This window comes from Nonomuraea sp. NPDC050383, from assembly GCF_044459125.1.
In the GTDB taxonomy this organism is placed as follows: Bacteria; Actinomycetota; Actinomycetes; order Streptosporangiales; family Streptosporangiaceae; genus Nonomuraea.
This window is the reverse complement of the sequence record NZ_JBITIP010000010.1, coordinates 221,752-278,400: the sequence shown is the minus strand read 5'-3', so window position 1 is coordinate 278,400 and position 56,649 is coordinate 221,752. Positions and strand designations below refer to the sequence as shown.

General features: G+C 72.1%; 52 protein-coding genes and 1 pseudogene (2 of these 53 cut by a window edge). 30 read left to right on the top strand and 23 right to left on the bottom strand.

What is annotated here, in order from left to right; translation table 11 throughout:
* The 4 genes in view from ACIBG4_RS25585 to ACIBG4_RS25570 are tightly spaced (at most 11 nt apart) and all read left to right on the top strand, a layout consistent with a single transcriptional unit that may run on beyond the window.
* Nucleotides 1–761, top strand: the 3' portion of a protein-coding gene (locus ACIBG4_RS25585) for an ABC transporter permease (RefSeq protein WP_397203951.1). The gene continues 148 nt to the left of window position 1, outside the view; the window shows 761 of its 909 coding nt (coding positions 149–909); its start codon lies beyond the left edge, outside the window; it ends in the stop codon at nt 759–761.
* 5 nt (nt 762–766) lie between these two features.
* The gene (locus tag ACIBG4_RS25580) at nt 767–1,768 is read left to right on the top strand and encodes an ABC transporter ATP-binding protein (RefSeq protein ID WP_397203950.1); all 1,002 of its coding nucleotides are present in this window, start codon (nt 767–769) and stop codon (nt 1,766–1,768) included.
* Nucleotides 1,752–2,777: a dipeptide ABC transporter ATP-binding protein gene (locus ACIBG4_RS25575; RefSeq protein WP_355441654.1), complete on the top strand. Its 1,026-nt coding sequence runs from the start codon at nt 1,752–1,754 to the stop codon at nt 2,775–2,777. Before ACIBG4_RS25580 ends, ACIBG4_RS25575 begins: the two co-directional genes overlap by 17 nt.
* An 11-nt stretch (nt 2,778–2,788) precedes the next feature.
* On the top strand, nt 2,789–3,982 hold the full coding sequence (locus ACIBG4_RS25570) for a phosphatidylserine/phosphatidylglycerophosphate/cardiolipin synthase family protein (RefSeq protein WP_397203949.1): 1,194 nt from the start codon (nt 2,789–2,791) through the stop codon (nt 3,980–3,982).
* Between the two features lie 75 nt (nt 3,983–4,057).
* Here the strand turns inward: ACIBG4_RS25570 and nadE are convergent, their stop codons facing one another.
* Nucleotides 4,058–4,882 (bottom strand): ammonia-dependent NAD(+) synthetase, encoded by an 825-nt coding sequence (gene nadE / locus ACIBG4_RS25565; protein WP_397204001.1) that lies wholly within the window; start codon nt 4,880–4,882, stop codon nt 4,058–4,060.
* Nucleotides 4,883–5,372: 490 nt separating this feature from the next.
* Between nadE and ACIBG4_RS25560 the strand changes: the two genes are divergently transcribed.
* Nucleotides 5,373–10,841 (top strand): carboxyl transferase domain-containing protein, encoded by a 5,469-nt coding sequence (locus ACIBG4_RS25560; RefSeq protein ID WP_397203948.1) that lies wholly within the window; start codon nt 5,373–5,375, stop codon nt 10,839–10,841.
* Nucleotides 10,842–10,868: 27 nt separating this feature from the next.
* Here ACIBG4_RS25560 and ACIBG4_RS25555 read toward each other — a convergent pair whose 3' ends face one another.
* Nucleotides 10,869–11,594 carry an alpha/beta fold hydrolase gene (locus ACIBG4_RS25555; RefSeq protein WP_397203947.1) on the bottom strand — a complete coding sequence of 242 codons (726 nt, stop codon included), beginning with the start codon at nt 11,592–11,594 and terminating at the stop codon, nt 10,869–10,871.
* Between the two features lie 199 nt (nt 11,595–11,793).
* Here ACIBG4_RS25555 and ACIBG4_RS25550 point away from each other — a divergent pair, with 199 nt between their 5' ends.
* Both ACIBG4_RS25550 and ACIBG4_RS25545 read left to right on the top strand, forming a co-directional pair.
* Complete coding sequence (locus ACIBG4_RS25550) at nt 11,794–12,747, top strand: alpha/beta hydrolase (RefSeq protein WP_397203946.1); 954 nt, start codon at nt 11,794–11,796, stop codon at nt 12,745–12,747.
* A gap of 72 nt (nt 12,748–12,819) precedes the next feature.
* Nucleotides 12,820–13,449, top strand: a complete 630-nt coding sequence (locus tag ACIBG4_RS25545; protein ID WP_397203945.1) for an alpha/beta hydrolase family protein — start codon at nt 12,820–12,822, stop codon at nt 13,447–13,449.
* On the opposite strand, the gene ACIBG4_RS25540 is transcribed toward ACIBG4_RS25545, so the two are convergent.
* On the bottom strand, nt 13,372–15,705 hold the full coding sequence (locus ACIBG4_RS25540; protein ID WP_397203944.1) for an ATP-binding protein: 2,334 nt from the start codon (nt 15,703–15,705) through the stop codon (nt 13,372–13,374). The genes ACIBG4_RS25545 and ACIBG4_RS25540 overlap by 78 nt on opposite strands.
* Before the next feature lie 355 nt (nt 15,706–16,060).
* Between ACIBG4_RS25540 and ACIBG4_RS25535 the strand changes: the two genes are divergently transcribed.
* Together ACIBG4_RS25535 and ACIBG4_RS25530 are read left to right on the top strand one after the other, a co-directional pair.
* Nucleotides 16,061–16,435 (top strand): DUF2255 family protein, encoded by a 375-nt coding sequence (locus tag ACIBG4_RS25535; protein WP_397203943.1) that lies wholly within the window; start codon nt 16,061–16,063, stop codon nt 16,433–16,435.
* Between the two features lie 351 nt (nt 16,436–16,786).
* Complete coding sequence (locus ACIBG4_RS25530; RefSeq protein WP_397203942.1) at nt 16,787–18,280, top strand: phosphoesterase; 1,494 nt, start codon at nt 16,787–16,789, stop codon at nt 18,278–18,280.
* 645 nt (nt 18,281–18,925) lie between these two features.
* On the opposite strand, the gene ACIBG4_RS25525 is transcribed toward ACIBG4_RS25530, so the two are convergent.
* On the bottom strand, nt 18,926–19,345 hold the full coding sequence (locus ACIBG4_RS25525) for a heme-binding protein (RefSeq protein WP_397203941.1): 420 nt from the start codon (nt 19,343–19,345) through the stop codon (nt 18,926–18,928).
* A gap of 103 nt (nt 19,346–19,448) precedes the next feature.
* On the opposite strand from ACIBG4_RS25525, the gene ACIBG4_RS25520 reads away from it, so the two are divergent.
* The gene (locus ACIBG4_RS25520; protein WP_397204000.1) at nt 19,449–19,874 is read left to right on the top strand and encodes a MarR family winged helix-turn-helix transcriptional regulator; all 426 of its coding nucleotides are present in this window, start codon (nt 19,449–19,451) and stop codon (nt 19,872–19,874) included.
* Nucleotides 19,875–20,131: 257 nt separating this feature from the next.
* Here ACIBG4_RS25520 and ACIBG4_RS25515 read toward each other — a convergent pair whose 3' ends face one another.
* Entirely contained in the window at nt 20,132–20,413 is a 282-nt protein-coding gene (locus ACIBG4_RS25515) for a Tn3 family transposase (RefSeq protein ID WP_397203999.1), read from the bottom strand.
* Between the two features lie 26 nt (nt 20,414–20,439).
* Nucleotides 20,440–20,649: pseudogene (locus ACIBG4_RS25510) on the bottom strand (Tn3 family transposase); the annotation flags it as partial.
* A 241-nt stretch (nt 20,650–20,890) separates the two neighbouring features.
* On the opposite strand from ACIBG4_RS25510, the gene ACIBG4_RS25505 reads away from it, so the two are divergent.
* The 3 genes from ACIBG4_RS25505 to ACIBG4_RS25495 all read left to right on the top strand — a co-directional run bounded on the left by ACIBG4_RS25505 (nt 20,891) and on the right by ACIBG4_RS25495 (nt 23,898).
* A complete protein-coding gene (locus ACIBG4_RS25505) occupies nt 20,891–21,244 on the top strand; it encodes a hypothetical protein (protein ID WP_397203940.1) in 354 nt (117 codons plus the stop codon).
* 105 nt (nt 21,245–21,349) lie between these two features.
* Nucleotides 21,350–22,657, top strand: a complete 1,308-nt coding sequence (locus ACIBG4_RS25500) for a PLP-dependent cysteine synthase family protein (protein ID WP_397203939.1) — start codon at nt 21,350–21,352, stop codon at nt 22,655–22,657.
* The gene (locus ACIBG4_RS25495) at nt 22,654–23,898 is read left to right on the top strand and encodes an MFS transporter (protein ID WP_397203938.1); all 1,245 of its coding nucleotides are present in this window, start codon (nt 22,654–22,656) and stop codon (nt 23,896–23,898) included. Before ACIBG4_RS25500 ends, ACIBG4_RS25495 begins: the two co-directional genes overlap by 4 nt.
* Nucleotides 23,899–24,113: 215 nt before the next feature.
* Here the strand turns inward: ACIBG4_RS25495 and ACIBG4_RS25490 are convergent, their stop codons facing one another.
* Nucleotides 24,114–24,980, bottom strand: a complete 867-nt coding sequence (locus ACIBG4_RS25490; protein WP_397203937.1) for an NAD(P)H-binding protein — start codon at nt 24,978–24,980, stop codon at nt 24,114–24,116.
* A 115-nt stretch (nt 24,981–25,095) separates the two neighbouring features.
* On the opposite strand from ACIBG4_RS25490, the gene ACIBG4_RS25485 reads away from it, so the two are divergent.
* Nucleotides 25,096–25,785, top strand: coding sequence for a TetR/AcrR family transcriptional regulator (locus tag ACIBG4_RS25485; protein ID WP_397203936.1), 690 nt, complete (start codon nt 25,096–25,098; stop codon nt 25,783–25,785).
* 414 nt (nt 25,786–26,199) lie between these two features.
* Here the strand turns inward: ACIBG4_RS25485 and ACIBG4_RS25480 are convergent, their stop codons facing one another.
* Nucleotides 26,200–26,736 (bottom strand): hypothetical protein, encoded by a 537-nt coding sequence (locus ACIBG4_RS25480; protein ID WP_397203935.1) that lies wholly within the window; start codon nt 26,734–26,736, stop codon nt 26,200–26,202.
* A gap of 578 nt (nt 26,737–27,314) precedes the next feature.
* Here ACIBG4_RS25480 and ACIBG4_RS25475 point away from each other — a divergent pair.
* The 4 genes from ACIBG4_RS25475 to ACIBG4_RS25460 all read left to right on the top strand — a co-directional run bounded on the left by ACIBG4_RS25475 (nt 27,315) and on the right by ACIBG4_RS25460 (nt 31,541).
* Nucleotides 27,315–28,445, top strand: a complete 1,131-nt coding sequence (locus ACIBG4_RS25475; RefSeq protein ID WP_397203934.1) for a sensor histidine kinase — start codon at nt 27,315–27,317, stop codon at nt 28,443–28,445.
* A complete protein-coding gene (locus ACIBG4_RS25470; RefSeq protein WP_397203932.1) occupies nt 28,442–29,089 on the top strand; it encodes a response regulator in 648 nt (215 codons plus the stop codon). The genes ACIBG4_RS25475 and ACIBG4_RS25470 overlap by 4 nt, the downstream gene beginning before the upstream one ends.
* Nucleotides 29,090–29,622: 533 nt before the next feature.
* Nucleotides 29,623–30,954, top strand: a complete 1,332-nt coding sequence (locus tag ACIBG4_RS25465) for a glycosyltransferase 87 family protein (RefSeq protein WP_397203931.1) — start codon at nt 29,623–29,625, stop codon at nt 30,952–30,954.
* Nucleotides 30,955–31,190: 236 nt separating this feature from the next.
* Entirely contained in the window at nt 31,191–31,541 is a 351-nt protein-coding gene (locus ACIBG4_RS25460; RefSeq protein ID WP_397203930.1) for an STAS domain-containing protein, read from the top strand.
* Nucleotides 31,542–31,550: 9 nt separating this feature from the next.
* On the opposite strand, the gene ACIBG4_RS25455 is transcribed toward ACIBG4_RS25460, so the two are convergent.
* Nucleotides 31,551–31,967, bottom strand: a complete 417-nt coding sequence (locus ACIBG4_RS25455; RefSeq protein WP_397203929.1) for a MarR family winged helix-turn-helix transcriptional regulator — start codon at nt 31,965–31,967, stop codon at nt 31,551–31,553.
* 212 nt (nt 31,968–32,179) lie between these two features.
* Between ACIBG4_RS25455 and ACIBG4_RS25450 the strand changes: the two genes are divergently transcribed.
* Complete coding sequence (locus ACIBG4_RS25450) at nt 32,180–33,118, top strand: hypothetical protein (RefSeq protein WP_397203927.1); 939 nt, start codon at nt 32,180–32,182, stop codon at nt 33,116–33,118.
* A gap of 44 nt (nt 33,119–33,162) precedes the next feature.
* On the opposite strand, the gene ACIBG4_RS25445 is transcribed toward ACIBG4_RS25450, so the two are convergent.
* Nucleotides 33,163–33,576, bottom strand: a complete 414-nt coding sequence (locus ACIBG4_RS25445) for a winged helix-turn-helix transcriptional regulator (RefSeq protein ID WP_397203926.1) — start codon at nt 33,574–33,576, stop codon at nt 33,163–33,165.
* A gap of 84 nt (nt 33,577–33,660) precedes the next feature.
* Between ACIBG4_RS25445 and ACIBG4_RS25440 the strand changes: the two genes are divergently transcribed.
* Complete coding sequence (locus ACIBG4_RS25440) at nt 33,661–34,476, top strand: NAD(P)H-binding protein (RefSeq protein ID WP_397203925.1); 816 nt, start codon at nt 33,661–33,663, stop codon at nt 34,474–34,476.
* A 54-nt stretch (nt 34,477–34,530) separates the two neighbouring features.
* On the opposite strand, the gene ACIBG4_RS25435 is transcribed toward ACIBG4_RS25440, so the two are convergent.
* The 8 genes from ACIBG4_RS25435 to uppS form a co-directional block, all read right to left on the bottom strand.
* Nucleotides 34,531–34,767 carry a hypothetical protein gene (locus ACIBG4_RS25435; protein WP_310712468.1) on the bottom strand — a complete coding sequence of 79 codons (237 nt, stop codon included), beginning with the start codon at nt 34,765–34,767 and terminating at the stop codon, nt 34,531–34,533.
* Nucleotides 34,768–34,929: 162 nt separating this feature from the next.
* A complete protein-coding gene (locus ACIBG4_RS25430; RefSeq protein ID WP_397203924.1) occupies nt 34,930–36,666 on the bottom strand; it encodes a DUF6055 domain-containing protein in 1,737 nt (578 codons plus the stop codon).
* Complete coding sequence (locus tag ACIBG4_RS25425) at nt 36,656–37,516, bottom strand: hypothetical protein (protein ID WP_397203923.1); 861 nt, start codon at nt 37,514–37,516, stop codon at nt 36,656–36,658. The genes ACIBG4_RS25430 and ACIBG4_RS25425 overlap by 11 nt, the downstream gene beginning before the upstream one ends.
* Before the next feature lie 251 nt (nt 37,517–37,767).
* Complete coding sequence (locus tag ACIBG4_RS25420; RefSeq protein WP_397203922.1) at nt 37,768–38,640, bottom strand: CU044_5270 family protein; 873 nt, start codon at nt 38,638–38,640, stop codon at nt 37,768–37,770.
* Nucleotides 38,633–39,184, bottom strand: a complete 552-nt coding sequence (locus ACIBG4_RS25415) for an RNA polymerase sigma factor (protein ID WP_310713093.1) — start codon at nt 39,182–39,184, stop codon at nt 38,633–38,635. Before ACIBG4_RS25415 ends, ACIBG4_RS25420 begins: the two co-directional genes overlap by 8 nt.
* A gap of 96 nt (nt 39,185–39,280) precedes the next feature.
* A complete protein-coding gene (locus ACIBG4_RS25410) occupies nt 39,281–39,937 on the bottom strand; it encodes a maleylpyruvate isomerase N-terminal domain-containing protein (RefSeq protein WP_397203921.1) in 657 nt (218 codons plus the stop codon).
* A 45-nt stretch (nt 39,938–39,982) separates the two neighbouring features.
* Entirely contained in the window at nt 39,983–41,401 is a 1,419-nt protein-coding gene (locus ACIBG4_RS25405) for an oxygenase MpaB family protein (protein ID WP_397203920.1), read from the bottom strand.
* Nucleotides 41,398–42,135 (bottom strand): polyprenyl diphosphate synthase, encoded by a 738-nt coding sequence (gene uppS / locus ACIBG4_RS25400; RefSeq protein WP_397203919.1) that lies wholly within the window; start codon nt 42,133–42,135, stop codon nt 41,398–41,400. Before uppS ends, ACIBG4_RS25405 begins: the two co-directional genes overlap by 4 nt.
* A 360-nt stretch (nt 42,136–42,495) precedes the next feature.
* Here uppS and ACIBG4_RS25395 point away from each other — a divergent pair, with 360 nt between their 5' ends.
* Entirely contained in the window at nt 42,496–44,022 is a 1,527-nt protein-coding gene (locus ACIBG4_RS25395; RefSeq protein WP_397203918.1) for a hypothetical protein, read from the top strand.
* Nucleotides 44,023–44,079: 57 nt separating this feature from the next.
* Here the strand turns inward: ACIBG4_RS25395 and ACIBG4_RS25390 are convergent, their stop codons facing one another.
* From ACIBG4_RS25390 to ACIBG4_RS25380, 3 genes are all read right to left on the bottom strand, one after another.
* A complete protein-coding gene (locus ACIBG4_RS25390) occupies nt 44,080–44,229 on the bottom strand; it encodes a hypothetical protein (protein ID WP_397203917.1) in 150 nt (49 codons plus the stop codon).
* A 172-nt stretch (nt 44,230–44,401) separates the two neighbouring features.
* Complete coding sequence (locus tag ACIBG4_RS25385; protein WP_355449220.1) at nt 44,402–44,887, bottom strand: MarR family transcriptional regulator; 486 nt, start codon at nt 44,885–44,887, stop codon at nt 44,402–44,404.
* 36 nt (nt 44,888–44,923) lie between these two features.
* Complete coding sequence (locus tag ACIBG4_RS25380; RefSeq protein WP_397203916.1) at nt 44,924–45,163, bottom strand: hypothetical protein; 240 nt, start codon at nt 45,161–45,163, stop codon at nt 44,924–44,926.
* A gap of 263 nt (nt 45,164–45,426) precedes the next feature.
* Between ACIBG4_RS25380 and ACIBG4_RS25375 the strand changes: the two genes are divergently transcribed.
* The 3 genes from ACIBG4_RS25375 to ACIBG4_RS25365 all read left to right on the top strand — a co-directional run bounded on the left by ACIBG4_RS25375 (nt 45,427) and on the right by ACIBG4_RS25365 (nt 48,980).
* Nucleotides 45,427–46,785, top strand: coding sequence for a discoidin domain-containing protein (locus ACIBG4_RS25375; protein WP_397203915.1), 1,359 nt, complete (start codon nt 45,427–45,429; stop codon nt 46,783–46,785).
* A gap of 63 nt (nt 46,786–46,848) precedes the next feature.
* Nucleotides 46,849–48,027: an MFS transporter gene (locus ACIBG4_RS25370; RefSeq protein ID WP_397203914.1), complete on the top strand. Its 1,179-nt coding sequence runs from the start codon at nt 46,849–46,851 to the stop codon at nt 48,025–48,027.
* Nucleotides 48,024–48,980: a TolB family protein gene (locus tag ACIBG4_RS25365; RefSeq protein WP_397203913.1), complete on the top strand. Its 957-nt coding sequence runs from the start codon at nt 48,024–48,026 to the stop codon at nt 48,978–48,980. The genes ACIBG4_RS25370 and ACIBG4_RS25365 overlap by 4 nt, the downstream gene beginning before the upstream one ends.
* A 296-nt stretch (nt 48,981–49,276) precedes the next feature.
* Here ACIBG4_RS25365 and ACIBG4_RS25360 read toward each other — a convergent pair whose 3' ends face one another.
* The gene (locus tag ACIBG4_RS25360) at nt 49,277–49,921 is read right to left on the bottom strand and encodes a hypothetical protein (RefSeq protein ID WP_397203912.1); all 645 of its coding nucleotides are present in this window, start codon (nt 49,919–49,921) and stop codon (nt 49,277–49,279) included.
* A 177-nt stretch (nt 49,922–50,098) separates the two neighbouring features.
* On the opposite strand from ACIBG4_RS25360, the gene ACIBG4_RS25355 reads away from it, so the two are divergent.
* The 5 genes from ACIBG4_RS25355 (at nt 50,099) to ACIBG4_RS25335 (ending at nt 54,846) form a co-directional block, all read left to right on the top strand.
* On the top strand, nt 50,099–50,866 hold the full coding sequence (locus ACIBG4_RS25355; protein WP_397203911.1) for a GntR family transcriptional regulator: 768 nt from the start codon (nt 50,099–50,101) through the stop codon (nt 50,864–50,866).
* Between the two features lie 69 nt (nt 50,867–50,935).
* Nucleotides 50,936–51,283, top strand: a complete 348-nt coding sequence (locus ACIBG4_RS25350; RefSeq protein WP_397203910.1) for a hypothetical protein — start codon at nt 50,936–50,938, stop codon at nt 51,281–51,283.
* Nucleotides 51,280–53,268, top strand: a complete 1,989-nt coding sequence (locus tag ACIBG4_RS25345; protein ID WP_397203909.1) for a GH36-type glycosyl hydrolase domain-containing protein — start codon at nt 51,280–51,282, stop codon at nt 53,266–53,268. Before ACIBG4_RS25350 ends, ACIBG4_RS25345 begins: the two co-directional genes overlap by 4 nt.
* Before the next feature lie 82 nt (nt 53,269–53,350).
* Nucleotides 53,351–54,157, top strand: coding sequence for a sugar isomerase domain-containing protein (locus tag ACIBG4_RS25340; protein WP_397203908.1), 807 nt, complete (start codon nt 53,351–53,353; stop codon nt 54,155–54,157).
* Entirely contained in the window at nt 54,154–54,846 is a 693-nt protein-coding gene (locus ACIBG4_RS25335) for an SDR family NAD(P)-dependent oxidoreductase (RefSeq protein WP_397203907.1), read from the top strand. Before ACIBG4_RS25340 ends, ACIBG4_RS25335 begins: the two co-directional genes overlap by 4 nt.
* Nucleotides 54,847–54,939: 93 nt before the next feature.
* On the opposite strand, the gene ACIBG4_RS25330 is transcribed toward ACIBG4_RS25335, so the two are convergent.
* A complete protein-coding gene (locus ACIBG4_RS25330; protein ID WP_397203906.1) occupies nt 54,940–55,767 on the bottom strand; it encodes an alpha/beta hydrolase family protein in 828 nt (275 codons plus the stop codon).
* 78 nt (nt 55,768–55,845) lie between these two features.
* On the opposite strand from ACIBG4_RS25330, the gene ACIBG4_RS25325 reads away from it, so the two are divergent.
* Nucleotides 55,846–56,649, top strand: partial view of a M28 family peptidase gene (locus ACIBG4_RS25325; RefSeq protein ID WP_397203905.1) — the 5' portion only. The gene runs 540 nt beyond the window's last position; the window shows 804 of its 1,344 coding nt (coding positions 1–804); the start codon lies at nt 55,846–55,848; its stop codon lies beyond the right edge, outside the window.

The window sequence follows — 56,649 nt, the reverse complement described above, 5'->3', positions numbered from 1 at the left end:
TCGGGCCGCTGCTGGTGCCCTACGACGCCGCCCTGACCAGCCCGGTCGACCGGCTGCTGCCGCCCGGCAGCCGGCTGTCCGACGGCGCCGTCGCGTGGCTGGGCACCGACCAGGTCGGCCAGGACGTCCTGGCCGAGGTCCTCGCCGGGATGCGCACGTCGCTGACCGTGGCGGTGGTGACCGTGGCCGTCGGCGGATCGGTCGGGCTGCTGCTCGGCCTGCTGTCGGGCTACTTCGGCGGCTGGGCCGACGGGGTGATCTCCCGGATCGGCGACATCCAGCTCGCCTTCCCCAGCCTGCTGCTCGCGATCCTGCTGGCGGGCGTTCTCGGCCCGAGCATGGTGAACGTCATCATCGCGCTGGCGGTGACCCGTTGGGTGATCTTCGCCCGGGTGGTGCGCGGCTCGGCGATCGCGGTCCGCGACCGGGAGTTCGTGGACTCGGCCCGGGTGATGGGCGCCTCCCACGGCCGCATGCTGCTCCACTACATCCTGCCGTCGTGCCTGCCGCCCCTGCTCGTGGCGGCGACCGTACAGGTCGGCCTGACCATGGTCGCCGAGGCGTCACTGAGCTTCCTCGGTCTCGGCGTGCCCTCCTCCCAGGCGTCCTGGGGCTCGACGATCGCCGAGGGCCGCGACTACCTGGCGTCGGCCTGGTGGATCGCCGCCGCGCCCGGCGCCGCCCTGGCGCTGGTGGTGGTGAGCATCGGGATCCTCGGCGACCTGCTGCGCGACGCCTCCGACCCGATGACGGAGCTCTGACGACGGTGCACGAAACCAGGACACCCCTGCTGCAGGTCGAGGACCTGGCCGTGGAGTTCGACACGCCGAGAGGCCCGCTGCGGGCCGTGCGCGGGGTGTCGTTCCAGGTCGGCGAGTGCGAGACGCTGGCGATCGTCGGCGAGTCCGGCAGCGGCAAGAGCGTCACGGCGCACACGCTGATGGGGCTGACGCCCCTGCTGGCCAGGGTCGCCGGTGGACGCGTCGCGATCGAGGGCCGCGACGTCGTCGGCCTGCCCGACCGCGCATGGCAGAAGCTGCGCGGCGAACGGATCGCGATGATCTTCCAGGACCCGCTGAGCGCGCTCAACCCCTCGCTGACCGTGGGCTACCAGATCGCGGAGATGTTCCGCAGGCACCGGGGCACCGGCCGGGCCGAGGCCCGCCGCCGCGCCGCCGAGCTCATGGCCCAGGTCGGCATCCCGGACGCCGAACGGCGGCTGAACGACCACCCGCACCGCTTCTCCGGCGGCATGCGCCAGCGCGTCATGATCGCGATGGCGCTGGCGCTCGACCCGATACTGCTCATCGCCGACGAGCCGACCACCGCACTGGACGTCACCGTGCAGGCGCAGATCCTGCGGCTGCTGCGCCGGCGCCAGCAGGCCGACCGGCTCGGCATGATCCTCATCAGCCACGACCTCGGGGTGGTCGCCCGCGCCGCCGACCGGGTCGCGGTGATGTACGCGGGCCGCATCGTCGAGACCGGCACCGTCGCCGAGGTCTACCAGCGGCCCGCGCACCCGTACACGATCGGGCTGATGCGGGCGGTGCCCACCGTGCGGGACGGTGACGCCCCGCTGGAGGCGATCGAGGGCCATCCGCCCGACCTCGCCGCGCCGCCCACGGGCTGCGCCTTCCACCCGCGCTGCCCGTTCGCCCGGGACATCTGCCGCGAAGAAGACCCGCAGCCGCGTGACCTCGGCCCGCGCCGGGCCAGCGCCTGCCACTTCGCCGAGGAGATGATCGCGCATGCCCGCACCCGCTGAGCCCCTGCTGGAGCTGACGGACCTCGTCACCGGCTACCGCGTGCGCAGCGGCATCGGCCGCCCCGGCGGGCAGGTGCGGGCCGTGGACGGGGTGAGCCTGACCGTGCGCCCCGGCGAGACCGTCGGGCTGGTCGGCGAGTCCGGCTGCGGCAAGTCCACGATCGCCCGCACCATCGTCGGCCTGGTACGGCCCTCCAGCGGCAAGGTGCTGTTCGAGGGCCGCGACCTGACGGCGCTGCCCGCCAAGGAGATGCGCAGGCTCCGCCAGGAGATCCAGCTCATCTTCCAGGACCCGTACGCCGCGCTGAACCCCCGCATGACCGTCGCCGCGCTGATCAAGGAGGCGTGGCGCATCCACCCCGGGCTGGTGCCGCGTGAGCGGTGGGACGAGGAGGTGCGCGGCCTGCTGAGCCGCGTCGGACTGCGCCCCGAGCACGCCGACAGGTACCCCCACCAGTTCTCCGGCGGCCAGCGGCAGCGCATCAGCATCGCCCGCGCGCTGGCCGTGCGGCCCCGGCTGATCGTCTGCGACGAGGCGGTGTCCGCCCTGGACGTCTCGGTGCGGGCGCAGATCCTCAACCTGCTGCGCGAGCTGCAACGCGACCTGGGCGTGGCGTACCTGTTCATCTCCCACGACCTGGGCGTCGTCCGCCACCTCTGCGACCAGGTCGCGGTGATGTACCTGGGCAAGATCGTGGAAACCGGCTCCAAGGAGGGCGTCTACCAGCGGCCGTCGCACCCGTACACGCAGGCGTTGCTGTCGGCGGCGCCGAGCCTGGACGACTGGCGGGGCGACGAGCGCGGCGAGATCGTCCTGAGCGGAGATGTTCCCTCACCGTTGAACCCCCCGTCAGGCTGCCGTTTCCGTACGCGCTGCTGGCGGGCCCAGGATCGATGCCGGGACGAGGAGCCGGCGCTCGTCGACCGGGACACGGGCCATCCGGTCGCCTGCCACTTCCCCGAAGCCGTCCCCACCCCGAGCACGACGGCGGCCGAGACCGCCTCATGAAGGAGCGACCGATGTCAGGCAAGGTTCTGTCCATGCTGGCGGCCGGAGCAGTCACGGCCACGGCCGCGTTAGCGGGCGCCCCCGTGGCGAGCGCCGAGAGCGCGATCGCCTCGGCCTGCACCGACACGCCGGTGACCAGCGGCGCGGTCTTCAACCAGCCGGTGGGCGGGGACCCGGCCGCCCTCGTGCGCGAGCTGTGCGGCCTGGTCCGCCAGGCGCCCGCCGCCTCCCGCATCCAGCTCGCCCACTTCGTCATGTCCGGCGCGGCCGGCACCGGCTTCGCCGACGAGCTGATCAGCGCCCACCGGCGCGGCGTGGACGTCCAGGTGATCCTCGACGGCGACACGCGCGGGGCGGGCGTGGCGGGGCGGCTGTCGGCCGAGCTGGGCACCGACACCTCCGCCGGCTCCTGGGTGCACGTGTGCACGGGCCCCCCGTCCGGCGGCACCGCCGCGTGCATCGGCGACAAGGGCCAGCACAACAAGTTCTACCTGTTCTCGCGGACCGGCGACGTCTCCGACGTGGTGGTGCAGTCCTCGGCCAACCTGACCGACCTCAACTCCTCCACGTACTGGAACAACCTGGTCGTCCTGCCCGGCAACAAGCGGCTGTTCGCGGCCTACAGCGGCTACTTCGCCGACCTGGCGGCCGAGCGCAAGAACCTCGACTACTACCGTGTCACCACCACCGGCGGGCCGGGCGGTTCGGTACGGGCCCACTTCTTCCCCCGTGCGGGCACGGACGCCGGCACCGACCCCATCGTGGACTACCTCGGCAAGGTGTCCTGCCGCGGCGGCACGACCATCCGCGTCGGCATGTCGGAGTGGGACACCTACCGCATCGCGATCCCCGAGAAGCTCCGGAGCCTGGCCGCCCAGGGCTGCACGGTCCGGATCGTCTACGGCATCATGGACGAGGAGGTCAAGAGCCTGCTGCTGGCCGAGCCGAGGATCGAGCTGCGCACGCTGGGCGACGGCGGCGCGCTGCCCGGCCGCGTCCACTCCAAGTACCTCCTCGTCGAAGGCTCCTTCGACGGCGACCGCGACGCCCGCTGGGTGTTCACGGGCAGCCACAACTACAACGAGACGTCGCTGCGCCGCAACGACGAGACGCTGCTGCGGCTCAACGACAGGAGCGTCTACCGGCAGTACGTGGACAACTTCGAGCGGATGCGCGCGGTGGCCCCCCTCGCCACCGCCTCCTGACCCCTGCCACCGGTCACCGACGTCCCGGGCGGGACGTGTCCCGGCCCGATCGCCCCCTGATCGCGGCCCCGCGGATCAGCGGGCCGTTCCGGGGGCGATCGGCGGCTGCCGCTTGTGCTCGGTGAGCCGGTAGCGGGCGGCGATGGCCGCGAAGGCGGCCTCGCCGACCGGCTTGCCCTCCAGGAAGTCGTCGATGTCGTCGTAGGTGACGCCGAGCGTCTCCTCATCCGGCTTGCCCGGGTTCAGGGTCTCCAGGTCCGCCGTCGGGGTCTTCCAGACCAGCGCGGACGGCGCGCCCAGGGCCTCCGACATGGCCCGTACGCGCCGCTTGGTCAGGCCGGTGAGCGGGACCACGTCGGCCGCGCCGTCGCCGAACTTGGTGAAGAAGCCGGAGACCGCCTCGGCGGCGTGGTCGGTGCCCACCACCAGGCCGGCGTGCGCGCCCGCCACCGCGTACTGGGCGATCATGCGCTGCCGGGCCTTGATGTTGCCGTGCACGAAGTCCTGCTGGTGGTCGTCGCGGAAGACCATGCCGCCGGCCAGCAGCGCCTGCAGCGCGGCGTCGGCCGCGGACTTCACATCGACGGTCAGGACCTGGTCGGGCCGGATGAACTTCAGCGCGAGCTGCGCGTCCTTCTCGTCGGCCTGGGCGCCGTACGGCAGCCGCATCGCGAAGAACGTCGCCTCACCGCCGGCGGCACGGACCCGCTCGACCGCGAGCTGGCACAGCCGGCCCGCGGTCATGGAGTCCACCCCGCCGCTGATGCCCAGCACCAGCGAGCGCAGGCCCGTGGAGGTCAGCTGATCGGCGAGGAAGGCCACCCGGCGCTCGATCTCCTGCCCCGCGTCGAAGGTCGCGCTCACCTGGAGATCCCGGGCGATCCCCTGCTGCAGGGACATGGACGCCAGGTCGGTCACGGTCGCTCCTCGGTCGTGCTCGTGCTCGTGGTGGGGGCCACGGACGCGTGTGGGACGCAAAGCACTCTAGAGGACGGCCGTGCGGCCGTGCTCGGGGCGCCCCCGCACCTGAGGGCCGCGCCACGCCCGTGCGGGATCGCCGCAGGCGTCAGGCGATGTCGAGCCCGAGCCCGCGGCGAGCAGTCACTCACCGACGCGGTCGCCGCCTACGAGCGCGTCATGCTCCCGCGCGGCCTCGACGCCGTCGACCACTCCCTCCGGATGGCGAGTCAGACCCTCGGCAGGACGTTCTGACCACGATCACGGGGGCGAGCCGGCGCGGTTTTGGTGGTTTTCCCACAACTCGGGACGCGTAACGTGCGCTGTCTGCGACATGGCGGTGCCCACCCGGTAGAGGGAAGGGTGGAGACTACCGGGGGGGGCCGCCGCGTCGCGGCGCGCACATCATTGGTCTACAGGAGGGCTCGGTCGGGTGTTCAGTCGTGTCGCCATCGTCAACCGTGGTGAGGCCGCCATGCGGCTCATCCACGCCGTCCGGGACGTCGCCGCGGAGACCGGGACACGGATGGAGACCGTCGCCCTGCATACCGACGTGGACCGCACCGCCACGTTCGTGCGCGAGGCCGACATCGCCTACGACCTCGGCCCCGCCTCCGCCCGGCCGTACCTCGACCTGAAGGTCCTGGAGCGCGCCCTGGTGGAGACCGGCGCCGACGCCGCCTGGGTCGGCTGGGGCTTCGTCGCGGAGGACCCGGCGTTCGCCGAGCTGTGCGACAAGATCGGCGTCACCTTCGTCGGGCCCAGCGCGGAGGCCATGCGCAAGCTCGGCGACAAGATCGGCGCGAAGCTGATCGCCGAGGAGGTCGGCGTGCCGGTCGCGCCGTGGAGCCGCGGCCCGGTCGAGACCCTGGACGCCGCCCTGGCCGCGGCGGCCGGGATCGGCTACCCGCTGATGCTGAAGGCCACCGCCGGCGGCGGCGGGCGCGGCATCCGCGTGATCACCGACGAGGCCGAGCTCGCCGACGCCTACGAGCGCACCAGTCAGGAGGCCGCGCGGGCGTTCGGCAGCGGCGTCGTGTTCCTGGAGCGCCTCGTCACCGGCGCCCGGCACGTCGAGGTCCAGGTGATCGCCGACGGCGAGGGCACCGCGTGGGCGCTCGGCGTCCGCGACTGCTCGATCCAGCGGCGCAACCAGAAGGTCATCGAGGAGTCGGCGTCCCCGGTGCTCAGCCCCGTGCAGACGGCCGAGCTCAAGGCGGCGGCCGAACGCCTGGCCATCGCCGTCGGCTACCGCGGCGCGGCCACCGTCGAGTTCCTCTACCACCCCGGCGACAAGCAGTTCGCCTTCCTCGAAGTCAACACCCGCCTGCAGGTCGAGCACCCCATCACCGAGGTCACCACCGGCTTCGACCTGGTCAAGGCACAGCTGCAGGTGGCCTCCGGCGGCAGGCTCCAGGGCGAGCCGCCGCTGGAACGCGGACACGCCATCGAGGCCCGCCTGAACGCCGAGGACCCCGACCGCGACTTCGCGCCCTCCCCCGGCCACATCGCCCGCCTCGACCTGCCCGCCGGGCCCGGCATCCGCGTCGACACCGGCGTCAGCGAGGGCGACACCATCCCCGCCGACTTCGACTCCATGATCGCCAAGATCATCGCCTACGGCCGCGACCGCGACGAAGCCCTCGGCAGGCTGCGCCGCGCCATGGCGCAGACCACGGTCATCATCGAGGGCGGCGCGACGAACAAGAGCTTCGTGCTCGATCTGCTCGACCAGCCCGAGGTCATCGACGCCAGCGCTGACACCGGCTGGATCGACCGCGTCCGCGGCGAAGGCCGGCTCGTCTCCCACCGCCACTCCGCCGTCGCGCTGGCCGCCGCCGCCATCGAGGCGTACGAGGAGGAGGAACGCGTCGAACGGCAGCGGCTGCTGTCGACCGCGTTCGGCGGACGCCCCCAGGTGCAGCACCAGAGCGGCCGGCCGCTCGGCCTCAAGCTGCGCGGCGCCGCCTACCGCGTCCGCGTCGCCCGGGTCGGCGCGCACCGCTTCCGCGTCGGCGTCGAAGCCGGCGACGACGTCCGCATCGCCGACGTCGAGCTCGACCGCTTCGACCGGCACACCGGCCAGATCATCGTCAACGGCACCCGCTACCGCCTGCTCACCGGCACGCACGGCCCCACCCACCTGGTCGAGGTGGACGGCGTGACCCACCGGATCAGCCGCGACGAGGGCGGCGTCGTCCGCTCACCCGCACCCGCGCTCGTCGTCGCCACCCCGCTGCAGGTCGGCGCCGAGGTCGAGGCCGGCGCGGCGGTGCTGGTGCTGGAGAGCATGAAGATGGAGACCGTGCTGCGGGCTCCGTTCAAGGCGCGGCTGACCGAATGCGTCGTGTCCGTCGGCAGCCAGGTGGAGACCGGCGCGCCGCTGCTGCGCCTTGAGCCGCTCGGCGACGACACCGAGGCCGCCGCCGGCTCCACCCACTCCGTCGAGCTCGACCTGCCGGCCGCGCCCGGCGAGATCCCGGCGCGCCGCCGCGCCACCCGCGGCCAGGAGGATCTGCGCAGCCTGCTGCTCGGCTTCGACGTCGACCCGCACGACGAACGCCGGCTCCTCGACGACTACCTCACCGCCCGCAAGGCGGCCACCGACGACGGCCACCGGCCGCTCGCCGAAGAGCTCGAACTCATCGACGTCTTCGCCGACCTCGCCGAGCTGAGCCGCAACCGCCCGGCAGGCGAGGACATCGGCGGCGACGGCGGCAACAGCCACGTGCACAGCCCCCGCGAGTACTTCCACACCTACCTCCAGAGCCTCGACGTCGAACGGGCCGGCCTGCCGCAGTCCTTCCAGGCCAAGCTCGCCAAGGCACTCAGCCACTACGGCGTCACCACCCTGGAGCCCTCCCCCGAGCTCGAAGCCGCGGTGTTCCGCATCTTCCTCGCCCAGCAGCGCGCCGCCGCCGACGCCACCGTCATCGCGACGCTGCTGCGCGCCTGGCTGCGGGAGGCGCCGCCGGACGAGGCGCTGCGCGAGCCCGCCGGCCTCGCCCTGGAGCGGCTCGTGGCCGCGACGCAGGTCCGCTTCCCCGTGGTGGCCGACCTCGCCCGCGGCGTGGTGTTCGCCTGGTTCGCCCAGCCGCTGCTGCGCCGCAACCGCGCCAGCGTCTACGCCCAGGTCCGCAAGCACCTGCGCCACCTGGACGCCCACCCCGACGCGCCCGACCGCGCCGAGCGCGTCGCCGAGATGGTCCGCAGCACCGAACCGCTGGTACGGCTGCTCGGCCAGCGGCTCATCCGCGATGACCTCGACAACGCCACCATGCTGGAGGTGCTGACCCGGCGCTACTACGGCAACAAGGGCCTCACCGGCGTCCGCACCAGCCAGGTCGCCGGCTGCACGTTCGTGGTCGCCGAGCGCGCCGGCTCGTGCGTCGTCTCCTCCGCGGTCGGCTTCGAAGCGCTGGGCGACGCCCTGCGCGGCCTGGCCGAGCTCGCCGACGGCGAGGACGCCATCGACGCCGACATCTACCTCGCCTGGGAGAACCAGCCGCAGGACTCCGACGCGATGGCGGCCGCCCTGCACGAGGTCGTCAGCGCCCACCCGCTGCCCAGCCAGGTCCGCAGGCTCACGACCACGGTCGCGGGCAGCCGCGGCGCGGTGATGCACCACCACTTCACCTTCCGCCCCTCGCCCACCGGGATGGCCGAGGAGCGGCTCATCCGCGGCCTGCACCCGTTCATCGCCCAGCGCATGCAACTGGAGCGGCTGAGCAAGTTCGACCTCACCCGCCTGCCGTCCTCGGACGAGGAGGTCTACCTCTTCCAGTGCGTGGCCCGGGACAACCCCTCCGACGACCGTCTCGTCGCCTTCGCCCAGGTACGCGACCTGACCGAGCTGCGCGAGCACGACGGCCGGCTGGTGGCGCTGCCGACCGCCGAGGACACCATCGCCTCCTGCCTCGACTCCATCCGCCGCGCCCAGGCACTGCGACCGTCCGCCAGACGCTTCAACACCAACCGCATCGTCGTCTACGTCTGGCCGCCGATCGACATCACCCGCGCCGAAGTGGAAATGATCGCCGGACGCGTGCGCCCCACCACCGCGGGCGCCGGGCTGGAGGAGATCCTGTTCATCGCGCGCCAACGCGACCGCAGGACCGGCGAGCTGACCAAGGTCGCCGTCCGCATCTCCTTCGACGCCGCCGGCGGCACCGAGCTGACCATCGGCGAGCCGTCCGACGAGCCCGTCGAACCTCTCGACGACTACCGGCAGAAGGTGCTGCGCGCCAGCAGCCGCAACACCGTCTACCCGTACGAGCTGACCGGCCTGCTCGGCGACTTCACCGAGCACGACCTCGACGACCAGCACGCGCTGGTGCCGGTCGACCGGCCCAAGGGGCGCAACACCGCCGCCCTCGTCGCCGGCGTGGTCACCACGCCGACCCCGCGCCACCCCGAGGGCGTCACCAGGGTCGTGCTGCTCGGCGACCCGACCAAGTCACTCGGCGCCCTGTCGGAGCCCGAGTGCCGCCGCGTGATCGCCGCCCTGGACCTCGCCGAACGGATGCGCGTGCCGCTGGAGTGGTACGCCCTGTCCTCCGGCGCCCGCATCTCCATGAAGTCCGGCACCGAGAACATGGACTGGGTCGCCGCCGCGCTCAAGCGGATCGTCGAGTTCACCCAGGACGGCGGCGAGATCAACATCGTCGTCGCGGGCATCAACGTCGGCGCCCAGCCCTACTGGAACGCCGAGGCGACGATGCTCATGCACACCAAGGGCATCCTCATCATGACGCCGGACTCGGCGATGGTCCTCACCGGCAAGCAGGCACTCGACTTCTCCGGCGGCGTCTCGGCCGAGGACAACTTCGGCATCGGCGGCTACGACCGGGTCATGGGCCCCAACGGGCAGGCCCACTACTGGGCGCCCAACCTGACCGCCGCGCGCCACGTCCTCATGTCGTACTACGACCACACCTACATCGCACCCGGCGAGCACGCACCACGACGGGCGACCACCACCGACCCCGTCAACCGCGACATCTCCGACTTCCCGCACGCCCTGGACGGCAGCGACTTCACCGCCGTCGGCCAGATCTTCTCCCCCGAGGCCAACCCCGACCGCAAGAAGCCCTTCGACATCCGCACCGTGATGCGCGCACTGTCCGACCAGGACCACCCCGTGCTGGAACGCTGGGCGGGCATGGCCGACGCCGAGACCGCGGTCGTCCAGGACGTCCACCTCGGCGGCATCCCCGTCTGCCTGCTCGGCATCGAGTCACGCTCCGTGCCGCGACGCGGCTTCCCGCCCACCGACGGCCCCGACACCTACACCGCCGGCACCCTGTTCCCCCGCTCGTCCAAGAAGGCCGCCCGAGCGATCAACGCGGCCAGCGGCAACCGGCCCCTCGTGGTGCTGGCCAACCTGTCCGGCTTCGACGGCTCACCCGAGTCGATGCGCAAGCTGCAACTGGAGTACGGCGCCGAGATCGGCCGCGCGATCGTGAACTTCCGCGGCCCCATCGTGTTCTGCGTCATCTCCCGCTACCACGGCGGCGCGTTCGTGGTGTTCTCCAAGGCGCTCAACCCGAACATGACCGTGCTCGCCCTGGAAGGCTCCTACGCCTCCGTCCTCGGCGGCGCCCCGGCCGCCGCCGCCGTCTTCTCCGGCGACGTCAACGCCCGCACCGCGGCCGACCCCCGCGTACGCGACCTGGAGGCCCGCGTCGCGGCCGCCTCCGGAGCCGACCGCGCCGCCCTCACCGCCGAGCTGGACGAGCTCCGCTCCTCCGTCCGCGCCGAGAAGCTCGGCGAGGTGGCCGCGGAGTTCGACCGCGTGCACAACATCCGGCGCGCGGTCGAGGTCGGCTCCGTCGACGCCGTCATCAGCGCCGCCGAGCTGCGCCCGCGGATCATCGAGGCCATCGAGTCCCGCCTGCGCTGACGGTAGGAGACAGGAACGCCGGCGTGTTCAGGCCGAGACGGCCCGGACCGCCTCCCGGATCACGCCGGCGACCTCCTGGGGACGGGACACCGCGATCGCGTGCGAGGCGCCCGCCACCTCGACGACCGTCGCCCCCGCCCGCTCCGCCCCGAACCGCTCCACCTCGGGGTTGATCGCCTGGTCGGCGCCGGCGACGATCGCCCACGAAGGCTTCGCCCGCCAGGCCGCCGTACTCGCGGCCTCGGCGAACGCCCCGCCCGCCAGCGGCCGCTGCGTCACCGCCAGCACCCGGGTCACCTCCGCCGGCACATCCGCGGCGAAGATCTGCGGGAACGCCTCCGGAGCGATCGTGAACTCCACGGCGCTCCCGCCGCCCTCCACCGGGTACGAAGTCTGCCGCAGGTTCGCGCCGAGCGGCGAGTCGGCGAAACGCCCCTGCAGCTCGCCCAGGCTCTCGCCGTCCTCGAGCACGTACGCGGCGACATAGACCAGACCCACGACGTTCTCCGCCGCGCCGGCCACGGTGATGACCGCGCCGCCGTACGAGTGACCGACCAGCACGACCGGACCGTCGATCTGCGCCGCCACCGAGGCGACATACGCCGCGTCGGCCGCCAGGCCACGCAGCGGGTTGGGCGGCGCCACCACGGGCACGCCATGCCCCTGCAGCTCGGCGATGACGCCGGACCAGCTGCCCGCGTCGGCGAACGCGCCGTGCACGAGGACGACCGTCGGAATGGTGCTCTGCGTCATGAGAATGCTCCTTGTCGGAAGATGTCAGGTGTTCTGCGGCGATCCCAGCACGCCACGAACAGCCGGCACGAGGCGAAACCACACTTCTGCCTGCCGTTCTGCCTCGTCCTCGCCGGCGCTGGTTGCTTGGATGTGCGAAGGACGGCATCCCCCCACCGCGCCACAGCCTCGCCCTTTCCCACCCATCCTTGGAGCCATCGTGAACAAGCCCGTCCTCGAACCCGCCGCCCAGGCCTTCGCCGAGGCGACCGCCCAGCCGCCCTACCTCTTCCAGCTCACGCCGCAGGAAGGCCGCAAGGCCGTCGACGACGTCCAGTCCGGCCCGGCCGACAAGCCCGCCGTCGACGAGGAATGGATCACGGTCCCCGGCGGCCCCACCGGCGAGGTCAGGGCCCGCATCGTCAGGCCGGCCGGCGCCACCGGCGACCTCCCCGTGATCATCTACATCCACGGCGCCGGCTGGGTCTTCGGCAACGCCCACACTCACGACCGGCTCGTCCGCGAGCTCGCCGTCGGCACCGGCGCGGCCGTCGTCTTCCCCGAGTACGACCTCTCGCCCGAACACCGATACCCGGTGGCGATCGAGCAGAACTGGACCGTGGCCCAGTGGATCGTCGCCGAGGGCGCCTCCAAGGGCCTGGACCCCGCACGCATCGCGGTGGCCGGCGACTCCGTCGGCGGCAACATGACAGCCGCACTGACGATCATGGCCAAGCAGCGCGGCGGCCTGCCGCTGCGACAGCAGGTGCTCTTCTACCCGGTCACCGACGCCGCCTTCGACACCGACTCCTACCACCAGTTCGCCGAAGGCTACTTCCTGCGCCGCGACGGCATGCAGTGGTTCTGGGACCAGTACACCACCGACGAGACCCAGCGGGCCGAGATCACCGCCTCCCCCCTGCGCGCCACCACCGCCGAGCTGACCGGCCTGCCCCCGGCCCTGGTCATCACCGGCGAGGCCGACGTCCTCCGCGACGAGGGCGAGGCGTACGCCGGCAAGCTGCGCACCGCCGGGGTGCCCGTCACCGCCGTCCGCTACCTCGGCATCATCCACGACTTCGTCATGCTCAACGCGCTGCGCGAGACGCACGCCGCCGAGTCGGCCATCGAGCTGGCCGTCACCACGCTCCGCCGGGCCCTCACCGACAGCTGAGGCCAGTCCGTACGGGGCCGCCGTGGTGCGGCGGCCCCGTACGGACCGCCTCCCCACCCAGGACGTCACACCGTGCCCCAAGTCCCCGTCCTCTTCCTCCCCGGCCCCTGGCGGCCACCCACCGGCTGGGGCCGCTGGGCCCCCGTGTTCGAGGAAGCCGGATACGCCGCCCTCACCCCACCGGCCCGAGCGGATCTCACCGACCTCACCGCCCTCATCAGCCGGCTCGAACGCAGACCCGCCATCATCGGCCACTCCACCGGCGCGCTGCTCACCCAGGTCCTCGCCGGCCGCGGCCTCGCCGCGGCCTCCGTCGCCGTCAGCCCCACCCGCGAAACCCCGCCACCCGGCTACGACCGGTTCCGCCACGCCTTCGCCAACGCCGTCCACGAGCAGGAAGCCGAGCGGCTGTACGAGACGCTCCACACCCCCGCGACTCGACCGCGCCACCCCTGGACCGAACCGGACATCCACCACACGGCCCACGACCGCGGCCCGCTACTGATCATCACCGGCGAACTCGACCGCACCGCACCCTGGCCCCTCGCCCACGCCACCTACCAGAATCACGCCCGCAACCGGCACCACCTGACCGAGATCATCGAAATGCCCGGCCGCGGCCACTCACTGACCGTCGACAGCGGCTGGCGCGAGGTCTGCGGCACCGCCCTGACCTTCATCCAGCGCTTCATGGACCCCTGACCGCAGCTGATCGAGCTCCCTGACGACCCGCGCCGCCCGCGCCGTGTCACCAGCCCCCTCGTACAGCTCCACCGCCTCCCGGAACGCCTCCCGAGCCTCCTCCACCTCCCCCAGCCGGACCAGCGCCTTGCCCAGATTCAGCAGCGACACCGCCATGGCCCGCACGATCGGCCGCCCGCGCAACTCCGACAACGCCTGCCGATAATGGTCGGCGGCCTCCTGCCAGCGGCCGAGCTCCAGGTAACCGTCCCCCACCAGATCCAGCGCCGCGCCCACGGCATGGCTCACGATCGCCGGCGACCCGCCGAACGCCGGATCACGCAGCCGCTCCACCACCGCCAGGCTGTGCCGCACGGACTCCTCCACCCGGCCGACCCGCCGCAGACAGTTCCCCACGCTCACCATGGCGTGCGCGTACCCCTCCGTGTCCCCCGCCTGCCGGAAGCACTCCACCGCCTGCCGCGTATAGCCCAGCGCGACCTCCAGGCTCGGCTCGTCGTCACGCGCCCACGACGCCCACGCGGCATAGACCAGAGCCCACCCCTGCTGACGCACGTCACCGACCTCACGGGCCAGCTCCAGGGCACGCAGAGCGGTCGCCTCCGCCTCCGCGTGACGCGCCTGACAGTACGTCCGCGCCCACGACAGATAGTTGAGATGCGCCGCCTCCTGCGCACGGTCCCCCATCGCACGAGCGGCCCCGGCGGACAACTCGAACACCTCCGGCCAGTGCCCCCAGTGCATCCACAGGTCCGAGAACCAGTGCATCGCCCCGGCCACCTCGACGACCCGCGCGTTCTCCCCGACCCGCGCCGCCTGCCGCAAGGCCGCCAGCCACGCCTCACCCTCCAGCTGCAGCCACTCCTGCGCCTCCTGCGAGCTGTCCAGCGCCACAGGAGAACTCCACTCCAGCGGCGGCGCACCATGATCCGGCTCGAACCAGCGCCCGGCGACCGTCGCCACCTCCAGCAACCAGTCGTCCATCCGCCGCCGCGCCTGCCGCTGAGCCACGATGGACTCCTCCTCCGACAACCGCGCACGCGCGAACAGCCGGACCAGATCATGGAAGCGGTAACGACCGGGATACGGCGACAGCAACAGACCGCAATCCACCAGCTCCTCCAGAGCGTCCTCCGCCTCCCCCGGACCCAGCTCGGCCAGGACGGCCGTCATCGGCACCCCGAAATCCGGCGCCACGGCCAACGCCAACCGCCGGAACACCCGCCGAGCCTCCACGGAGAGCTGCCGATACGACAGCGCGAACGCCGCCGCCACCGACAGATCCCCGGCGGCCAGGGACTCCACCCGCCGTCCCTCATCACCCAGCCGCGCGGCCAGGTGCCCGACCGTCCACCCCGGCCGGCTCTGCAACCGATTCCCAGCGATACGCAACGCCAACGGCAGATTCCCGCACAGGCTCGCCACCCGCGCCACGCCCTCCGACTCCGCCCCCGCACGCCCCTCACCCACGATCGCGCTCAGCAGCGCCACCGCCTCCTCGGACGCCAGATGCGCCAGCGGAATCTGATGCACACCCTCCAGCCCCGCCAACGGCCGCCGGCTGGTCACCAGCGCCATCACCGGACCATCCGAAGGGAGCAGCGGCCGCACCTGCCCCTCATGCGCCGCGTTGTCCAGAACGATCAGGCACCGCCGCTCACGCAGCAGAGCACGGTAATGACCCGCGCGGTCCTCCTCATCGGCCGGGATGCGCCGCTCCGTCACCCCCAGAGCCTTGAGCAACCGCGACAACACGGTCCCCGAGTCCAACGGAACCGGGTCCATCCCCCGCAGATCCACATAGAAGCACCCGTCGGGGAACAGGTCCGCCAACTCCCCGGCGGCCCGCACGGCCAACGCCGTCTTCCCGATACCGGCCGCCCCCGAAACGGCCGCCACGACCGCGGTCCTGCCCTGACCCGCCGCCTCCGCCCACTCGCGCAGCAGGGCCAACTCCCGCACCCGCCCGGTGAAGTCCCCCACGCCACGCGGCAACTCACACGCGCCCGGCGCGCCGGCCTCCTGACGAGGCCGGCCGGCACGCGCCGCCTCCGACAACGCCGTCCGCTGCGCGTCGTCGAGCCGGAGCGCATCGGCCAGCGCCTCCACGGTGCGCCGCTGCGGCCCCCGGCTCGCGCCGCGCTCCATGTCGCCGATGGCCCGAACGCTGACGCCGGACGCGTGGGAGAGCTCCTCGATCGTCAGCCCGCCCGTATGACGCAAACTCCGCAGCAACGTGCCGAACGACTCCGCCACTCGTCTCCCTCGCCCTTGGGTCCACCGGCCGCCGGCTCAACCCACCCAAAACGCCGCATATCACCCTATCCGGCCTGCTGAGAGCTCACCGTCGCTGTTCTTGGTTGTGTGCTGTGACAGGTCGGTGATCTTGATCCAAGCCCGCGCCTTTACAATGTAGATTTCTATGTGGAACCCACGATCGAGTGCCGCCGATCCGTGACCGCCGGCGTCAATGGGGCACGACAAGCACTGATGCCTCGCGGCATCGACCGCCCGGCTGCTGCTCCGCCCTGCCGCACGCTCCGGCGCACCGGGTCCGTGCCGCCGCCCGATCCATCAGCGGCTCTCAGCCACCCGCGAAGGAGACACGCCCATGACTGTCTGGACCAGCGAAGAACTGCAGCGCATCGCCACCGCCGAGGAAGTGGACATCGCTCCCCAGCGCACCGACGGCAGCCTGCGCGAGCCCACCACCATCTGGGTGGTCCGCGACGGCGACGAGCTGTTCGTGCGGTCCTGGCGTGGCGGTGACGGAGCGTGGTTCCGCGCCGCCCGCGCCAGCCACTCCGGCCGCGTCAGCGCCGCAGGCGTCACCAAGGACGTCGCCTTCGCCGAAGAGACCGACCCGGCCGTCAACGACCGCGTCGACGCCGCCTACCGCGCCAAGTACGGCCGCTACAGCTCCTACGTCGAGCCGATGGTCGCCGCCTCCGCCCGCGCCACCACGCTCAGACTCCTGCCGCGCTGACGCGTTCGCCCGGCGAGGTGCGGATAGTACGGCCCCCGCGATGGCGACGACGCCCACCAGCGCTTCGGCCGCGACTGCGGGCGCCCGGACGCGGGGCCGAGGCCGGGCATGTCCGGCGCGCCCATGACGCCGACCGCTCAGGGAGCCGGCGCCCGGCGGCGGTGCCGGCCTGTGGCGGCCTGGACCGCCGCATCGCCGCCGACGGCACGGCCCCGGGTGTGAGCGGCCGGGTAACGCTCTGAGCAGTGGCAACTCGTTGTTCTCGGTCATCCCGGCCACCGTTCATGCCACGTTAAAGGCTCTCTTGGAGGTTTGTGGACTGGCACCCCACCCTGCACGAGAGGCTTCACTGTGAAGAACAAGAAGGCCCAGGAGTCCGAGCAATCCGGGCTTTCACGGCGCCGGCTGGTCAAGTACGCCGGTGTCGGCGCGACCCTGGCCGCGGCGGCCCCCCTCGTGGGCGGCACCCCGGCGCAGGCGGACGACGAGCGCAAGTTCGGCAACGGCGGCAACAACGGGCGCATGTGGCGCGCGGGCGATCACCACATCCACTCCGAGTACAGCGGCTCGTTCGACACCAAGACGAACCCGCCGACCTTCCGCAAGGGCGCCGACGCCGTCTACCCCATCGTCACCAATGCGATCATGTCCAAGTACTTCGGCCTGACCTGGGCGATGTGCACCGACCACGGTGGGCCGACGCACTCGAAGGTCAACCTGGAGCAGGCCTACCCCGACCTGCTGCGCTCGCGCGTGCTGGTGCCGGAGGTGCTGCAGTTCTGGGGGATGGAGTTCGACGCCCCGGCCCTGGACCACCACACCCTGATGATCCCGCACCACGCCGACGAGGCCCTGCAGCTGTTCGAGCTGGAGAGCCGCTTCGCCAAGCTGGACGCCTTCCCCAGCGATCCGGGCCGCGACACCGAGGCCAAGATGGTGGAGTTCCTCAAGGCCGCCCGCGACATGCGGCAGAAGCCGCTGGTGATCGCGCACCACGCGGCCCGGTCGGCGACGGGCCTGGGCGTGTGGGGCCAGGACACCCCGCGCGAGTTCCGTAACGGCAACAACGCGGCGCCCGACGTCTACGTCGGCTTCGAGGGCGCCCCGGGCCACCAGGCGGGCCCGCTGAACGGCGGCGCCCGCGGCGGGTACGGCAACCACCCGACGTACGGCGGCTTCGACCAGATGACCGCCCGGGTCGGCGGCCTGTGGGACGCACTGCTGGGCGAGGGCCGGCACTGGTGGATCACCGCCACGTCCGACTCCCACGTGCACTGGACGCGCGGCGGCTCGGACTTCTGGCCGGGCGAGTACAGCAAGACGTACGTGGCGGCGCGCCAGGACTACGGCGACATCATGGACGCCCTGCGCAACGGCCGGATCTTCGTCACCACCGGCGACCTGATCACCGCCCTCGACATCACCGCCGGCAGCCAGGGGCGCAAGGCCACGGTGAGCGAGACGCTCGTCGTCGAGCGCCGCAACCGCACCGACGTCGAGGTCGAGATCCGGTTCCGGCCGCTGGACGGCGAGAACGCCAACGGCGACCGGCCGCAGGTGCGGCGGGTCGACCTGATCGTCGGCCAGGTCACCGGCGTGAGCGCCGACCTCGACGCCGACACCAACCCCACCACCAAGGTCGTGGCGCGGTTCGGCCCGAACGACTGGCGCCGGCAGGGCCAGGACCACGTCATCAGGCACACCCTGCGTGAGGTGGGCCAGGACAGCTACCTGCGGGTGCGCGGCACCAGCACCGACGAGATGGAGCCGCAGGCCGACGGCAAGGAGAGCCCATGGGAAGACCTGTGGTTCTACTCCAACCCCATCTTCGTCCGCGTCCGCTAGCTCACTGACACCTCGGACCGACGGGGTGGCCCCTGGCATGCGGGCTGCCCCTTTCGGTCCGCGGTGTCGGGTGAGAGGCGTGCCCTGCGACAGTCGTGACCACGTCCGGCGATCGACCCGCGGTTCCGGCGGACGAACCCGCGGCTGACCCGGAAACTCCCGGGCCACGGTGTCCTGGAAGCGCCCGGCGGGCGGTGCCCCCGCTCGACGCGGCTTGAGCAGCAACCGAACGGAAAACGGCGTTAGCGAGCCGGTTCAGGCGGAGTTACCGCCGTTGGCCGTTCGGATGCGGGTGGCGTAGACCCTGTGGGCTTCCCGTTCGGCGGGGCTGGCAGCGTCGGCGGCCACGGTTCCGCCCCCTCCGTCGAGACATGAATCCCCGACTCCATACGGCTGCACGGTGCATTGCTCTTGGCCGAGCGGATCAGCGCGGTTCTGGCCAGCTGTGGATGATTAGTGGAGGGGGTTAGGTGAGCGTTCGTGGCCGGAGGGGCCGCGTGGATCGCCGTGGCTTGGTTTGGGGTTGGTGGGCGGACGGCGACCGCGCGGACTGGAGCAGGTGCAGGGCGAGCATGGAGACCTCCTGTCGTCGAGGGCTCCGATGAGAGGCGCGGCTACGTGGAGCTCCTGACCAGGTGGCCAGGCCTATGCTGACGCGGAGGGTGACAGGGAGCCGACCCCGACATCGGCGCACTGGTCATCCTGTTCGAGCGTCCCTCCGGCGATCGCGATCGCACCGACGACGACATCGCCGCGCCGGATCAGCCGAGCGGCCCTACCGGCCACGATGGGTGTTCCCGCCACGTCAACTATCTGCGCGAACACCGCCGGGTAGGCCTGCTGCAGGCCCATCAGGTCACTGTCGTCGCGACGAAACAGCGCAACGCTGGATGCTTTCGCCGGGGCGATACGGGCCGACATCGGAGACGCGCCGTCCATGCGATCGAGAACCTGCAGGTGCCCGCCGCCGTCGACGATTGCGACCGTAACCGTCGCGCCGATTCTGGCAGGGTGCTCGCGCACGCGGTCGCTGACGGCCCGAGCTTCGTCCAAAGTGAGCGACATCGTTCCTACCTTCAATCTCTTGGTTCGACCAATCTTGGTCGAACCAAGAGTATCCCACTTCGTTGGATGAACCAAGGGATTGGCTTAGGCTTCGTGCGTGGAGATGAACGAAGCGCCAGCCCGTCTGCGCTGCAAACCCAGCTGGCTGATCAACAGGGCTTCCGCTCGGGCGCATCGACTCATAAAGGAAACGATGACCGCTGCCGGTGGGCACGCCTATCACTTCGCGATCCTCGCCGCGCTGGACGAGTTCGGCCCGGACAGCCAGGTGCAGATCGGCCAACGATGCGGAATCGACCAGAGTGACATGAACACGATGCTCAATGAGCTGGTAGAACAAGGTCACGTCGTGCGCGCCCCAGACCCCGCCGACCGGCGCCGCAACCTGGTCACCCTGACCGCCGCCGGGCGACGACGGCTCGAAGACCTGGATACGACACTCACCGGGGTTCAACACGACATCTTGGACGCCCTATCGGCCACCGAGCGTGACACGCTCACCGGTCTGCTCACCCGTATCCTCGGCTAGCCTTCGCCTCCACTCGGGAGATCGGCAGATCAACATCCGTGAAGAGGGTCGCCCGGTTCGGCTCGTTCGAGGAATTCCTGGACACCGAGGGCCCGGAGAAGGTCAACCCGGCCAGCCCCGCGACCAGCGGCTCGCCGACATCCGCCGCATCTACGGGCCGGAGAAGGAAGCCCTCGGCGTGCCGGCCATCGAGATCGAGCTGGTGACCAGCCCAGCGACCTGACCTGCCCCGATGCGCTCGCGGCGCTTTCCAGGTGTCAAAGGTCGTCGTCCTCGGCGGCGTCGGGGTCGCGCAGGTCGCGGATGGCGCCGGGCGCCGGCTCGGGCAGGACGAAGCTGTAGGCGCCGTGGACCCCCAGGTGCCGGTTCACGAACGGTGACAAGCGGGCCATGTCCTCATCGCGGACCGGGCAGCCTTGGGCCTTGAGCTGTCGGACGGCGGCGTCCAGGTAGCCGGTGGTCCACAGCACGACGCAGTCCAGGACCAGGCCGAGCACGCCGAGCTGGTTCTCCAGGCCCCGCTCATAGCGGTGGTACAGCTCACCTCCCTCCTGCCGTGGCAGATCTTGCGGGCCAGGGCGTGGCGGCCTTCCTGCAGGTTGCGGATGTGCTTGATGTCGCGGCGGCAGGTCTCGTCGGTGTCGATGCAGGCCAGGATGTGCAGGGACTTGAAGATCCGGTCGCAGGAGGCGAAGGCCTCCCCGAGCGCGGTCGGGTGGCCGTCGCGCTGCAGCATGGTGACCACGTCGTAGGCGCGGACGGTGCCGGCGTAGATGGAGCCGACCGGCCAACGGCGGTAACTCCGTCCGAACCGGCTCGCTAACGCCGTTTTCCGTTCGGTTGCCGCTCAAGCCCGTCGACGCGGCGGAGGCAGGACGAACAGCCTTACCGGAACCTTTGCCACGGCCCAGCGCGCCAGGCCACCGCAACGAGCATTACTGTAGGTGATGCTCATGACACGCACAGTTCGCTCCCGTGGGCCGGCGGCATCTCGGGCCGGCCGGTTGATGGCCCCTGTGATGCTGGCGATCGCCCTGGTCCTCGATGTGGCGTTCGCCCATGGCGGGGCCTGTGCGGCCATGGAGCTGGCCGAGCTGGCGACCCACGGCGCTCCGCCGGGCCTCAGCGCCGCCGAGCCGGCTGATCATGACGAGCTGTGCCAGCATCGCAGTCTCCCGGAGGATCATCGGCATGGCACCGAGCGGGACTGTTCGGCGATCGGCCCGGCGGACCTGCCGACTTTCGTGGCGATGCCGGCGACCCTGTCCATCGCCTCTGTCACCGGCGGCGTCGAGGCCCCTCCACGCCGGGCGGCCCAGGCTCGCCCTGCCGCGCCCTGCCGGGCGAATCTCTGTGTGATGCGCATATAGGACCCGCGACATCCGTCAGTCGCCCACGTCCGCACGTGGTTCGCGGCCATCGCGCTCTTGTGTCACGCCGCCGCGAATCGCGTTGTCCCGTTCGGAGATTCGTCAATGTCATCACCCGCGATTTTCGCGTGCCCGCAAGCAGCGTCATCGGCCGGATGTTCCTCGCTCTCGCTCACCGTCGGCAACACGCCGCTGGCGTTCATTTCCGAGCCGTTCGTGCCGGGAACAGGAGGGTTCTGGGCCAAGCTCGAAGGCTTCAACCCGGGCGGCATCAAGGACCGGCCCGCTCTCCACATGATCCGCCAGGCCCGCGCCCGAGGCGACCTGGCCCCGGGCGTGACGATCATCGAGTCGACCAGCGGCACCCTGGGCCTCGGCCTGGCCTTGGCCGGCATCGTCTTCGGCCATCCGGTCGTGCTGGTCGGCGACCCCGGCATGGAGCCGCTCATGTGCCGGCTGCTCACCTCCTACGGGGTACGCCTGGAGATCGTCACCGAGCCGCATCCGACCGGCGGCTGGCAGCGGGCCCGCCGCGAACGGGTGCGGCGGCTGCTGAACGACATTCCCGGCTCCTACTGTCCCGACCAGTACAACAACCCGGACAACGTCGAGGCCTACGCCGGGCTGGCGCACGAGCTGCTGGCCCAGCTCGCCCACATCGACGTGCTGGTGTGCTCGGTGGGCACCGGCGGGCACAGCGCGGGCATCTTCGGCGTGCTGCGCCGCCACTTCCCCGGCCTGAGGCTGGTCGGCGTCGACACCGTCGGCTCCACGATCTTCGGCCAGCCGGCCCGCTCCCGGCTGATGCGTGGCCTGGGCTCCAGCATCCACCCGCGCAACGTCGCCTACGACGCCTTCAGCGAAGTGCACTGGGTCAACCCCGTCGAGGCGGTGTGGGCCTGCCGTACTCTGGCCGCCCGGCATTACCTGTCCGGCGGCTGGAGCACCGGCGCCGTCGCCCTGGTGGCCCGCTGGCTGGCTCGCACCAACCCGGAGCAGACGATCGTCGCCGTCTTCCCCGACGGGCCCTGGCGATACTGGAGCACCGTCTTCGACGACACCTACTGCCAGGCCCACGGGCTGCTCGGCAGCGGCCCCGCCGATGAGCCGGACGTGCTGAGCGTGCCCACCGAACGCGAGGTCCACCGCTGGACCCGGTGCGTCAATGTGACCGACCCGCTGGCCGGCCTCCCGGCTGACGCCCCGACAGGCTCCACTGCCGGCCCTCCGACCGACTCCCTCGCCGACCCCCCGACCGGCCCCCCGCACGACTCCCCCGCCGACCCTCCGACCGACCCTCCGACAGACTCCCCCGCCGGTCCTCCGACCGACTCCCCCGCCGGTCCTCCGACCAACCCCTCGACCGATGCCCCTGCCGACCCCTCGACCGGCCCGCAGGCGGGCACGCGATGAGGGGCACGCTGCGGGAGTTCCGGTCCTTCGACCGGCCGATCCAGTTGCTGCAGATCAACCAGGCCGGCATCAACTTCGGCTTCTACATGCTCATGCCCTACCTGGCCCAGCACCTGGCCGTCGGCGCCGGCCTGGCGGCCTGGACGATCGGGCTCATCCTGGGCCTGCGCAACGCCAGTCAGCAGGGCATGTTCCTGATCGGCGGCACCCTGGCGGACCGGATCGGCTACAAGCCGATGATCATGGCCGGATGCGCGCTGCGCACCCTCGGGTTCGCGCTGTTCGGGCTGACCACGTCCGTGCCGCTGCTGATCGTGGCCGCCGTGCTCACCGGGTTCGCCGGCGCGCTGTTCAACCCGGCGGCCCGTGCCTGCCTCGCCGTCGAGGCGAAAGAGCGCAAGGTGGCCGCGTTCGCCGTGTTCAACGTCTTCTACCAGGGCGGCATCCTGCTCGGACCGCTGGCCGGCATCGCCCTGCTGAACGCCGGGTTCACCGCCGTGTGCCTGTCCGCCGCCGCCATCTTCGCCGTACTGACCGTCCTGCAGGGGCTCTGCCTGCCACGGCGGCGCGGCATGGGTCCGGCCCGCCGGCCGGTGCTGCGCGAGTGGCGGCAGGCGTTCGGCGATCGGGCGTTCCTCTCCTTCGCCGCGGCGATGATCGCCTCCTACGCGCTGTCGTTCCAGATGTATCTGGCCCTGCCGCTGGAGGTGCAACGCCTGGGCGGCGGCCAGGCAGGGGTGATGGCCCTGTACGCGGTGTCGGCGCTGCTCGGCATCGCCGGACAGGTACGCCTGACCGCCTGGTGCGCGCAGCGGTGGAGCCGCGGCCAGGCGATCAGCCGCGGCCTGGCGCTCATGGGCGTCGCCTTCCTGCCTCCGGCCGCCCTGGCACACCTGCCGCCGGCAGGGGGATGGGCGATGCTGCCCGTCCTGACCTGCACCGTCCTCCTCACCGCGGGCACGCTGATCGCCTTCCCGTTCGAGATGGCCACCATCGCCGACATGGCCGGCGACCGGCTGATCGGCACCTATTACGGGATCTACAACCTGGCCTCGGGCGCCGGCATCCTGGCCGGGAACCTGGTGGCCGGCACCCTGCTGGACGTGGCCCGCACAGCAGGGCCGGCCGGCCTGCCATGGGCGCTGCTGGCCGCCGCGGGCCTGGCCTCCGCGGCGGCCGTCCGGCGCCTGGACCGCCGCGACCGGCTGTCGCCCGCCACCCAGGTGGCCACCGCCACCTGAACTCGAACGCCTCGCGTACGCGGCTGAGGGCCGCCGGACCGCCACATCGTTCATGAATCCTTCCCAGCTTCTTGGACGTCCCGGCGGTCTCGCCGGCGTGAGCCGGAACCGCCGGCGGCACGGGCAGGCATGAGCGCGACGGGACACCGCCGACCGTGCAGCAGGTCGTCTTCCGAGGTCACGGGCCTCGCGACGAGCACGGGACCGTCGGCCGGTCAGTTGTCCGTGGTGGGCAGCGAGCCGCGCAGGTAGTCCTCGATCGTCGTCACGGGACGGCCGAGGAGATCGGCCAGGGTTGGGTCGGCGGGCCCGAAGTCGCCGCGCCGGCTGGCGGCGAACATGCCGACCATCAGCTCGGCCGCCGGTGCGGGCAGCCCGGCCGACAGCAGACCCTGCCGGTATTCCTCGTCGGAGATGACGACGTGCCGGATCGCTCGGCCGGTGATGCGCGACGCGATCTCGGCCACGCGAGTCATGTCGATCGCTTCCGGGCCGGTCAACGGCGGGGTGCGGCCGTCGAATCGACCGTCGACGAGGATGCGTGCGGCGGCCTCGGCAAGATCGGCGTGGGCGGTCCACGCGACGGGTCCGTCCTGCGGGACGCGTAGCTCACCGGTGTCCAGCGCGTGCCGCAGCAGCTGGGGCACCGTCGAGGCGTAGAAGCCGTTGCGCAGGGAGGTGAACGCCGTTCCCGACGCCTGCAGGGCTTCCTCGGTGGCGGCGTGGTCGGGCATCGGCGGGAACGGAGACGACGGGTCGGCGCCCATGTGGCTCGTGTAGAGGATGCGCTTGGCGCCTGCCGCCACAGCGGCGTCGATGGCGTTGCGGTGCAGGCGCACGGCTTCGGCGCCGGTGCTGTTCGCCGACACGATCAGCACGTGGGACGCGCCCTCCCACGCCTCCCGCAGGCTCGCGGGCTCGGCGAAGTCGCCGTGCCGGACCCGCACGCCACGTCGGGCGAGGCTCGCGAGTTTCCGCGGGTCGCGGACGCTGACACCGATCTGCTCGGCGGCTACGAGCCGCAGCAGATGGTCCACGACGGCACCGCCGAGCTGACCACTTGCCCCGGTGACGATGATCATCGCTTTCTCCCTCTCATGAGTGCGAACCGCCGAAGCCGGCTCGCTATCGCTGGAACCATGATGACCATAGCACTGTTAATAACGACGGAAACACGGTTGTGTTATCGTTGGCCACGTGGACAGCAGAGAGGTCGACTCCCCGCGCGAGCGCATCATCGCCGCAGCCCTGGAGTTGCTGGGGGAGGGCGGCGAGGAGGCGGTCTCCACCCGAGCGGTCAGTGCTGCCGCAGGGGTGCAACCTCCGACCATCTATCGCTTCTTCGGCGACAAGCAAGGACTGCTCGACGCGGTCGCGACCCACGGCCTGCACGCCTACCTCGACACCAAGTCCGCCGTTCCGCTGTCCGACGATCCCGTAGCCGACCTGCGCCGAGGGTGGGACCTGCACGTGGAGCTGGGCCTGGCGCGCCCCGCCCTCTACACGCTCATGTACGGCCGGCCGCGCGCCGCCGCCTCACCGGCCGCCCGTGCCGCCGCCGACATCCTGGCCCACCACATCCGACGCATCGCCGAAGCAGGCCGCCTACGGGTGCCCGAAGCACTCGCCGCCGGTCTCGTCCACGCCGCCGGCTCCGGTACGACCCTCGCCCTCATCGCCACGCCCGAAGATCAGCGCGACCCTGCCCTGTCACCCACCGCCCGCGAAGCGGTCATCGCTGCCATCACGACCGACCAGCCCATCGGACGCCAACCCGGACCAGTGACCGCCGCCGTCGCCCTGCACGCCGCTCTCCCCCACGTCGACACGCTCACCGCCGCCGAGAAGACGCTGCTGACCGAGTGGCTCGACCGCATCACCACTTGACCACCCCACCTTCCCGCACCCCCAGCTCGACCTCCCGCCAAGGCAACCAGGATCCCGCCAGAAGCACTTCACGAAAGGTTGTCGGGCTCTCCGAGGGATTCGCCGACACCGACGACGGCCTCACCGCCTGGGCCGGCCGCTGCCTCACCCTGGCCGGCCGCGGAGTGCGCTCCGACGAAGTCGCCGCTGAGACAGCCCGCCATGGGCGGCGCTTCATCGCCTGGCTCACCGACGGCCTCGGCCACGACCACCTGCCGGCCGTCACCTCGCGCGAGATCACCGACTGGCGCGACCACCTGGCCGCCGCACACCGCCACGTCACATCACGGAAGGGCTCTTTCCTGCAACGTTCTGGAGCGCGGCGCGCCACGGCTATGTCGGCACGTCGACGGAGATCCATGACTGGCAGCGCCTTCAGGCGTGGCGGCGGCGCCGGTGGTAGGCGTGGGCCAGGACGAGCACTGTCGGTCCCCACAGCGCGAGCGGGGTGATGCAGACCATGGCCAGCGCCTGCCACCAGCCGTTCTCGTACGCCATGCGGCCGGAGACGCCGACCCAGGTGAGTACCATCCAGACCGAGACCGCGGTCAGCACCAGCCCACCGGCCACGGCAGGAACGACCGCCGCCATCGGCGGCACGCGGCGGCCGCCGACGATCGGGATCCAACCTGGGGCCACCTCGCCCCACCGGCGCACCAGACCGATGCTGAGCAGCGCCGCCAGTTCGGTGAGCACACTGAGCCCGAAGACGTACGGGATGGTGATCCACAACGGCGACACAGGCGCGTCGTTGAGCTGCCCCATGTCGAAGTGAAAGGCGAACGGCAATCTCCACAGACACGAGGGCAGCAGCAGCCAGGGAAGCGCGTAGGCGGCACGCAGCGCCCAGCGTGGGACGGGTTGTTCAGTGTCGCTGGTGGCGGGAGCCTTGTGCAGCAGGTTGATGGTCATTCTTCTGCCTCCGGGACTGTCTGGATAACTGGATAGCGGTGTTTTTCGATCTTGATCCATCGGGTCGTCGGGGCCAGGCCGTCGAAGGTGACGGCGAAGGCCGGCCGGCAGTCATCCCGCGTCCACTTCTGCCGGCCGGTGCCCCAGCGAGATCGTTCTCAGCGCCAACGGCTGTTCATGGCTCTGGAGGGACCGCAGGACCCCGAAGGATCTCAAGGGCTGTTCGTCAGAAGGGACGGGCATCCCCCCGCCACCTCAGGGCGACGGCGGCGACCAGGACGCCCGCCGTACACGTCAGGGCGATCACCGGAGCCCTCGCACTCGCATCGGCCCCGGCGAAACAGGCCCGCACCGTCGACGGCTCGCGGGTCGGGACCCGCCGCCGCCCGCCCACTGGTGGTAGCCGGGTGCTCCGCAGACGGCGCTGGGCAGCAGCGCGCCGAACATCACCGGTCTCTTCCGTACCATCGTCGCCTCCCGGCTTCTGGGGTCAGCTCCCAGACTGCGCTCACGCGGGGAGGAAGACATCTGCCGATCGGCCGATTCGCCGGCGCGGGCCGCTGCCCTAAGGTGCCGCTATGAGACTTCTTGCAGGTGGGCTGGTGGTGACCGGCGCGCTCGCGCTCGCATTAGTCCTGCGGCCGCTTCCGAGCCCGCTCGTCGTCGTGCCCGCGATGCTCGCAGTCGCGGTCGCGGCCATGTCGCTTGTCTGGTGGCCGAGGACACGCCCCCTCCTCGCGGCGATCACGGCGGCCGCGGGTGTGGTCGGCGCGACGTGCACGCTCGCCTGGTTGGCCGGTCCCGGCATCTCCGGCGGTCCGTCGACCTACACCCACACGGTTGCCGTGCTCACGCTCATCACGCTGACCGTGCGCTGGGCCGCCGTACGGCAGGCAGTCCCGGCGGTGGCGGTGGCCGCGACCTCCGAAGCGCTGCTGGCGTTGCAGATCACTCAGCCGCCGCCCTCGGGCCTCGAAGCGGTCGCCCTCGCCCTCTTCTGGTCCATCGGCACGGCAGGCGCAATCGGTCTCGGCGCCTATCTCCGCACCCTCGACCGGCACCGGGTCGAGGCGGTCAGGCACGCCCGCCGCACCCAGCGCCTGCAGCTGGCCCGCGACCTGCACGACTTCGTCGCCCACGACGTCAGCGCCATGGTCATCCAGGCCCAGGCGGCGCAGATCCTGCTCGACCGCGATCCGTCCGAGGCCGCGGCGGCACTGCGGGCGATCGAGGAGGACGGCGCGCGGGCACTCGCGTCGATGGACCGGACCGTGCGTATGCTGCGCGAACTGGAGGGCGAGAGCGCCTCCGCCGAGCCACTGCCCGGGCTCGACAGCCTGCCCGATCTGGTACGGCGTTTCGCCGACGCGGGCTTCCCCGACACCGAGATGCGCGTCGAACCATCCGGCCCGGTGCCGCGCGAGGTCGCGACCACGATCTACCGCATCGTCGTCGAGGCGCTCACCAACGTCAGAAAGCACGCGCCGGCCGGGTCGAGCGTCGCCATTCAGGTGACCGACGAAAGGGGGGCGGTCGTCGTGACCGTGGCCGACCATGCGCGCGACCAGGCCCTGCCGCGTCTGCCGTCCGCCGAACGCGTCGGCGTCGGCTTGGCCGGGCTGGCCGAGCGGGTGCAGGCGCTGGGCGGCGAGTTCACCTCCGGCCGCGCCGCCGGCGGCGGCTGGGTCGTGAAGGCGGTGTTCCCATGACCATCCGGGTTCTGATCGCCGACGATCAGCCGACCGTCCGACGCAGCTTCCGCACGATCCTCGAGGCCCAGCCGGACCTGGAGGTGGTGGGCGAGGCGCCGGACGGCGTGACCGCGCTCGCCCTCGCCCGCGAGCTCCGGCCGGACGTGGTCGTCGCCGACATCCGCATGCCGCGCATGGACGGGCTCGAACTCACCCGACGCCTGGCCGGCCCCGAGGTGACGGCACCGATGCGGGTGATCGTCGTGACCACCTACGACCTCGACGAGTACGTGCACTCCGCGCTCCGTGCAGGAGCCTGTGGTTTTCTGCTCAAACACGCGGGGCCGGTGCTCCTTGTGGAGGGCATCAGGGCGGCAGCCGCCGGCGATGCCTTGATCAGCCCCTCGGTGACCGTACGCCTGCTGCGCCACCTCACCCCGTCACCCGCCCGCACCGGCGTGCCGGGCGAACAGCCACTGAGCGACCGCGAGCTGGAGATCGTCAAGCTGGTCGCCGCAGGCAAGTCCAACCCCGAGATCGGCGCCGAGCTGTTCATCTCGGCCGGCACCGCCAAGACCCACGTGGCCAATGTCCAGCGCAAGCTCGGTGTCCGCAACCGCGTGGGCATCGCCGCCTGGGCCTGGGAACACGGCCACGCGTGAACCAGCCGGGCGCTTCGGTTGAAGTGAGGCTCAGCTCGTCACCGGCGCACAGCATCCCACGGGAGATTCGGGTGACCTGGGATGGCGCTCCCTCGCCGGTCGTCGTCCCGGTTCCTGCGTGGTGATCGCTCGCCGGGCAGAGAGTGTCGTCTCCGGTGCCTGACCAGGTAGGCCGCTGACATTCATCCCGCGTCGGCCACTGCCGACATCCCCGCGCTCAACAGTTCTCGATCGCGCCCTCGGCCAGGCGCGCTGTACGGAGCCGAACGGCGGCGTGAGGCGGGTCTTGACCCGGCCGGACACCGGCTCCTCGGCGAGGCCCACGATCTTCGTTGCGCCGCCTCCATGACGATCACGGTCTCCGTCACGCCGGCTCTATGACGATCTTCATGACGCCGACCGTGGACGGGGCTGCCCCTGCGCCCTGCGAGGCGTCGTGAGAAAGCGCGCCTTCCCTGCGGAGTTCTTACAGACTCCGGACGTTCCGGCCCCAGAGGGCCTCGACCTGCGCCGGCGGTGGAAAGCTCGGCGGTGTGAGCAGGTACGGCGCCGGCCGGCGCATGGTGTGCGCTGTCGCGATCCTGTCGGCGCTGGTCGCCGTCCTCGTCAGGATGGCGCTCGGGGGCTCCGGTCTGCTCGGCTGGCATCTGGCCGGGTGGGCGCTGTTCGCCGCCGCCCTGTGGGTGGCGCGGACGCTGCCGGCAGGGCGTCTCACCGGCCTGGTCGTGGCCGGGGGCATCGCCGTGACCGCCACCGGCCTGGTGGCCCCGCCGAGCACCAGCACCGATTCCTACCGTTACGCGTGGGACGGCCGGGTGCAGGCGGCGGGCATCTCCCCCTACGACCACGCCCCCGCCGACCCGGAGCTGGCGTTCCTCCGGGATGACTGGCTCTTCCCCGGCGACTGCGCGGCGCCTCGTCTCGCTCCGCTCGGGGACGGAACGTGCACCCGGATGAACCGGCCCGCCGTGCACACGATCTATCCGCCGGTCGCCGAGGGGTACTTCCTTCTGGTGCACCGGCTCTCGCCCGAGGGGTCGCGGCACAAGGTCCTCCAGCTCGGGGGCGCGCTGATGGCGATCGCCGTGCTGCTCGCGCTGTGCCGATGGAGGGACGTTCGGACCGCCGCCTCCTGGGGCTGGTGCCCGGCCGTGCCGGTCGAGGCGGTGAACAACGCGCACGTCGACGTCCTGGGCGTGCTGCTGGTGGTGCTGGCGTTCTGCGTGGTCCGGGGCCGGGGCCGCGGGGCGCTGCTCGGCGCCGCGGTCGCGGCCAAGCTGCTGCCCGCCACCGCGTTGCCCGGCGCCCTGTCGGGCGTGCTCAGGCAGGGGGTGGCGTGGCGGCGGCGTCTCGTCGTCGTGGTGCCGGCCGCGCTGGTGGTCATGGCGGCGTACCTGCCGTACGCGCTGGTCTCGCGGGGCTCCGTGCTGGGCTATCTGTTCGGGTACGTGCGGGAGGAGGAGTACGCCGACCCCTCGGCCAAGAGCCGGTACGCGCTGGTGCGGCTCGCGCTGCCCGACTCCTGGGCGCCGTTCGCCGCGATCCTCCTGCTGGCGCTGGTCGTCCTGTACGTGCTGCGCGAGGGGGACCCCGAGCGGCCCTGGGCCGGGGCGCTGCTGGTCACCGGGTCGCTGTTGCTGCTGTTCACGCCCGCGTACTCCTGGTACGCGCTGCTGGTGGTCGCGATGGTCGCCATGGACGGCAGGTGGGAATGGCTCACCGTGGCTGCGGCCGGAGCGGTCGCCTACCTGTCCGGCCCGGCCACGGCGGCCTACGCGGTGGCGGGGCTGGCGGTCGGCGTCGGCTGGGCCGTACGCCGGTCACGCCGTTCCCCCGCACGGACACGAGGAGGAGCGCAGTCGTAGCTCTCCGGACGAGGGCAGCCAGGGTGTCCGCCGGGATCGCCGCCGATCGGCGCGCCGTTGACCGCGCCTCCGGAATTTCTTGCACAGGGCAAGGATCTGCTACGGTCGTGAACGGTGTGCCGGGAAGTCTGGTCGGCGTGGAAGTGTCATGCGATCGAAGGGCAGCCGTGAGCCGGAACCAGCCGCTTCCACCGGACCGCTCCGCCCTTCGGGTGCGGCAGTGGAGCGTGGGCCCGGTGACCGTCCTCACGCTCAGCGGCATGCTGACCTCCGACACCGCGGGCACGCTCGAGCGCCCTCTGGTCCAAGCCCTGGCCGCGCGCATGCCGCCGCTCGTCGTGGTGGACGTGTGCCGGACCGATGAGATCGACTCCGCGGGCCACACCCTGCTGGCCGACGCCGAGCGATACGCGGCGGCGGCGGGCGGCCGCCTGATCGTGGCCGGAGGGAGCGGACACGCCGCGGGAGCCACGGCTGCTGCGGCGGCGCCGACCCTGGAGGAGGCGCTGAGCGAGCTGGCCCGGCCGGTCCGGCGCGGTCCCACGCCTCCGCCTGAACCGCCTGGCGGCGAACCGGCCCAGGACTAGGAACGTCCGCTAGATCTCGTGCACCGCCTTCTCGTCGGCCGCCTGGGCGAACGTGCTCAGGGCCGCCACCACCGCCTCCCGCTGGTCCTGCGTCAACTGGCTCAGGATTCGCGCCAGGTCGCCGCGGCGATGCCGGGTGACCCCGTCCACGAGCGCCCGCCCCTGCGGAGTGAGCGCGATGCTCACCGTCCGCCTGTCATCAGCGGGCCGGCTGCGTCGCACCAGGCGCTTGGCCACCAGCCGATCGCACATCCGCGACGCCGTCGACTGGCTCACGTCCAGCGCGTCGGCCAGGGCCGCCAGCCGCTGCGGGCCACGCGCCGCGATCACCACCAGCACCCGGTACTGCGGAAGCGTCACGTCCCCGCCCGCCGCCGCGATCGACCGCGCCGCCACGCCCACCAACGCGCGGCTCGCTGTCAGCACCGACTCCACAACCGGATCGTCCTCCGACAACCGCTCAGCTACCGGAACGTCCACCGCACTCCCCACATGTCGACCATCGCCGCACCATCCAACCGCGATCATCGCGGTTTCCGCCGGGTCTCAGCCACGGCACCTTCCCCAGCAGCCCGGCTCTACCGGCGGCCCGGCCGGAGGTGTGGAACATCCGGGGCATCTCGTTCGTCCTTCGAGGTGTGACGAGCTCACCTGATCGTGACACGCGGCTGCGGGACGCGGCCGCCCGCGTGCGCCGGGCGGATCATCTTCGGCGGCAGCGTGAGGCGACGGCGGAGCAGATCCAGGCCGCCCGCCGTACCCTGGCCGGCCTGGAGCTGGAGCTGTCCAAGGAGGAGAACGACGTCACCCGCCTGGAAGGCGGGCTGTCCGCCGTCCTGGCCCGGCTGCTGGGCGACCGCGCGGAGCGGCTGGACCGCGAGCGCGCCGAGGCGGCCGCCGCCCGGCAGCGGGTCGAGGGCCACCGGGCCCGCCTGGCCCGGCTGGAGGCGGACGCGCGCGCCATCGAGGCCGAGCTGGCCGGGCTCGCGACGGCCCCGCGGGAGTACGCGGCGTCACTGGCCGAGAAGGAGCAGCAGCTCGTCGGCGGCGGTGACGCCCGCGCCAGGGAGCTGGTCGACCTCGGCGCCGCTCTGGACCGGGTGGTGGCGGACCTGCGTGAGCACGCGGAGGCGCAGCAGGCCGGAAAGGCCGCGCATGACGCGCTCCGTCAGGTGCTGCGCCATCTGAGCTCGGCCAAGAGCGCCTCCACCTGGGACGTGCTCGGCGGCGGCCTGTTCGCCGACGCCATCGAGCACGGCCAGTTGCACACCGCTGACCAGGCCGCGTGGCACGCCCAGCGAGCCCTGGACGTCTTCTCCCGCGAGCTGGCCGACGTCGGCGTCTCCGCACGTCCGCACCTGCCCAAGGTGGACACGCGGTGGTTCGTCGACACGTTCTTCGACAACATCATCACCGACCTGCTCAAACATCAGCGCATCGCGAACACCCACGCCGAAGTCGCCAAGACGGCCCAGTGGGTGCAGGACATGGGCGCACACCTGCGGTCCCGCACTGCCGAGCTGTGGGCCGAGCAGTCGCGGCTGCTGGCCAGGCGGGAGGCGCTGCTGCTCGGCTAGGCTCCCCCGGACCCAGGCCGCCGGAGCACCTGGCCGGCGCGCAGTCAGCGCACGCCGGAGCCGGGGTTCAGCTCGTCCCAGTCGCGGCGGGCCAGCGCGACGGCGTCGCGGTGCTCCGCCGACCAGTCGGCCAGGGTCTTGACCAGGTGCGTCAGGCTGTGGCCCATCGGCGTCAGGGCGTACTCGACCTGCGGCGGGATGGTCGGATGGACGGTGCGCGTGATCATTCCGTCGCGCTCCAGCCGCCGTACGGTGAGCGTCAGCATGCGCTGCGAGATGCCCGGGACCGCGCGCTGGAGCTGCCGGAAGCGGCGCATTCCCTGCGCCAGCTCGACGACGACCAGCACCGACCACTTGTCGCCGATCCGGTCGAGAACCTCGCGTATGCCGCAGTCCTCGCCCTCTCCCCCGCACGTGACCACGGGCTGGGTGGTTACCGCCGTGTGCCCCACTGACATCGAAGTGCCTCCTTCCGCCGCGCGGCACGGACCCGCAGCATGGTCGTGGTTACCAAGAAGAACCTACCGCCAGGGAGATCTCCGATGATTCTGGTCACCGGCGCCACCGGCGCCCTGGGCGCGCTGGTCGCCGAAAGGCTGTCCGGCCGGGACGACGTGGTCCTGGGCACCCGCGCGCCCGAGCGTGTCCCGGGGACGTCGCCCGTCCGCCGGATCGACTTCGATGCCCCGGACACGCTCACCGAGGGGTTCGCGGGCGTCGACGTGCTGCTGCTGATCTCCGCGGGCTACGGCGAGGACGACACCGTCATCGCCCGCCACGAGGCCGCCATCGCCGCGGCGGAGAAGGCCGGCGTCGGCCACGTCGTCTACACCAGCCTCACCGCGGACGGCGACCACCTGCCGTACGCGCTGCCGCACCGCTGGACCGAGCGCCGGCTGCGCGACAGCGCGCTGACCTGGACGATCCTGCGCAACGGCCTCTACGCGGAGCTGCTGGCCCTGCTCACGGCGCCGTCGCCGGACGGCAGGGTCACCGCGCCGCTGGGCGACGGGCGGGCGGCCGTCGTGGCCCGCGCCGACCTCGCCGACGCCGCCGCGCTCGTCGTCACCGACGCACCCGCCCACGCGGGCCGCGTCCACGAGCTCGTCGGCGAGCACGCCGTCGGCGGGGCCGACCTGGCCCGGGCGTACGGCGCGCACGTCCGTTACGAGCCCGGGACCCTGGCCGAGGCCCGCGCGGGCATCACCGCCCTCGGCGCCGAGGCGTTCCAGGTGCCGATGCTGGTCGGCACCTACTCCGCCATCGCCGCGGGCTTCCTCGGCCGTACGGGCGGCGAGCTGCGCGCGCTGCTCGGACGGGCGCCCCGACCGGCGATCGAGGCCATCACCTCGCCCTGAGAACTCGCCCTGAGAACTCGCCCTGAGAACTGAGAAGAGGCCGGCGATGGCCGGTCAGCCGGCCAGCCGCCGGCGCAGGTGCTCCTTGCCCTGCTCGGCGCCTTTGTGGCTCTCGGCCTGGGCTCTGCGGAAGAAGTCCGCCAGCTCGGAGTCCCCGGCCCGTTCGGCGTCGGCGATGTAGCTCTCCAGCCGCAGCGCGTTGCTGAGGCACTTCTCGACGAACCAGATCAGGTTGTAGTCCTTGTCCTTGGTACCGGTGACCTCACCGGTCTCCTGACGCGACGGATCCATGGGCACCTCCGGTCGAGACACGGACACGCACCCCGTAGGGGCGGCATTCGGTCCTGTACCCGAGCCGCGCCGGATATATCTCCAGGTGGCGAGGGGTGCGGCGCGTGACCGGGTCGCGGACGGACGCCCGTCCGCGACCCGGCCGCGCGGTGGAGGGTCAGGTCAGTCCGGCGCTCCCCCGCCGAAGGCGAGGTCGCTGTCGCTGAAGATCGGGTGGGCCGGGTTCACGTCGGCCTCGCCGGCGCCTCCGTCGCAGCGGCGGTCGGGATTGAACATCAGGTACGTCCCCGAGCCGCAGGCCGTGGCGGGCTCGGCGTCGCCGCCGATGACCACGCTGCCGCTGAGGTTCGCCCCTCCTTGGACCAGGGCGCTGTTCTTCACCACGGCGTTGCCGGTGACGGTGGCGCCGCTGTTGACCCAGGCCAGGTCCTCGACGCGGGCGTTGCCGCTGACGGTGCTGTTGCCGTAGACGGCGGCCCGGGGCCCGACGTAGGCGGTGGCGGCCACGTTGGCCCGGTTGTCCACCCAGCCGCCGCCGTTGGAGTGCCAGTGGCCGTTGCCCGGCGCGGCCGGACGCACGTGGCCCGGCTCGTACCCCCATGGCATGGCGCCCTGGAGGCGGAACTGGTACGGGTAGCGGTAGTTGCGCGGGTAGCCGTCGAGGAAGGCGTACTTGTGCACGGCCGCCGGGGCGCCGACGACCACGAGGTAGACGTCCTTCTCGCCCGGCTGGGTCTGGAAGGTCACCTCGCCGTTGGGTGAGCTGGTGACGGGGCCGTAACGGGGGACGCCGTTCTTGACCGCGACGAACCCGTACGACCAGCCCGACTGCGCCGCGCTGTTGACGTGGCCCCTGAAACGCATCCGGATGAGGGCGCCGTCACTGCTCGGGACGAGGCGGATCTTGTTGTAGCCGTAGTCGGACGGGGCGAGGGCGTCAGAGATGCGAAAGTGGCCGGCGGCGGCGTTGACGGGCTCCACCGCCACCCCGTTGTAGGCCGTGACGAACGGGTACAGGCTGGTGATGAACGGCATGACGTCGGCCCGGTTGGAGTAGTCCCAGGTGACGTTGTGCTGGGCGTACTCGCCGACGCGCCGGTTCAGCTCGGCCTGGTCGATGCCCGAGATGCGGCGGTAGACCTCCAGCGGGTGCTCGGTGTCGCGGGCCTCGTTCCAGATGCGGTTGAACATGGCCAGGCCGTCGCGGTCCTTGATGTACTGCAGGAGCATCCAGGCCCCGTAGTGGTGCCGGCTGCTGCTGTAGGCGAGGTTCTCGGTGCGGATGAACCTCGTCAGGTCGCCCGCGGCGGTCTTGGGGTAGACCTGCATGGCCATGAACTCGGCACTGGCCTCCCAGAACGTCCCGGCGCTCGGGTGGACCAGCCCGTAGCCGGGCCTGCCGAGGAACGTGTAGTTCTGGAAGACGTGGCCGAGCTCGTGGGCCAGGCCCCAGGATCCGGGCTGCGCGGCGGCGGGGGCGATGTTGATGACACCGACCTTGCCGTCGGTGGAGCCGCCCGTGGCCCACGCGTCGAGCGGCGCGTTCGACCACGTCGTGGTGACAATGACAATGATCTTGTACTGGGCCAGCAGGCCGGTCTCGGGCGTGAACTTCATGGTGTTCACGTAGAAGGAGTAGAGGCTCTCCAGCTGGGACAGCATGTTGTCGGGGTCGAACCGGTACGGCGAGGGGGCCGTCCTGGGGTCGGTGCCCGACCGGTCGCCCCACAGCAGGATGAAGTTCGCCGACTCCTTGGTACGGGAGCTGACCCACGGCACCTCTCCGGTGCCGGCCCAGCGCGACGGGATGTACACGGTCTTGGCGGCCGCGTCGGCGGCGGCGGGGGCCACGAGGAGCGCGAGGAGAAGGCAGAGGACTGCCGTGACTCTAGTAGCCATAGCGACTCTTCAGGTGCCGCCACCAGTCGCGCAGCATCCACGCGTCGAACTCGGTGATCGAGGTGGCGCTGCCGGCCTTCATGATGAAGCCGCCGACTCCGGTGGGGGTCCAGTCGTAGAAGTCGTCCAGGCCGAACGAGTGCCCCATCTCGTGCAGCAGGATGTGGATGTTGTCGGCGTTGAGGTTGCTCATGAAGTACTCGCTGCCGATGCGCTGACCCCAGTCGCCGCCCGCGCCGCCGCCGAAACCGGCCGTGAGCCACAGCGACATGTCGTAGTGGTGCGACGCGCCGCCCGGGCAGTTGGGGTAACTGCCGCTCTGGTTGAAGAACCGGCCGCACGGCTCGGCGCACTGCGGCGCGTTCTCGCGGATGTTGTTGACGTAGACGTCCACCGAGTTGTCGCTCCACTGCAGCTGCGCCCGGTCGCGCACCGCCCAGCCGACGACCTTCACCGGCACCGTGCCGTACGGCCAGCCGTTGTGCCCGGCCATCACGTCCATCCACTTCTTGAACTGACGGGCCAGCGCGGCATGGATCTGGTCCCGCTGCGCGGCCGTCACCGTCGCCGTGGAGTCCCAGCGGACGCAGTAGTTGATGGAGCCCTTGTTGGCCATCACCTGGTCCCAGCCGTAGTTACGGAAGCCGTACAGGTTGGAGTAGGTGCTCTCGACGTGCTGCCAGACCTGGTTCAACGGCGTGACCAGGTTGGCCGGCGGGCTCCAGGTCGCCGGGGCGGCGGCGGTGGCGGCCGGGGTGACGTCGCTCGACGCCGCCTGGGCGGGTAACGAGGGGACGAGGAGCAGACTGAGGAGAAGGAGCGGGGCGATCGACGCCCACCGTCGTCTCACGTTCGGAACCTCCGGGTGCGGTGTGGTAGCGCTAACATTTTCGGGTCAGCGATATGTCACATTGCTCCGATCTGGGGCACAGTGTTGGCCCGGCCGCCCATCCCTGTCAAGGCTCGGCTCGTCGGCGGTCAAGGATCGCCGTCAACGAGCTGGAAGACTCGCCGGCGGCGTGAAAGTTGCAGAGCGGCCACCGGTGGTGGTCCCGGGCTGTCCGCCACTCCCAGGACCACCACGTCACCCTGTCCGTCAGCTCATTCGGCGGGAAGGTGGTCGGTCCATTCGGCGTCGATCGTCACCCCGCCGTCCTCGACGTAAGCCGCTCCTCCCGTGAGGGGGAACCAGAGGCGGGTGTTGCGGACCCGCGCGGTGTCGGGGTCCACGACCACGGTGTCCGCGCCCGGATGCGCCAGGGGAAGTCGCAGGCGTCGCCCGCCGTCGGCGTCGCCGAGGTCCACCACGCCCGGCCGCGAGGCGAGCGCCCGGTAGGCGGCGGCGCGGACCTGGGGCGACACCGGCGCCTCGCTGATCAGCGAGACCAGCGCCTCGACGGCGAAGCCGTCCTGCTCGGTGGCGGTCGCCGGTCCCCCGCTGGTGCGGAGGTCGCTCTCGGTGACGGCCGACCGTAGCCGGTCGTACAGGGCGTTCTCCTCGTCGGGCAGCCGCCGCAGCTCGTCGAAGGTCATGCGCAGCGGCCCCACCGCGAACGGCTGGGGCTCCCCGGGGAACTTGACGAGCTTGCCCTCGCCCTTCAGCCCCTTGCCCTTGAGCCAGAAACTGCCGTCTCGCCGGTACCAGTACTCCTGCACCGGATACTTCTCGTGGGTGACGGTGATGTGCCAGTACGTCCCGGAGCCCTCGGGGGTGCGTTCGGCCGAGACGGCGGCGACGAGCAAGACCTCCCGCCCGTTCTTCGACACCGGCCCGGGCTCGCCGGAACCGGCGGGCACGATCACGAACGCGGCCGCGGCGGCCGCGGCGGCCACCGGGACCAGGAGCCACCTCGCCCGTCTGTTGGGGGCGCTGCGGCGCATGCCGGCGCGGACCTCCTGGCGCCGCCGGGCGACCACCTCGGGAGAAGGGTCGGGCTTGGCGAGCAGTGTCCGGATCTCGCGAAGGTCATCCATGGTTGTCCTCCTTGGCCATCGCCTGGTGGATCTTCTTGCGGGCACGGTTGAGACGGGAACCCACGGTTCCGTAGGAGATGCCGAGGGCGTCGGCCACCTCCTGGTGCGTGAGCTCCGGCAGGTAGACCAGCGTCAGCACGTCGCGCTCGCCCCGGTTGAGCGCGGCCAGGGCCCTGGCCAGGCGAGGCCCCATGCGTTGTGCCGTGACGGAGTCGACCACGCGGCCCTCGTGACTGTCGGCGGGAGGCTCGGCGCTCGTCCGGGCCAGCGCCCGGTAGTGGCGAGCCTCCTTGCGGCGGTGGCGGGCGATCAGGTTCGTGGCGATGCCGAACAGCCACGGCCGCAGCCCTCCGCGGGCGGGGTCGAAGCGCCCACGGTCGCGGAAGGCCAGGCAGAACGTCTCGGCCGCGATGTCCTCCCCCGCCTGGACGTCCAGGCGGCCGGCGGCGTACAGGTACACCTCGCGGAAGTAACGGTCGTAGACGGCCGTGAACGCCTCCGCGTCCGACCGGAAGCGGGCGACGAGCTCTTCGTCATCGCCCACATGTTCTCGTGACTGGGTCGCCACACTCTCACCCTCCTGCGAACGGTTGTCACCCTCCCTTCGCCGCATCCCGCAGGAGCTTTCCCACCCGGCAGATCAGCCCAGGACGAGCGGGAGCCGCGCAGCCAGACCGCCCAGCACGGTGTCCTCCGCGCCGGTCGGCGAGCGCCGTCCGGTGCCGACCAGCAGCGCGTCCTTGTCGGAGAACGAGGCGGGAAACGGGGCTCCGGCGATCTCCTCCAGCGACGCGCGGGCCGCCGCGAGGGTCTCGGCGGGTGGCTCGGCGGCCGACGGCAGGTGCGCGATCAGGTCGAGGTGGTGCAAGGTCCATTCGAGGACGTACACGGACAGGTAGTCGCCGACCGTCAGCACCTCGTCGCGAGTGCTGACGCGGCCGCCGGGATCGGCGAGTTCGGCGGCGCGGCCCGCGGCGGAACCGACGTCGTCGAGGTGGAACTTGAGCAACCGCGGCTCACCGTAGGCGGCGGCCAGCCGGGGAATCAGCGCGTCGAGCGGGTCCTCGCCGGTCGGCGGCGTGTCGGCGACGTGCCAGTAGGTCACCGCATCGCGGGTCGGCTCCGTCGCGGCGGGCGTGACCAGGGTGATCAGGACGTCCTGGGCGTCGAGGACCAGGTGGCACACCAGGTCCCGCACGAGCCAGCCGGTGCAGCCGGACGGCCGCTCGAAGTCCTCGTCGGGGAGCTCGGCGATTGCCGCGCGCAATGCGGTCCAGGAGCGTGAGAAGAGATCCACCGGGGCACGGTAGTGCCGGGCCGGGACGGCGGACAAGCGCCGCGGTCAGGACAGGAGCGTGTCGTAGGCGGTCGAGTGCTGCTGCCCGGACATGAAGGACAGGAACTGCCTGACGAAAGCACTGCGGGAGTAACCGCCGGCGCCCCGGTCGGTCAGGTCCCGGCGGAAGGCCGAGCGGAACAACGTCTGGTACTCGTGGGCGTCGATAGTCTCGTCGTCGTTGACGTCGGTGACGTCGAACAGCAGGTCGGCGACCTTGACCAGGCCGGCGCTGGGCAGGATGGCGGCCGAGGCGGCGTATTCCTGGCGCGTGACGCGGCCGTCGCCGTCGGCGTCGAGGTTGGTCTGCAACTCCCGCCACCAGGCGGCGTAGGCGTCGTACAGCCGCTCCTCGTCCTTCTCGTCCAGGTCGAGCCGGGTGGCGATCTCTCTGGCCATGGCCGCCAGGTCGGGCCAGGTCAGGTGGCCGTCGCCGGTCTGGTCGAGGACCTCGGCGAAGAACCGGTCGGCCGAGCGGGTGACATGGCCGGCCTCGTCGGGAGCCGGGGTGATGAGACGGATCATGGCCGCGGCCTGGCCGGCCTTGCGGCGTACGCTCTCCCACGGTCCGGCGTCGCCGGCGTGGCCCGGGTCCAGCAGGCTCACGAACGAGCCGACCCGCGTCCAGCCGTCCGGCAGCAGGCGGGTGGCGCAGCCGATGGCGAGGTAGGCCCCGTGCATGAGGGTCCGCACCCCCGGCAGGTCGGGCAGGGCGAGGCGCCGGCAGAAGGACTCCGGCAGCGACGCGATGGTGATCGCGGCGGCCACCGGGCCCGCCACGGCCCGGCCCGCGGCCCACACCGCGGGATGATCGCGCAGCAGGGGCGGCGCGGGCACGTCGGCGAGGAGCCGGTAGAGGATGACGCGCACCGCCTCGGTGTTCTCCAGACGGCGGTCGATCATGTCGTCGAAGTAGGGCCAGAACTCCCGCAACGTCGCGGGGAGGTGGGCGCTGTCGCCCTCGATCACGGCCAGGACCATGCGGAACTCGCCGTAGAGCCGTTCCAGCGCGGGCCCGTCGAGCGACTCCCCGCTCAGCCGGTACATCGTCACCGCCGACTCGAACAGGGTCGCCACCACCCAGGCGCGGGCTTCGGCGTCCGTCGCGTCGTAGCGGCGGCCCTGCGGGTCGGTGCCCGAGATGCGGGCGTGCAGGCGGTTGAGGCGCGCCGCCTCCCGGGTGCGGACGCGCTGGTCCGGGTCGAGGATCCGCTGCGTGCTCACCAGCGTGTTGCGCAGCCGCCGCCACGGATGCGCCACGAACGTCGAGTTGCCGATCAGCGCCGCGCCGATCTGCGGGTGCGCGGCCTCCAGAACCGTGGCGCGGGTCACCGCGAGGCCCCACCGTGCCTCGTTGACGAGGCTGCGCAGCATCGAGTCCGGCCCGAAGACGTCGGCGGTCTCCTCGGCGGCGGTCTGGCTCATCGAAGTCCCTCTCCTGTGGTGGTGGTCGATCGGCGGACATCGCCGAACCGGCGCTGGCGCCGCCGGTAGAGGTCAATGCATTCCCAGAGGTGGGTCGCGCGGAAGTCCGGCCAGAGCACCTGCGGGAAGACCCATTCGGCGTAGGCCACCTGCCACAGCATGAAGTTGGAGATGCGCTGCTCTCCGGAGGTACGGATGACCAGGTCGACGTCCGGCGTGTCGGAGTAGGGCAGGTGCCGGGCGAAGGTGTCCTCGGTGACCTGCTCGGCGGACACGTCGGCGCGGATCAGCGAGCGGGCGGCCTCCACGATGTCGCGGCGTCCGCCGTGGTCGAAGGCGACCGTCAGCGTCATCCTCGTGTTGTCGCCGGTGAGCGTCGTCAGATCGGCGATGTCCTGGGCCAGGGGTGGCGGGATCCGCGGATCGGACATGCCCAGGAACCTGCACCGGACGCCTCGCGCGTGCAATGCCGGCGCGTGCTTGCGGATGGCCCGGCGCACCAGCCGCATCAGGAGCTCGACCTCGCCCGCCGGTCTCCGCCAGTTCTCCGTGGAGAAGGCGTACAGGCTCAGCCACCTGATGCCGGCCGACCGCGCCGCCTCGATGACGTCGATCACCGCGGCCTCCGCCGCCTCGTGGCCCGCGGTGCGCGGCAGCGACCGCTGCGCGGCCCACCGGCCGTTCCCGTCCATCACACACGCCACGTGACGTGGCAATCCGCCGATGATTTCCATAGCTCAACGTGACTCTATCATTACGGAACGTAGGACGAGTCTGGTCGGGCGCGCCTCGCTGTCTCCCCCGGCCTTCGCCCAGGCTCGGGGGCGCGCTGTTCACCCTGGTGACCGCGCCGCCGCAGGACCTCAGTGAGGACGCGGTCCGAAGCGTCGCCCATGCCGTCGTCCGGGACGCGCCGGGCGAGGCCCCTGGGTGGTGAGCCGATCCCCCTCAGTTTCCCCGCACCCTGGCTAAGCCCCTGCCGGCCGTTTACGATCATGTGGACCCCCGTCCACGGCGATCCTCTGGAGGCCACGGTGCCGGTCGGCGTTGCGCGTTCGAGAGCGTTCCCCGGCATCGGGTCAGGGACGCCGGCGGTGATCGCCCGCCTGCTCACCGCCGTCGCCCTGGTCCTGGGAAGCATCCCGGCACAGGCGTCGGCGGCGGCCGGCGGCGTGTGGCTCGGCCGCTACGAGGAGCTCGCGGCGCGAATCGGCGACAGCCTCCTCCAGGACGGCGACAGCGCCACCCTCGCCTGGGGCGAGAGCTACGTCATGCGCAGCCACCTCGACATCTACCGCAAGACCGGGGACGCCACCTGGCTGGACACCTTCGTCCGGCACGCCGACGCGGTGATCGGGCATGCCGACGACATCGACGGAGATGGATACCTCGGCTGGAGCACCAGCCGCTACTCGCCGGTCGAGTCGCTCAACCCCGGCTTCGAGACCGCCGCGAGCGGCGACGCCACGCTGCCCGCCGGCTGGACCCGCTTCCAGGACTCGGGCAGCCATGTCCACCGCACCACCGACGTGCCGTCCGGGACCGGGAGCCGGTCCGTGCGCGTGGTGTCCGACCTGACCAGGTGGAAGAAGCTCCACCAGCCCGTCAACGCCCGTTACGCCGGCGGGACCACGCACGTCCTGCGCGGCTGGGGCAAGCGGACGGGATCGGTGGCCGGCCGGATCGTGGTGCGGGACGGCTCCACCACGCTCTGCAGGCTGGAGTACACGACGAGCACGTGGACCTACAAGGAGACCGCCTGCGTCCTGCCCGCCGGCCGCTCGCCGGAGGTCTGGCTCGAACACGACACCTACAAGGTGAGCGGGTCGGCGTACTTCGACGACGTGAAGCTCAGCGGGCGCTTCCCCTACATCGTCCACGACGCCATGATCGGCATCCCCATCGCCGAGTTCGTCCGGCTCGTCGCGCAGGACGCCACGCTGTCCCGGTACGGCGCCAAGGCGGCGGCGTACCGCGCCTTCCTGGAGCACCACATCGTCCCCCGCTGGGAGTCCAGCACCTACCTCGGCGACACCTGGCGGCCCCTCGGCGCCGATGAAGGCGTCTACCTGCAGTCACCCAAGCTCGACACCCTCAGCCATACGAGGCCCAGCGACGAGCTGCCGTACAACATGGCGCTGGCCTTCGCCAACCTGCTCCTGGTCCTGCACAGCGTGAACGGCGACGCCGCCTACCTCGACCGGGCCACCCGCGTCGCCCGGTGGGCCAGGAACGACCTGACCACCTCGAGCGGCGCCTTCACCTGGAACTACGCCACCTACACCACGACCAAGGAGGACGTGTCCCACGCCAACGTCGACCTGTCGGCGTTCCTGGAGTTCCAGCGGCAGGGGTACGTCTTCACGGCGTCGGACATGGCCGCCTTCAAGAACACCTTCAAGACCAGGATGTGGAACGGCTCGACGACCGCCCCGGTGTTCAGCCTCCGGGTCGACGGCACCGGGAACGCCGACGGCGCAGACTCCTACCTGCACTCCTGGCTGGAGCTGACGGACTGGGATCCCCAGGTGAAGGAGCTCGTCGCGGCGAAGTACACCGGTTTCACCGCCACCAACGCCGGCCACCTGATCACGCTCGCCCGCCTCGCCGCCCGGGAGTGACACCGGCCGGGCAGGGCCCGCCCGGCGGCAGGAGCGCCGCCTCCACCGCCATGACCCTCAGCGGCTCGCGGACCGGATCCGGGCCGCCTCCGCCACCAGACCGTGGATCAGCATGTCGAGGGCCCGCTCGAAGTCCACCTCCGGGTCCCCTATCTGCCGGGTGCCGCCCAGCAGCCGGCCGAGGTGCGGCAGCGCCGCCGGATCCACCTCGCGGACGTACCCGCCGGCGCTCCGCTCCCCCGCAGGGGCGCCCGTTCCCGGTGGAGAGGATGTGCTGCTGGTGCGGCCCGACGGCTACGCCGCCTGGGCGGGCGAGCACGCCGGGCTCGCCGACGCTCGCCGCGCCGCACGTGGCCGGGGTGGCGTTGCCGGCCGGAGGTCAGGCCCAGGACTCCAGCAGGCCGCGCAGGATCCGGTCCAGCGCGGCGGCGTCCTGCGGCCCCAGGGCCGCGCCGAGATCGGCCAGGTTCGCCGCGTGCTCGGTGAGCGTCTCGTCGATCACCGACCGGCCCTTGTCGGTCAGGAGGATCCGAAAGCTGCGCCGATCAGCCGGGTCCAGCCTCCGCTCGACCAGCCCGGCCTGCTCCAGGCGGTCCAGCCGGTTCGTCATGCCGGCCCGCGACATCATCAGCACCGCCGACAGCTCCGACGGGATCATCGTGTACGGCGGCCCGGACCGGCGCAGTGCCGCCAGCACGTCGAACTCCCCTGGACGCAGGCCATGGCGGACGAAGACCTCCTCGACCGCCGCCTCGACCATGCGGGTCACCCGCCCCATGCGCGCGAAGACCCCCATCGGGGCAAGATCCAGATCGGGCCGCTCGCGCCGCCACTGGCCGAGAATCGCATCGACCGCGTCACCCATGTCCAGCACTATATTCGACCCAGGATAATCGCCGATCTAACTACCGCGCAGGCTGGTCCTGGAGTACCAGTGGTGCGCGAGCTCGTGCAGCACCACCTCGGGGCGCAGGAAGTCGTCCCCCATGGTGATCATCTGCTGGGTCTCCATGCCGGACCGGCCGGTGACCACCAGCCCCGCGCTGGGGAACGGATACGGCCCGGCCTTCCGCTCCATCCAGCGCAGCAGCTCCGGCAGCCGGCGCGCCTCCGGCAGGTCCCAGCGGTCCTCCCGGCGCACCCAGGAGGTGATCGGGATGCCACGAGCAAGGAGAGCCTCCGCATTCGCGACATCCCAGGGAGCTTCGCCGGCGCAGAAACTAGTTAGGAAACCTTCCTAACCAGTTGACATTTCTCCGTACTCGCTGAAAGCTGACCGGTGAGCGGCTTGGCGCGGCGTCCACGAGGGCGTGACGCGCTCAGTGACCTGCACCTGCTGACCCGGCCGCATGCCGCGCGGTGCGCTCCGAGCGCCGCGTCCCTCCTCGCTCCAGGAGACAGCGCATGTCCTCAGCGATCCGCCGATCCGTCCCCCGCCGCGCGCTCGCCGCCCTGGCGACCGCCACGACCCTGACCGTCGCCCTCTCCACGGGTGGCCTCGTGGCCGCCACCGACCGCGCCGAAGCGGCCGAGACACTCCTCTCCCAGGGCCGCCCGGCCACCTCCTCCTCCACGGAGAGCTCCGCCTACGGCGCGGGCAGGGCCGTCGACGGCGACCTCACCACCACCCGCTGGGCCTCCGCCGAGGGCGGTGACCCGCAGTGGCTCCGCGTCGACCTCGGCCAGGCGCGGCGGATCTCCCGCGTCGTCCTGCGCTGGGAGGCCGCGTACGGCAAGGACTACGAGATCCAGGTCTCCGACGACGCGTCGTCGTGGACCAGCGTGCGCTCCACCGTCTCGGGCGACGGCGGTGTGGACGATCTCACGGTGTCCGGCTCCGGGCGTTACGTCCGCGTGTACGGCACCAAGCGCGGCACCTCGTACGGCTACTCCCTCTGGGAGCTGCAGGTCTACGGCGACGACGGCGGCTCCCCCTCGCCGACCCCCACCGTCTCCCCCGGTGAGACGTTCACCGTCGCCGCGGCGGGCGACATCGCCCAGCAGTGCACCGCGAGCTCGTCCTCCTGCGCCCACCCGAAGACCGCCGCCCAGGTCGAGGCCATGAAGCCCGCCTTCGTCATCACCATGGGCGACAACCAGTACGACGACGCCCGGCTCTTCGACTTCACGAAGTACTACGACAAGACCTGGGGCAGGTTCAAGAGCATGACCCACCCGGCGGCCGGCAACCACGAGACCTACGACCCAGCGGGCGTCTACGCCGGGTACAAGGCGTACTTCGGCTCCCTGGCCACGCCGCAGGGCAGGACGTACTACAGCTTCGACCACGGCGACTGGCACTTCGTCGCCCTCGACTCCAACGCCTTCGACGACGCCACCCAGCTCTCCTGGCTCAAGGCCGACCTGGCGGCCACGACGAAGCGGTGCGTCGCCGCCTACTTCCACCATCCGCTGTTCAGCTCGGGCGAGCACGGCAACCAGCCCGCCGGCAGGGCCGCGTGGAGCGCGCTCTACGCGGCCAGAGCCGACCTGGTGCTGAACGGCCACGACCACCACTACGAGCGCTTCGCCCCGCAGAGCCCCGACGGCAAGGCCGACTCCCAGGGGCTGGTCGAGGTGATCGGCGGCATGGGCGGCGCGTCGCCGTACGACATCGAGAACGTCCAGCCCAACAGCCAGAAGCGGCTGAAGGACGTCTACGGCGTGCTCCGGCTGCGGCTGGCGCCGGGCTCGTTCTCCTGGGACCTGGTCGGCGTGGACGGCGCCGTCAAGGACACCAGCCCCGTCTACACCTGCCACTAGATGTACGTCTCCGCGAACGGGACCGCGGGCGGCCCACGCCCGCGGTCCCGACTCTCCTGGCGGGTGCCGGGGAACGTGCTCGCGCTCGGCGCGGTCAGCCTGGTCACCGACGTCTCCTCGGAGATGGTCACGGCCGTGCTGCCGCTCTACCTGACGCTCTCGCTCGGGCTCAGCATGCTGCAGTTCGGCGCGCTGGACGGGCTGTCCTCGGGGGTCACGCCCCTGGTCCGGCTGGCCGGCGGCCAGGTCGCCGACCGGTGGCGGCGCAAGCCGGTCGCCGGGGCCGGGTACGCGCTGTCGGCGCTGTGCAAGCTCGGGCTGCTCGCCGCCGGCGGGTCGGTACCCGCGCTCGGGGCGGTGATCGCGGCCGACCGCACCGGCAAGGGACTGCGGACCGCGCCGCGGGACGCGCTCATCTCGCTGAGCGCTCCCCCGGACGCGCTCGGGTACGTGTTCGGCGTGCACCGGGCGATGGACACCTGCGGCGCGCTGCTCGGGCCGCTCGCCGCGTTCGCCGTGCTGTCCGCGACCGGCGGGGCCTACGACGCGGTGTTCGTGACGAGCTTCTGCGTGGCCGTGCTCGGCGTCCTCCTCCTCGTGCTGTACGTGCGGGAGCCGCGCGACCCCACGGGACCGCGCCTGCCCGCGTCGCTCAGGGCCACGGCCCGGCTGCTGCGCCTGGCGCCGTTCCGGCGGGTGTGCCTGGCGGCGGCGCTGCTCGGGCTGGTCACGATCGGCGACGCGTTCGTCTACCTGCTGCTGCAGCGCCGCGCCGGCCTGGACGCGGCCGCCTTCCCGCTGCTGCCGGTCGGGAGCAGCGCCGCGTACCTGCTGCTCGCCGGGCCGGCCGGGCGGCTGGCCGACCGGCTGGGCCGGACGCCGGTCTTCCTGGCCGGGCACGCCGCGCTGGCCGCCGCCGGCCTCGTGCTGCTCGGGCCGGGCTGGCTGGTGCCCGTGCTGCTGCTGCACGGGGCGTTCTACGCCGCGACCGACGGCGTGCTCATGGCGGCGGCGGGGCCGATGCTGCCGGCGCACCTGCGCGCGAGCGGCCTGGCGCTGCTCCAGACCGGGCAGGCGGTCGCGCGCACGCTGTCCTCGGTGCTGTTCGGCGCGCTGTGGACCGTCTGGGGCGGCGGCCAGGCACTGGCGGTGATGACCGGCGCGCTCGCGGTGTGCGCGCTCGCCGTCGTCCCCGTGCTGAGGTCCGCCGCGTCGCTCCCGGCCGGGGAAGGCGCGCCGTGAGGCGGGCCGGGCGCACGGCCGTGCTGGTCGCCGCCGTCGTGCTGCTGGGCGGCGGCGCCACGGGGTACGCGGCGTTGACCGACCGGCGCGAGGCCGCCCCCGTCCGTGAGGCGCCCGCCGCCGTCCGGCCGGGGTGGCTCATGTTCCGCGCGGCGGAGGGCCGCGTCGGCCGGGTGCCGCTCGGCCACCCCTCGGGCCCTCGGGTCGTGGACGGGCCCCGCTGCGACCGGTTCTCCACCGGCGGCGGAGTCTCCGTGTGCCTGGTCTCCCGGCCTGGGCCGGTGACCACCGCCGAGGCGATGATCCTCGACCGCTCGCTGCGGGAGACCCGCGGGATCGAGCTGGCCGGGATCCCGAACCGGGCGCGGGTGTCGGCCAGCGGCCGGATGGTGTCGTGGACGGTGTTCGTCACCGGCGAGTCGTACAGCCGGGGCCGGTTCTCCACCTGGACCGGCATCCTCGACACCCGCACGGGCTACGCCGTGACGAACATGGAGGACATCCCGCTCACCCTCGGCGGCCGCCGCCACCACGCGCCGGACGTCAACTACTGGGGCGTCACGTTCGCCCCGGACGACAACCGGTTCTACGCGACCGTGGCCACCGGGGGGAAGACGTACCTGGTGGAGGGCGACTACACCGGCTGGCGGGCCCGCGCGATCAGGGAGAACGCCGAGTGTCCCTCGCTGTCGCCCGACGGGGCCCGCCTGGTGTTCAAGAAGCGGGTCTCCGCCGGCTCCGACCGGCCGTGGCGGCTGTACGTGCTCGACCTCGCCTCGATGCGCGAGACGCCGCTCGCCGAGACCGCCGGCATCGACGACCAGGCGGCCTGGCTCGACGACCGGACCGTGATGTACGCGAAGGGGCACGACGTGTGGTCCGTGCCCGCCGACGGCGGCGGCTCGCCCGCCCTCCTGGTACGCGACGCGTCCTCACCGGTGGCGGTCCGGTGAGGACGCGCGGGTTCAGCTTCCGGGTCCGGCCTCGGTGAGCGCTTCACGGGCGTGGGGGGGGGGGGGGGGGGGGGGGGGGGGGGCCGCCCCCCCCCCCCCCCCCCCCCCCCCCCCCCCCCCCCCGGGGGGGGGGGGGGCGGGGGGGGGGGGGGGCGCCCCTCCCGGGGGGCGGTCCGTTGCGGCCGCGGGGTTTCAGCTGCGGGGTCGGGCCTGGGTGCGCGCTTCCGGGGGGTGGTGTGCCCGGCGGTGGGAGCCGCCGGGCACACCTCTTCACGCACGGGCCGCGGCCCGCCTGATCAGATGGTGCCGTTCTCGATGGCCTGCTTGAGGCCCGCCTGCGTCTGCTGGTGGGCGGCGGTGCCGTTGGCCGCGACGAAGTCGATCAGCGTGGCGTCCGCGTCGAAGGTGAGGTTCTCGGTGACCACCGTCCTGCCCGGGGCCAGCACCCTGAACGTGATCTTCTGGTGGGTGACCACGGCGGGCTCGGACCAGGTGTCGGTCTCGTAGGAGAAGCTCGCGGTGTTGAGGCGCTGCTGGGCGTACACCTTGTTGGTGACGGTCGCGCCCTCGTACGGGATCTCCTCGATGGCGGTGAGGTTGACGTACCGCGTGGCCTCCTGCCGCCATTCCTTGTGGGTGGCGACCCGCTTGAGGAACGGGTTGGGGCCGATGTGGTTGTTGATGTTCGAGTAGGCGGTGAACACCTGCTGGATGGGCCGGTCGATCTGGATGGAGATCTGGCTGGTGGCCCGGCTGCGGCCCGAGTCCGGGGCGGGCGGCGTGGTGTCGTAGAACGCGTGGGTGTCCCAGGCGGTCTGCCACTCGGCGGCCAGTTCGGCGTCGGTCTGGGTGGTGTCCGCGTTGGCGGGCCCGGATGCGGCGCTGACGAGGAGAGCCCCGGCGAGCACGGGAGCTGCGGCGAGGCGAAGGAAGTGCTTCACGTACACCTTCAGGTAGAAGCGATGGTACGGATGTCCTTCTATCGCAGATACGCGTCCTTTTTCCGGTACTTCACCGGAATGATCAAATTGTGAACATCTTCCGGCATGCCGGGCTGTTGACACCATCGAGCTCGAACAGAAAAGATACGGTCGTCCGTACAAATAAGGATGGACGACATGACCGACTGGGAACGCCGCCTGACCCTCGACCCGTCAGCCGCTGTGCCGCTCTACTTCCAGCTGCGCGAGCGTCTGCGGGCCGTCATCCGCGACTGCGAGCCCGACACCCTGATCCCGGCCGAGAAGGACCTCATGGTCTACGCCGGCGTGAGCAGGGCCACGGCTCGCCGGGCGATCGGCGACCTCGTCCAGGAGGGGCTGCTGGTCGCCCGGCAGGGCAGCGGCACCTACACCGCGCCGATGGTCGTGGCCCCCGAGCTGGGCGCGCGCCCGGCGGGGTTCACCGAGACGATGGCGCGGCTCGGGCGCAGGCCGACGACGCGGGTGCTCAGGGCGCACCGGCAGCCGGCCGGCGCCGACGTCGCCGTCGCGCTCGGCCTGGGCGAGGCGCAGGAGGTCGTCTTCGTCGAGCGGCTGCGGCTGATCGAGGGCACACCGTGCATGGTGGAGAGCGCCCACCTGCCGGCCGACCTGGTGCCGGGCCTCCTGGAGGAGGACCTGACCGGCTCGCTGTACGACCTGCTCCGCATGAAGTACGGCCTGACCCCCGCCAACGGCAGGGAGACGATCGGCGCCGTCAACGCCGACTACCGGCTCGCCGAGCTGCTGCGCGTGCCGATGGCCGCCGCCCTGCTGGTCACCGCCCGCAGCACCGGCACCGACAGCGCGGTCCCGCTGGAGTACACCATCCGCCACGCGCGCGGCGACCTCGCCGTGTTCTCCGTGGAGCTCAACGACGCCAAGAACGCCCTGATGGGCCAGTAACGCCCCTCGCCGGATCCCGGGGCGGCGCCGCCGCACCGGTGGCGAAGCGCTGCCTTCCGGAGGTCCAGCATGACCATGACGATCCGGCGCCGCCCGCACGGAGGCGCCGCGCTGACCACGGCGGCCGGCCTCCTGCCCGCCTTCGCGGGAGACGCTCCCCCAGACCTGTTCGAGATCGGCGGCTGGACGGTCGCCGGCCACGCCCGCAGGGGACGGATCGCCCCGATCATCCCCCAGGCCATGGGGGTGCCCGACGAGAAGGCACTGGTGGCGAAGGACGACCGGTGCGCCGTCGACTCCCCGTCCTGCCAGGGCGAGCGCATCGGCCCGGTCACGGCCGTGCCGCCGCTGGTGCCGATGTTCGCGCTGCAGCGCTACCACGTGGCCGGGCTGACGCTCGGAGGAGTGCAGGAATGAGCGCGTTCGGCGCCTGGACCACCGCGCACGGACTGCCCGCCTTCTCCTACACGATGGACCAGGACCGGGATCCGCGCGCCGAGTGGGACCCCGTCCTCGACCCGCCCACCCGGCGGCACGCCGTCCACCTGGGCAACCGGCGGATCACGCTGGTGGCCGACAACTACGGCCTGAGCGGCCTGTTCGACGAGCACACGGGCCTGAGGTGGCTCACGCGCGACACGGGCGTCACCCGGGTGGGCGCACTCTCGACGGACATCTCGGGATCCGAGCGGATCTTCGGGCCGACGTTCGTGATCGTCCGGGTGGCGGATGACCGGGTGTCGCTGGAACGCACCGTGCTCTGCCCCGAGGGCGAGGCGCCGTGGGTGCTGATCCGGCTGCGCGTGCGCAACCTGCTCGGCGAGCCGGCCCGGCTGACGCTGACCGAGGAGTGGACGGCGAGCCCCGCCGAGGTCCGGCTCCTCACCGGCGCGGAGCCGGGCGAGGATCCCGGGCTGGAGCTGGAGGTCGTCGGCGGGGCGGAGCCGTGCCGGACCCGATCCGGCCGGGTGGCCGTCCCCCTCGTTCTCGACGCCCATGGTGAGCGGCTGGTCGAGCTCAGGTACGGCCTGCTGGACGACGCGAAGGCGTCGTTCGGCCACAGCCTGGCCGTCCTGCGCGACCGGCTGCCCCGGGCGTCCGCACCCCGCGCGCCCGAGGCCGAGCGGGAGATCCCGTGGCACGCGGCGCTGCTGACCGGCGCCGCCTGCGCGGACGGCGTGCTCGGCGGGCACACCCTGGACCAGGGGTCGTGCTACTCCTTCCGGCACGGGTTCAACGGCGCCGCCCGCGACCCGCTCCAGCACGCGCTGCCGCTGGTCTACACCGAGCCGGACCTGGCCCTGTCCGTGCTGCGCAACACGTGTGCCTGGGGCAGCCCCGACGGTGACCTGCCCTACGCCCTCGGACCGGACAAGCAGCCGTGGACCGGCCTGTTCCGGCCGTCGGACCAGAACCTGTGGGCCCTGTGGCTGGCCGCCGAGTACCTGTCCGCCACCGGCGACGAGGCGGCGCTGCGCGAGCCCGTGCCGTACCACCCGGTCCACCGGGCCGAGCCGGTGCCGCTCGGCGAGCACCTGCGCCGGCAGTTCCGGTTCTTCGCCGACGTGGTCGGCCGGGGTGTGCACGGCCACGTGCGGATGCTGAACGCCGACTGGAACGACATGGCCATCACCGAGAGCGGGGTCGATCGCGAGCTGATGATCGCGCGGGGCGAGTCCGTCCTGAACTCGGCCATGGCCGCCTGGGTGCTGCCGCGGTACGCGGTGGTGGCCGAGCGGCTCGGCGATCTCGCGACCGGGATCGAGGCGCGCAAGGTCGCCGAGGAGCTTCGCGGGCTGGTGGCCGAGGAGTGGAACGGCCGCTGGTTCCGGCGCGCCTACGGCCCCGGAGCCGTCGTCGGGGACCGCGACATGTGGCTGGAGGTGCAGCCGTGGGCCATCCTGTGCGGCGCCGCCCCGGCCGGCCGCGCGGCGGAGCTGTTACGCAGGATCGAGGCCACGGCCGCCGCCGGCTCGCCGCTGGGCGCCCGGCTGCGCTGGCCCGTCCGGGAGCACTACGGCCCCGGCGGCGTCGGCACGATCTGGTACGCGACCAACATGACGCTGATCTGGGCCGCCGCCGACCACGTTCCCGAGCTGGGCTGGCAGTGGTGGCGGCGGATGTCCCTGGCGGCGCACGCGGCGGCCTACCCGGACGTCTGGGAGGGCACCCTGTCCGGGCCCGACGCCTACCTGGCGCCCGAGACGGACCGCCCCGGCCGCACCTGGGACCTCGCCGGCCTCGGCATCGCCATGCAGGCGTATCCCGTCGCCAACCTGCACAGCCACTCCCAGCCGCTGCTGGCCTACCTGCGGCTGCTCGGCGTCGAGCCCTTCCGCGAGCGCGCGGGGGCACGGGACGGCGCCCGGTTCGTCTCGCGCGTCCTGAGCGCAGGCCCATGACGCGGCCCGGGGACGTCCGACGTGCTGTTCGCCGTTCTCGGCACCGGAATGGGCGGCGCGCGCTCAATGGAGGGAGATCTGGATGAAGTGGATACGGCGGGCGATGGAGCTGCTCGGAGAGATCGAGCGAACACAGGAGGAGGCCCTCGCGGCGGCGGCGCGCATCGCTTACTCCGCCATCGGCGGCGGCGGCGTGGTGCACACGTTCGGCACGGGCCACTCGCGGATCGGTGTGGAGGAGATGTTCCCCCGCTACGGCTCGTATCCCGGCTTCCATCCCATCGTGGACCTGTCGACGACGTTCTACACGCAGGTCGCCGGGTCGAACGGGATGCGGCAGGCGATGTTCGTCGAGCGGGTCGAAGGGCTGGCCGACGCCATCCTGGCCAACTTCGAGCTCCGGCCGACGGACGCGGCGATCATCTTCAGCGTCAGCGGGCTCAACGCGGTGCCGATCGAGATGGCGATGGGCCTGCGCGAGGCGGGGCTGTCCGTGGTGGCCGTGACCTCGATGCGGGAGAGCACGGCCGTCGAGCCCGGCCACCCCAGCGGGACGCGGCTCGCCGACCACGCCCACGTGGTGATCGACCTGTGCACCCCGGTGGGCGACGCGCTGTGCTCCGTGGACGGGCTGGCCGAGCCGGTCGGCCCCGGCAGCACGCTGGCCGCGGTCTCCGTGGTCAACGAGATCAAGGTGCGCACGGCGGAGCTGCTCGTCGCGGGCGGCTGGACGCCGCCGGTGATCTCCAGCGCCAAGCTCGTCGGCGGCCCGCGCTCCGAGGAGCTGTTCGAGGCCGCGTACCTGGAGCACGCCCGCCGCGCCGCCGACGTGCTCAGAAAGCCGGCCGACGTGCTCAGGAAGCCGGCCGACGCGCCCGGGAAGCCATGAGCGCGGTTCTGGTGGCCGGCTCGGAGGGCGGCATCGGCCGCGCCTGCGTCGAGGCGGTCGAGGCGTCCGGCGTGCCCGCCTTCGGCGTGGACCTGGCCGGCGGGATCGACATCACCCGGCCCGGCGGGGCGGAGAAGGCGCTCGCCCGGGCGACGGCCGCGCACGGGGCGGTCTCCGGCGTCGTGCACGCCGTCGGCATGTCCGGCCGGGCGCTCGGCGACGGCGGCGTGGCGGGCTGCACCGACGCGGCGTGGAGCGAGGTGCACCGGGTCAACCACGAATCGGTCTTCCGGCTGCTGCGCGCGGCCATCCCGGCGATGCCGCGGGGCGGGTCGATCGTGGTGATCGGCTCGGCGCTGGGCACGTCGATCGACGACGACTTCCGCACCGTGGCCTACGCCTCGGCCAAGGGCGCGCTGATCCCGCTGATCAGGACCGCGGCGCGCGAGGCGGCGCCGCACGGGGTGCGGGTCAACCTGGTCTCCGCCGGGCTGGTGGCCACCCCGATGAGCCGCCGCGCCCAGACCTCCGAGGCCATCCAGGCGAGGCTGCCCTCGCTGATGCCGCTCGGCGGCCGGCTGTGCCGGCCGGAGGAGGTCGCCCAGGCCGTGCTCTGGCTGCTCTCGCCGTCGTCCGGGCGCACCACGGGCGCGGTCATCCCCGTAGACGGAGGGTGGCACCTTCGATGAACGCGCTGCGGAAGGCGACGTGGCCACGGCCCGACCCTGCCCCGCCGACCGGGAGCCCCGGCGCCGCCTTCGCGCCACGTCGCCAGGGGCCGGCTAGGGCAGGTTCTTCTCCGCCTGGTTCTGCCAGCCGGCGTTGGTGTTGAGCTCCGGGGCGGCGCCCGCGAAGGCGCCCCGCGCGTAGGCGTCGTCCTGGAGCCGGTACATGAGCCAGGCCGTCAGGTAGCCGAGAAAGCCGCCGCCCGTGCCCTGGATCGTGTTGTGGTCGGCGCCCTTGAGCAGCGCCTTCGCCGCGGCGTTGGGCACCTGGCCGTAGTACGTCTGGATCGCGGAGTGGGGAGAGATGATCACGTCGTTGGCCCCGCTGAGGAACAGCACCGGGCAGGCCAGCTTGCTGACGGAGAACGCGTCTCCCGGGCTCACCCAGATCGGCGCGGGCAGGGAGATGGGGACGACGGTGTCGATGAGGCCGCTGGTCCTGGTGGCGGTGTTGACCGAGCCGCCGGCGCCCTGGGAGTGGCCGACCGCGCCCACCTTGGTCACGTCGAGCTTGCCGTAGAAGACGCTGGAGGCGTCGGCGTTCCGGTCGACCAGGTACTGCGCCGCGGCGATCATCTCCGAGCCGGTGCCCGTCGTGGTGTCGGTGGACGCGACCACGGCGAAGCCCCAGGAGGCGAGCTGGGTGAGCACGCCGGAGTACTGCGTGGGCACGGCGTTGGTGCCGTTGCCCCAGGTGATGATCGGATGCTTGAAGCCGCCGGCGCCGAGGTCGGCCGGGTAGGTGAGTCGATAGCCCGGCACGTCGGCCGTGGTGACCGCCCAGGGGCCGGCCGTCCGGTAGTGCGCCTCGATGGTGTCCGCCGCCCGGGCCGGTGCCGCGACGACTCCCAGGACGAGTAAGACGACTGCCGCGAGGAGCCTCATACAGCCTCCCTCAGATATGTACGGATGACCGGAACTCTCGCTTCACACGCGCCCCTTGTCAATGGTTGGATCATGGTCATGGAACACCTGCCTTCGGCCGCGGAGATGCTCGGCTGGATCGAGACGGTCGTGTCGCGCGGCATCCGCCGTCCCGGCTATCCGGCGGACGTGTGGACGGAGCGGTGGCTGGCGGACCGGCTGGCCGCGTTCGGGCTCGACGTCTCGCTGGAGCCGGTGGAGCTCACGCGCTGGCAGCCGGGCGCCGGAGTCCTGCTGCTGGAGGACGGCACGCAGTTCGCGGGCATGCCGCTGCCGTTCACCGCGCCGGCCGGCGGACTGCGCGCCAGGGTCGCCCCGCTCGGCGACGCGCGGCCCGGCGACATCGCGGTGGACGAGCTGGCCTTCGCCGAGGTGCCGCAGTCGTTCGTCAGGACGCTCGCCACGTCGGCCTACGATCCGGAAGGGGTCTTCGACACGCTGGTCCAGACGATCCCGTTCGGGCCGCGGATGATGCGGGTCGTGGAGCCCGCCCTGGAGGCGGGCGCCGCCGGGTTCGTGGGCGCGTTGACGGGCGTGCCGTGGGAGACGCACGACTACTACGTGCCCTACGACGCCGTCGAGCGGCCGATCCCGGGGCTGTGGCTCTCCGGGGACGACGCCCGGCGGCTGCTGGCCCGGCTGCCCTGCCAGGGCGAGCTGGTCGCCGAGGCGGTCCGCGAGCCGGTGACCACGCACAACGTGGTCGCGACGCTGCCGGGCGCCTCGCCGCACTGGGTGATCGTCGCCTCCCACCACGACGGCCCGTGGGCGTCGGCCGTCGAGGACGCCTCCGGCGTCGCGCTGGTGCTGGCCGCCGCGCGCCACTGGGCGCGCGTGCCCGCC

What these genes read in the sequence shown, in the direction of transcription:
- ACIBG4_RS25575 (WP_355441654.1), top strand. Translation starts at nt 1,752, where the DNA reads ATGCCCGCACCCGCTGAGCCCCTGCTGGAGCTGACGGACCTCGTCACC.
- nadE (WP_397204001.1), bottom strand. Translation starts at nt 4,882, where the DNA reads ATGTCCCTGCAGCAGGGGATCGCCCGGGATCTCCAGGTGAGCGCGACC.
- ACIBG4_RS25385 (WP_355449220.1), bottom strand. Translation starts at nt 44,887, where the DNA reads ATGGGTGACGCGGTCGATGCGATTCTCGGCCAGTGGCGGCGCGAGCGG.
- ACIBG4_RS25420 (WP_397203922.1), bottom strand. Translation starts at nt 38,640, where the DNA reads ATGGATGACCTTCGCGAGATCCGGACACTGCTCGCCAAGCCCGACCCT.
- ACIBG4_RS25350 (WP_397203910.1), top strand. Translation starts at nt 50,936, where the DNA reads ATGACCATGACGATCCGGCGCCGCCCGCACGGAGGCGCCGCGCTGACC.
- ACIBG4_RS25525 (WP_397203941.1), bottom strand. Translation starts at nt 19,345, where the DNA reads ATGTCGCTCACTTTGGACGAAGCTCGGGCCGTCAGCGACCGCGTGCGC.
- ACIBG4_RS25555 (WP_397203947.1), bottom strand. Translation starts at nt 11,594, where the DNA reads ATGACGCAGAGCACCATTCCGACGGTCGTCCTCGTGCACGGCGCGTTC.
- ACIBG4_RS25570 (WP_397203949.1), top strand. Translation starts at nt 2,789, where the DNA reads ATGTCAGGCAAGGTTCTGTCCATGCTGGCGGCCGGAGCAGTCACGGCC.
- ACIBG4_RS25340 (WP_397203908.1), top strand. Translation starts at nt 53,351, where the DNA reads ATGAAGTGGATACGGCGGGCGATGGAGCTGCTCGGAGAGATCGAGCGA.
- ACIBG4_RS25335 (WP_397203907.1), top strand. Translation starts at nt 54,154, where the DNA reads ATGAGCGCGGTTCTGGTGGCCGGCTCGGAGGGCGGCATCGGCCGCGCC.
- ACIBG4_RS25470 (WP_397203932.1), top strand. Translation starts at nt 28,442, where the DNA reads ATGACCATCCGGGTTCTGATCGCCGACGATCAGCCGACCGTCCGACGC.
- ACIBG4_RS25435 (WP_310712468.1), bottom strand. Translation starts at nt 34,767, where the DNA reads ATGGATCCGTCGCGTCAGGAGACCGGTGAGGTCACCGGTACCAAGGAC.
- ACIBG4_RS25355 (WP_397203911.1), top strand. Translation starts at nt 50,099, where the DNA reads ATGACCGACTGGGAACGCCGCCTGACCCTCGACCCGTCAGCCGCTGTG.
- ACIBG4_RS25520 (WP_397204000.1), top strand. Translation starts at nt 19,449, where the DNA reads ATGAACGAAGCGCCAGCCCGTCTGCGCTGCAAACCCAGCTGGCTGATC.
- ACIBG4_RS25375 (WP_397203915.1), top strand. Translation starts at nt 45,427, where the DNA reads ATGTCCTCAGCGATCCGCCGATCCGTCCCCCGCCGCGCGCTCGCCGCC.
- ACIBG4_RS25445 (WP_397203926.1), bottom strand. Translation starts at nt 33,576, where the DNA reads ATGTCAGTGGGGCACACGGCGGTAACCACCCAGCCCGTGGTCACGTGC.
- ACIBG4_RS25490 (WP_397203937.1), bottom strand. Translation starts at nt 24,980, where the DNA reads ATGATCATCGTCACCGGGGCAAGTGGTCAGCTCGGCGGTGCCGTCGTG.
- ACIBG4_RS25330 (WP_397203906.1), bottom strand. Translation starts at nt 55,767, where the DNA reads ATGAGGCTCCTCGCGGCAGTCGTCTTACTCGTCCTGGGAGTCGTCGCG.
- ACIBG4_RS25440 (WP_397203925.1), top strand. Translation starts at nt 33,661, where the DNA reads ATGATTCTGGTCACCGGCGCCACCGGCGCCCTGGGCGCGCTGGTCGCC.
- ACIBG4_RS25430 (WP_397203924.1), bottom strand. Translation starts at nt 36,666, where the DNA reads ATGGCTACTAGAGTCACGGCAGTCCTCTGCCTTCTCCTCGCGCTCCTC.
- ACIBG4_RS25535 (WP_397203943.1), top strand. Translation starts at nt 16,061, where the DNA reads ATGACTGTCTGGACCAGCGAAGAACTGCAGCGCATCGCCACCGCCGAG.
- ACIBG4_RS25475 (WP_397203934.1), top strand. Translation starts at nt 27,315, where the DNA reads ATGAGACTTCTTGCAGGTGGGCTGGTGGTGACCGGCGCGCTCGCGCTC.
- uppS (WP_397203919.1), bottom strand. Translation starts at nt 42,135, where the DNA reads ATGGAAATCATCGGCGGATTGCCACGTCACGTGGCGTGTGTGATGGAC.
- ACIBG4_RS25500 (WP_397203939.1), top strand. Translation starts at nt 21,350, where the DNA reads ATGTCATCACCCGCGATTTTCGCGTGCCCGCAAGCAGCGTCATCGGCC.
- ACIBG4_RS25405 (WP_397203920.1), bottom strand. Translation starts at nt 41,401, where the DNA reads ATGAGCCAGACCGCCGCCGAGGAGACCGCCGACGTCTTCGGGCCGGAC.
- ACIBG4_RS25345 (WP_397203909.1), top strand. Translation starts at nt 51,280, where the DNA reads ATGAGCGCGTTCGGCGCCTGGACCACCGCGCACGGACTGCCCGCCTTC.
- ACIBG4_RS25480 (WP_397203935.1), bottom strand. Translation starts at nt 26,736, where the DNA reads ATGACCATCAACCTGCTGCACAAGGCTCCCGCCACCAGCGACACTGAA.
- ACIBG4_RS25495 (WP_397203938.1), top strand. Translation starts at nt 22,654, where the DNA reads ATGAGGGGCACGCTGCGGGAGTTCCGGTCCTTCGACCGGCCGATCCAG.